Annotated in this window: 49 protein-coding genes and 2 tRNA genes; 43 read left to right on the top strand and 8 right to left on the bottom strand. The window is 60.5% G+C overall.

The genetic code is table 11. From position 1 onward, the window contains the following. Nucleotides 1–204: 204 nt before the first annotated feature. The gene (locus WMO20_RS10925) at nt 205–951 is read right to left on the bottom strand and encodes a TraX family protein (RefSeq protein WP_349186854.1); all 747 of its coding nucleotides are present in this window, start codon (nt 949–951) and stop codon (nt 205–207) included. A gap of 246 nt (nt 952–1,197) precedes the next feature. On the opposite strand from WMO20_RS10925, the gene WMO20_RS10920 reads away from it, so the two are divergent. Further along, nucleotides 1,198–2,082, top strand: coding sequence for a LysR family transcriptional regulator (locus WMO20_RS10920; RefSeq protein WP_015537220.1), 885 nt, complete (start codon nt 1,198–1,200; stop codon nt 2,080–2,082). A gap of 422 nt (nt 2,083–2,504) precedes the next feature. Continuing rightward, on the top strand, nt 2,505–4,079 hold the full coding sequence (locus WMO20_RS10915) for a lipase family protein (protein ID WP_349186853.1): 1,575 nt from the start codon (nt 2,505–2,507) through the stop codon (nt 4,077–4,079). A gap of 55 nt (nt 4,080–4,134) precedes the next feature. Here the strand turns inward: WMO20_RS10915 and WMO20_RS10910 are convergent, their stop codons facing one another. Together WMO20_RS10910 and WMO20_RS10905 are read right to left on the bottom strand one after the other, a co-directional pair. Next, complete coding sequence (locus WMO20_RS10910; RefSeq protein WP_112090974.1) at nt 4,135–4,554, bottom strand: PPC domain-containing DNA-binding protein; 420 nt, start codon at nt 4,552–4,554, stop codon at nt 4,135–4,137. A gap of 105 nt (nt 4,555–4,659) precedes the next feature. Next, entirely contained in the window at nt 4,660–4,971 is a 312-nt protein-coding gene (locus WMO20_RS10905) for a hypothetical protein (RefSeq protein ID WP_349186852.1), read from the bottom strand. Between the two features lie 177 nt (nt 4,972–5,148). Here WMO20_RS10905 and WMO20_RS10900 point away from each other — a divergent pair, with 177 nt between their 5' ends. The 5 genes from WMO20_RS10900 to WMO20_RS10880 all read left to right on the top strand — a co-directional run bounded on the left by WMO20_RS10900 (nt 5,149) and on the right by WMO20_RS10880 (nt 13,521). Further along, nucleotides 5,149–5,859, top strand: coding sequence for a LytR/AlgR family response regulator transcription factor (locus WMO20_RS10900; protein WP_349186851.1), 711 nt, complete (start codon nt 5,149–5,151; stop codon nt 5,857–5,859). Further along, nucleotides 5,856–7,154 (top strand): GHKL domain-containing protein, encoded by a 1,299-nt coding sequence (locus WMO20_RS10895; protein ID WP_349186850.1) that lies wholly within the window; start codon nt 5,856–5,858, stop codon nt 7,152–7,154. Before WMO20_RS10900 ends, WMO20_RS10895 begins: the two co-directional genes overlap by 4 nt. Nucleotides 7,155–7,393: 239 nt before the next feature. After that, nucleotides 7,394–10,465 (top strand): glycoside hydrolase family 3 N-terminal domain-containing protein, encoded by a 3,072-nt coding sequence (locus WMO20_RS10890; protein ID WP_044960132.1) that lies wholly within the window; start codon nt 7,394–7,396, stop codon nt 10,463–10,465. Nucleotides 10,466–10,535: 70 nt separating this feature from the next. Further along, complete coding sequence (locus tag WMO20_RS10885) at nt 10,536–12,953, top strand: glycoside hydrolase family 3 C-terminal domain-containing protein (protein WP_349186849.1); 2,418 nt, start codon at nt 10,536–10,538, stop codon at nt 12,951–12,953. A gap of 13 nt (nt 12,954–12,966) precedes the next feature. Beyond that, on the top strand, nt 12,967–13,521 hold the full coding sequence (locus tag WMO20_RS10880; protein WP_006735322.1) for a GtrA family protein: 555 nt from the start codon (nt 12,967–12,969) through the stop codon (nt 13,519–13,521). 395 nt (nt 13,522–13,916) lie between these two features. Here WMO20_RS10880 and WMO20_RS10875 read toward each other — a convergent pair. Beyond that, nucleotides 13,917–13,992 (bottom strand) — tRNA-Val (locus WMO20_RS10875). Nucleotides 13,993–14,225: 233 nt separating this feature from the next. Here WMO20_RS10875 and ruvC point away from each other — a divergent pair. From ruvC to WMO20_RS10785, 18 genes are all read left to right on the top strand, one after another. Continuing rightward, nucleotides 14,226–14,738 (top strand): crossover junction endodeoxyribonuclease RuvC, encoded by a 513-nt coding sequence (ruvC, locus tag WMO20_RS10870; RefSeq protein ID WP_005921987.1) that lies wholly within the window; start codon nt 14,226–14,228, stop codon nt 14,736–14,738. 52 nt (nt 14,739–14,790) lie between these two features. Beyond that, complete coding sequence (gene ruvA, locus WMO20_RS10865; RefSeq protein ID WP_055186644.1) at nt 14,791–15,402, top strand: Holliday junction branch migration protein RuvA; 612 nt, start codon at nt 14,791–14,793, stop codon at nt 15,400–15,402. Nucleotides 15,403–15,405: 3 nt separating this feature from the next. Then, a complete protein-coding gene (gene ruvB, locus WMO20_RS10860; RefSeq protein ID WP_349186848.1) occupies nt 15,406–16,461 on the top strand; it encodes a Holliday junction branch migration DNA helicase RuvB in 1,056 nt (351 codons plus the stop codon). Between the two features lie 44 nt (nt 16,462–16,505). Further along, nucleotides 16,506–17,381 (top strand): class I SAM-dependent methyltransferase, encoded by an 876-nt coding sequence (locus WMO20_RS10855; protein ID WP_097779083.1) that lies wholly within the window; start codon nt 16,506–16,508, stop codon nt 17,379–17,381. A 231-nt stretch (nt 17,382–17,612) separates the two neighbouring features. After that, nucleotides 17,613–18,452, top strand: coding sequence for an energy-coupling factor transporter ATPase (locus WMO20_RS10850; RefSeq protein WP_154265942.1), 840 nt, complete (start codon nt 17,613–17,615; stop codon nt 18,450–18,452). 13 nt (nt 18,453–18,465) lie between these two features. Continuing rightward, nucleotides 18,466–19,380: an energy-coupling factor transporter ATPase gene (locus WMO20_RS10845; RefSeq protein WP_217296411.1), complete on the top strand. Its 915-nt coding sequence runs from the start codon at nt 18,466–18,468 to the stop codon at nt 19,378–19,380. Then, entirely contained in the window at nt 19,380–20,195 is an 816-nt protein-coding gene (locus tag WMO20_RS10840; RefSeq protein ID WP_112090965.1) for an energy-coupling factor transporter transmembrane component T family protein, read from the top strand. Before WMO20_RS10845 ends, WMO20_RS10840 begins: the two co-directional genes overlap by 1 nt. A 226-nt stretch (nt 20,196–20,421) precedes the next feature. Beyond that, nucleotides 20,422–21,183, top strand: a complete 762-nt coding sequence (truA, locus tag WMO20_RS10835; protein ID WP_097782900.1) for a tRNA pseudouridine(38-40) synthase TruA — start codon at nt 20,422–20,424, stop codon at nt 21,181–21,183. Then, on the top strand, nt 21,180–22,400 hold the full coding sequence (locus WMO20_RS10830; RefSeq protein ID WP_349186847.1) for a DUF5711 family protein: 1,221 nt from the start codon (nt 21,180–21,182) through the stop codon (nt 22,398–22,400). The genes truA and WMO20_RS10830 overlap by 4 nt, the downstream gene beginning before the upstream one ends. A 58-nt stretch (nt 22,401–22,458) precedes the next feature. After that, a complete protein-coding gene (locus WMO20_RS10825; protein WP_349186846.1) occupies nt 22,459–23,154 on the top strand; it encodes a hypothetical protein in 696 nt (231 codons plus the stop codon). Between the two features lie 21 nt (nt 23,155–23,175). Further along, nucleotides 23,176–25,485, top strand: coding sequence for an ATP-dependent Clp protease ATP-binding subunit (locus WMO20_RS10820; protein ID WP_349186845.1), 2,310 nt, complete (start codon nt 23,176–23,178; stop codon nt 25,483–25,485). 157 nt (nt 25,486–25,642) lie between these two features. Then, nucleotides 25,643–25,840, top strand: a complete 198-nt coding sequence (locus WMO20_RS10815; RefSeq protein WP_015537233.1) for a helix-turn-helix transcriptional regulator — start codon at nt 25,643–25,645, stop codon at nt 25,838–25,840. Nucleotides 25,841–25,843: 3 nt separating this feature from the next. Beyond that, nucleotides 25,844–26,287 carry a DUF6773 family protein gene (locus WMO20_RS10810; RefSeq protein WP_112090960.1) on the top strand — a complete coding sequence of 148 codons (444 nt, stop codon included), beginning with the start codon at nt 25,844–25,846 and terminating at the stop codon, nt 26,285–26,287. 156 nt (nt 26,288–26,443) lie between these two features. After that, on the top strand, nt 26,444–27,913 hold the full coding sequence (gene gltX / locus WMO20_RS10805) for a glutamate--tRNA ligase (RefSeq protein ID WP_097782904.1): 1,470 nt from the start codon (nt 26,444–26,446) through the stop codon (nt 27,911–27,913). A gap of 35 nt (nt 27,914–27,948) precedes the next feature. Next, on the top strand, nt 27,949–28,188 hold the full coding sequence (locus WMO20_RS10800; RefSeq protein WP_097782905.1) for a hypothetical protein: 240 nt from the start codon (nt 27,949–27,951) through the stop codon (nt 28,186–28,188). A 183-nt stretch (nt 28,189–28,371) separates the two neighbouring features. Then, entirely contained in the window at nt 28,372–30,666 is a 2,295-nt protein-coding gene (locus WMO20_RS10795) for a SpoIIE family protein phosphatase (RefSeq protein WP_349186844.1), read from the top strand. 280 nt (nt 30,667–30,946) lie between these two features. Further along, entirely contained in the window at nt 30,947–31,912 is a 966-nt protein-coding gene (locus WMO20_RS10790; RefSeq protein ID WP_349186843.1) for a pectinesterase family protein, read from the top strand. Further along, nucleotides 31,909–32,070, top strand: coding sequence for a hypothetical protein (locus tag WMO20_RS10785; protein ID WP_005921947.1), 162 nt, complete (start codon nt 31,909–31,911; stop codon nt 32,068–32,070). The genes WMO20_RS10790 and WMO20_RS10785 overlap by 4 nt, the downstream gene beginning before the upstream one ends. Before the next feature lie 73 nt (nt 32,071–32,143). On the opposite strand, the gene WMO20_RS10780 is transcribed toward WMO20_RS10785, so the two are convergent. Both WMO20_RS10780 and WMO20_RS10775 read right to left on the bottom strand, forming a co-directional pair. Continuing rightward, nucleotides 32,144–33,676, bottom strand: a complete 1,533-nt coding sequence (locus WMO20_RS10780; protein ID WP_349186842.1) for a sensor histidine kinase — start codon at nt 33,674–33,676, stop codon at nt 32,144–32,146. 19 nt (nt 33,677–33,695) lie between these two features. Next, nucleotides 33,696–34,382 (bottom strand): response regulator transcription factor, encoded by a 687-nt coding sequence (locus WMO20_RS10775; protein ID WP_112090955.1) that lies wholly within the window; start codon nt 34,380–34,382, stop codon nt 33,696–33,698. Between the two features lie 259 nt (nt 34,383–34,641). Between WMO20_RS10775 and WMO20_RS10770 the strand changes: the two genes are divergently transcribed. The 5 genes from WMO20_RS10770 (at nt 34,642) to WMO20_RS10750 (ending at nt 40,988) form a co-directional block, all read left to right on the top strand. Next, nucleotides 34,642–35,931 (top strand): glycosyltransferase, encoded by a 1,290-nt coding sequence (locus WMO20_RS10770; protein WP_349186841.1) that lies wholly within the window; start codon nt 34,642–34,644, stop codon nt 35,929–35,931. A gap of 408 nt (nt 35,932–36,339) precedes the next feature. Continuing rightward, the gene (locus tag WMO20_RS10765; protein WP_349186840.1) at nt 36,340–37,653 is read left to right on the top strand and encodes an SMP-30/gluconolactonase/LRE family protein; all 1,314 of its coding nucleotides are present in this window, start codon (nt 36,340–36,342) and stop codon (nt 37,651–37,653) included. Nucleotides 37,654–37,668: 15 nt separating this feature from the next. Next, the gene (locus tag WMO20_RS10760; protein WP_316540673.1) at nt 37,669–38,229 is read left to right on the top strand and encodes a TIGR01440 family protein; all 561 of its coding nucleotides are present in this window, start codon (nt 37,669–37,671) and stop codon (nt 38,227–38,229) included. A gap of 5 nt (nt 38,230–38,234) precedes the next feature. After that, nucleotides 38,235–38,954 carry a YggS family pyridoxal phosphate-dependent enzyme gene (locus WMO20_RS10755; protein ID WP_112090951.1) on the top strand — a complete coding sequence of 240 codons (720 nt, stop codon included), beginning with the start codon at nt 38,235–38,237 and terminating at the stop codon, nt 38,952–38,954. A 243-nt stretch (nt 38,955–39,197) separates the two neighbouring features. Then, nucleotides 39,198–40,988, top strand: coding sequence for an ABC transporter ATP-binding protein (locus WMO20_RS10750; RefSeq protein ID WP_316545260.1), 1,791 nt, complete (start codon nt 39,198–39,200; stop codon nt 40,986–40,988). 293 nt (nt 40,989–41,281) lie between these two features. Here the strand turns inward: WMO20_RS10750 and WMO20_RS10745 are convergent. Continuing rightward, nucleotides 41,282–41,355: transfer RNA gene (locus WMO20_RS10745), tRNA-Ile, on the bottom strand. Between the two features lie 77 nt (nt 41,356–41,432). Next, the gene (locus tag WMO20_RS10740; RefSeq protein WP_055185978.1) at nt 41,433–41,852 is read right to left on the bottom strand and encodes a hypothetical protein; all 420 of its coding nucleotides are present in this window, start codon (nt 41,850–41,852) and stop codon (nt 41,433–41,435) included. Nucleotides 41,853–41,979: 127 nt separating this feature from the next. Here WMO20_RS10740 and WMO20_RS10735 point away from each other — a divergent pair, with 127 nt between their 5' ends. From WMO20_RS10735 to WMO20_RS10675, 13 genes are all read left to right on the top strand, one after another. Continuing rightward, nucleotides 41,980–42,480 carry a conjugal transfer protein TraD gene (locus WMO20_RS10735; RefSeq protein WP_270192571.1) on the top strand — a complete coding sequence of 167 codons (501 nt, stop codon included), beginning with the start codon at nt 41,980–41,982 and terminating at the stop codon, nt 42,478–42,480. After that, nucleotides 42,477–43,760, top strand: a complete 1,284-nt coding sequence (locus WMO20_RS10730; protein WP_349186838.1) for a glycoside hydrolase family 10-like protein — start codon at nt 42,477–42,479, stop codon at nt 43,758–43,760. The genes WMO20_RS10735 and WMO20_RS10730 overlap by 4 nt, the downstream gene beginning before the upstream one ends. A 148-nt stretch (nt 43,761–43,908) precedes the next feature. Continuing rightward, nucleotides 43,909–44,451 carry a hypothetical protein gene (locus tag WMO20_RS10725; RefSeq protein WP_242983216.1) on the top strand — a complete coding sequence of 181 codons (543 nt, stop codon included), beginning with the start codon at nt 43,909–43,911 and terminating at the stop codon, nt 44,449–44,451. Beyond that, complete coding sequence (locus WMO20_RS10720) at nt 44,448–45,365, top strand: DMT family transporter (protein ID WP_349186836.1); 918 nt, start codon at nt 44,448–44,450, stop codon at nt 45,363–45,365. The genes WMO20_RS10725 and WMO20_RS10720 overlap by 4 nt, the downstream gene beginning before the upstream one ends. Before the next feature lies 1 nt (nt 45,366). Then, a complete protein-coding gene (locus WMO20_RS10715; RefSeq protein ID WP_117526664.1) occupies nt 45,367–45,921 on the top strand; it encodes a M48 family metallopeptidase in 555 nt (184 codons plus the stop codon). A 28-nt stretch (nt 45,922–45,949) separates the two neighbouring features. Next, entirely contained in the window at nt 45,950–47,440 is a 1,491-nt protein-coding gene (locus WMO20_RS10710; RefSeq protein WP_349186835.1) for a lipopolysaccharide biosynthesis protein, read from the top strand. A gap of 340 nt (nt 47,441–47,780) precedes the next feature. Next, complete coding sequence (locus tag WMO20_RS10705) at nt 47,781–49,331, top strand: DUF1538 domain-containing protein (RefSeq protein ID WP_349186834.1); 1,551 nt, start codon at nt 47,781–47,783, stop codon at nt 49,329–49,331. A 30-nt stretch (nt 49,332–49,361) separates the two neighbouring features. Continuing rightward, nucleotides 49,362–50,042 carry a P-II family nitrogen regulator gene (locus WMO20_RS10700; RefSeq protein WP_353963827.1) on the top strand — a complete coding sequence of 227 codons (681 nt, stop codon included), beginning with the start codon at nt 49,362–49,364 and terminating at the stop codon, nt 50,040–50,042. Nucleotides 50,043–50,154: 112 nt separating this feature from the next. Next, the gene (locus WMO20_RS10695; protein WP_207657271.1) at nt 50,155–51,033 is read left to right on the top strand and encodes a YitT family protein; all 879 of its coding nucleotides are present in this window, start codon (nt 50,155–50,157) and stop codon (nt 51,031–51,033) included. Between the two features lie 105 nt (nt 51,034–51,138). Beyond that, nucleotides 51,139–51,393, top strand: a complete 255-nt coding sequence (locus WMO20_RS10690; protein ID WP_097782918.1) for a DUF1858 domain-containing protein — start codon at nt 51,139–51,141, stop codon at nt 51,391–51,393. Next, the gene (locus tag WMO20_RS10685) at nt 51,394–52,053 is read left to right on the top strand and encodes a class I SAM-dependent methyltransferase (RefSeq protein ID WP_318177019.1); all 660 of its coding nucleotides are present in this window, start codon (nt 51,394–51,396) and stop codon (nt 52,051–52,053) included. A gap of 1 nt (nt 52,054) precedes the next feature. After that, nucleotides 52,055–52,831, top strand: coding sequence for a Nif3-like dinuclear metal center hexameric protein (locus WMO20_RS10680; protein ID WP_349186832.1), 777 nt, complete (start codon nt 52,055–52,057; stop codon nt 52,829–52,831). A 131-nt stretch (nt 52,832–52,962) separates the two neighbouring features. Then, a complete protein-coding gene (locus tag WMO20_RS10675) occupies nt 52,963–54,717 on the top strand; it encodes an Rqc2 family fibronectin-binding protein (protein ID WP_349186830.1) in 1,755 nt (584 codons plus the stop codon). Nucleotides 54,718–54,931 lie beyond the last annotated feature (214 nt).

The following is a 54,931-nucleotide window of genomic DNA, read 5'->3' as shown; positions in this document are numbered from 1 at the left end:
GTGGAGTCCAGAGGTAGGGAGGGGGGAGTCGGAACACCCCTCCCTGCCTCTGGCCCAGCGGAGCGTCTTTGCACGCTTGCGGCAAGCAGAAAGCTGCCATAGCAGCAACGCTGCAAATGCCGTTTCCCATTACGACCCTTCCATAAAAAATACAATGCCGGACAGCCCACGGACTGTCCGGCATTGCGCTATTTATCGGTAAAATTACAGCAGCAGGTTCGTGATGCCTGCCAGCACCAGCAGGTGCACCGGGTAGAACCAGTAAAAGGCCTTCTTTTGTAGCGGACTGCACGCGCCGCGCTGTCCGTTATAGAACCAGACCAGTACAAAGGCCAGCGGTGCGGTGAGCTCGAACATAAACAGCAGCGCGCCTGCAAGGCACTGCCGCTTGCGGTTTGTGCGGGTGAGGTACAGCGCGCAGATGATGATCACGCCGATGGCGTTGTAGTCAGTATGGGCAGCCAGCGCCAGCGCGGCGCACCCGACCGCCCACACAAGCCCCTGCCAGCCGGGCAGGCCGTTTTCCTTTTCAAAGCGCTTGAGCCCTGCCATAGCCAGCACGCCCAGCGCCAGCGTCCAGTAAACGTTCTGTGCACTGGGGTCAAAGGGGGTGCGGAAGAACGCAAGGTCAAAGGGCACTTCGCTCAGAAGGCCGAACAGCACCAGCCGCCCCAAATAGCCTTTGACGTTGTGGGTGTGCACAAAGCCCTCCACCAGCAAAAAGCAGAACAGAGGAAAGGCCAGCCGCCCGGTGAAGCGCAGCACCATGTCCAGCCGGTACAGCGGGTAGGCAGAAAGGGTGTCCTGCGAGAGGGTGCCGGCGTCCAGCCCGGGCGTAAGGATGCCGGCCTCGATGCAGGACGCGCCGATGTGGTCCACCAGCATGGTAATGCAGGCAATGGTTTTCAGAGCGGTGCCGCTGAAGGTGCGGCGCGGAGATAGTGCGGTCATAAAAACACCTCGGTCAGTTTGTAAAAAATCGTTATAAAAACTATAACGGAAGAAAGGCGGCATTTCCTGCAGCAATTGCAGCAAAATCCGCACAGAGCGTGCAAAAATCGGGGCAAAATGCTTGACAGAAAAGGCGCGGGATAGTACAATCAAGAAGATAATTGAACTGACTCAAACGAAAGATGAAAAAGATTCACAGAGAATCGGGCGTCTCCGAACCAGTAAAGACGGAAGGAGGCTTTGGGCATGACGCTATTTTCCTACGAAATTTTTGATGCTGTGGCGCGGCAGGGCAGCTTCAACAAGGCGGCACAGCAGCTGCACCTGACCCCCTCGGCCATCAGTCACGCCATTGCCGTAATGGAGGAGGAGCTGGGTTTTGCTCTGTTCAACCGCGGCAAAAACGGCGTGTCCATGACCAGCTACGGCGCTTCCCTGTATCCCTCTATCCGCGATGTGCTCAACAGTGACGAGGCGCTGAAGCAGAGCATCGCCCGCCTGAACGGCTTGGAAAAGGGCAAGGTGAAGCTGGGCGTATTCAACTCGGTGTGCGCCTCGCTGCTGCCCGGGCTGCTGAAAAGCTTTGCGGCGCATTATCCGCAGATCGAGATCGAAGTATATCAGGGTACCTACGACGATGTCAAGGAATGGCTGCGCACCGGTCAGGTGGACATCGCCTTCCTGTCCTCCACCTGCCGGGAGGAGTTCAACCTCACCGAGCTGTTCCGGGAGCCGCTGCTGTGCATCGTGCCGCAGGACTGGCCGGAGCCGCAGGACGGCGTAATGACCCCGGCGCTGATGAACGGCCAGAGCTTTGTAGTGCAGTGCGACGCCACCGACGCCGAGATGCGCCAGTTCCTCAAGAAATACAAGATCGGCACCGAGCGCCGCTGCCATGTCATCGACGACCAGTCCAACATCGCCATGGTGGAAGCCGGGCTTGGCATCTCCATCATGCCGCAGATGCTGCTGCGGGACTGCAAGGCCGCCGTCAAGGTGTACCCCATCGAGCCGGAGGAGTACCGCGTGGTGGGCTTGGCCGTGCAGCGCCCGGCGTCTATGGCTCCCGCCGTGGAGCAGATGTTCCACCATATCGTGGAATATTGCCACGAGCTGGATCTTTCGCTGTAAATAATTATAATGTCGGAAAACCGGAGCGTTTGCGGACGCTCCGGTTTTCCGTTTTTATAGGAACTTGTTCTCCGACAGCGTCCTCGCCCTCTCCGGCGCTAACGCGCCAGCTCTCCCAAAGGGAGAGCCTCTGGCGAAACCGTATACTTCGCAATTTAACCGGCAACTTTGCCGCCATGCCAAGGCCTCTCCCTTTGGGAGAGGTGGCTGCGAACGCAGTGAGCAGACGGAGAGGGCGAGGATGCTAACCGCAGTGCCGCCCAAGGCACGATGCGGATGCTGGGTGCCGCAACCCGATAGCGGAGGGCATTCCAAATCGTCCCATCTGCCGCCGCAAGTAAAAATTGCATCCGGCGGCAAAAAGGATTATACTATAAAAAATGTCTGCGGTGTACAGGCCGCAGGGGCAGAGGAGATGAAGCATGAAACGACGGGACTTTTGTAAGGGTCTTGCGGTGACCCTTGCGGCGGGGGCACTGGCTCCCGGAGCGGCGCTGCCGCAGGCCGGGGCGGCTACGGCGCTGGTCGGCCGCGCCGTGCCGGACGACTACTATACCCTGTGGTACCGCAGCGACCGCTGCAGCGCTGACCTGCGGCACGATTACTATTACAGCGACAGCCTGTTCGACCACGCCGCCACAGAGTACGACGATAAGCTGGCACTGGCCACCTTGGGCATGGCTGCGGCTGCGGACAGCTCGTGGGAGAGCGACCGGTACTATTGGATGACGGGCGAGGTCGGCCGTGCCGACCATATCCGGGATGCCTTTGCAAAGCTGGGCTTTGCCGAGGTGCAGCTGTTCAACTATACCCACAGCCTGAACGATGCCCCGGATACGGCGGCCTGTGCCGTTGCCCGCAAAACACTGGTGCGCGGCGGCAGACAGGTGACCATCATCGGGGCGTTCGTGCGCGGCTCCGGTTATGGAGCCGAGTGGTCCGGCAACCTTCATGCAGGCTCCGGCAGCGCCCACACGGGTTTTGTAGCAGCGGCGCGGCAGCTGACTGAAAAAATACGCGGATATGTTCAGGCATCGGCCAAGCGCCAGCCGCTGGGTACCCTGAAGCTCTGGATGGGCGGCTACAGCCGTGCCGGCGGCGTAACGAATTTAGTGGCGGCGCGTCTGCCCGCCGTGCTGCCGCAGCTGGAAAAGAAAAACACCTTCATCTATACCTTTGCCGCCCCGGCTGCGCTGGCGGCGGCAGACTGCCCCGAGCTGCAGCAGGACTTTGACAACAACCATACGGCAAGCGGCAGTCTGAAAAAGAACTGGGGCACCAGCAACATCTTCAACATCATCTCCAGCGGAGATGTGGTCCCCCGGGTGCTGCCCGCAGAGTGGGGCTTCTACCGCAACGGCAACGACCGTTTTCTGCCCGCTACAGTTGTCCCGGAGGAACTGCAGGCGCTGAACGACCGCAGCGCAGGGATGGAGGGCGCACCGCTGGATTTCGGGCGGCTGGCCGTCACCGAGGAGACCGATGCCATGCTGCAGTCCATGATGACCCTGTTCGGCAGCCGTCAGACCTATCACGAGGACTACGAGGATGCCATGCGCTGTATACTGCAATGCGTGACCACCCGCTCGGAAGCAGAGGTGACCCGGGGCGTCATTCTGGACGATGCTGCCGTGGTGGCGCAGCTGCGCAGCATGGAGCCCATGCAGCAGTTCCCGCAGGAAAAGGTGGAGCGCTGTGTGCAGGCGGCCTCTGCCCTGAGCCGCCCGCTGCTGGAAAAGCTGGGCAATGCAGTGCCGCTGCAGGCACAGCAGATCGTGATCCCCATGCTGGCAGTCGGTCTGTGCTTTGAATTGGACCCGGAGACGCTGCAGCTGGTGTCAGACTTTGTATTGTCCACCATCACGGTAAAGGGGCAGCTGAGCGGCATCCTGAAAACAGTGCTGTGTCACTTTTTGGAAACCTACATTACCCTGCTGGAATACTATGACCCTGCCGACCACGGCATGGAGCCCTATACCCGGCAGGAAGAGCTATAAGCAAAAGGCCGCTGCGCAGACATCGCGCAGCGGCCTTGGCTTTTTACAGATAAGATCAGAACTTGAACAGGTTCAGCCCGGTAACGGGGTCGTACTGGCGGTCTACTGTGCCGTCCAGAACATCCACCACCATCTCACAGGTGGCGCTGACCACCGCCCGGTTCAGATGTCCGCCGAACACCTCGCCCTTGTCGTTGCCGGCGCTCATGTGCAGGTGGGTGTAGAATGCGCCGTTCATGGTGTTGATGGTGCCGGTCAGGGACACGATCTCAAAACTGCCGCTGAAGGTGTTGGCGTAGTATTTCTTCTCCGCTACATTGTATACGCCCACCGTAAAGCTGTTGGTGGCGCCCAGCGCCTGCACGGCGGCAAGGCGGATGTTTTCCTTCAGGGCAAGCTCTTTGACCTGTTCAAGGATCTCTTCGTCCTTGTCGATGCGTACAATGATCTTATTGCCAAAACGTTTGTATTCCATGGGGAAGGTTCTCCTTTATATGTGTGTTTGTGCGTTGTCTTTTGCCGGGAATGAGTGCGACAAACTGGAATTTATACCCGGTACTTGTCTCGATTTATAGTCATATCAACCAAATGAAATACAAGTAAGATAATAAAAAAAAACGGAAACTATTATTATTCCTGCGCCCGGCTTGATAAAATCAATTATACCGCCAAGACAAAAGAGCATTGCCCATGTCTTAATCCGTTTTCCAGTAACTCTGCATATTTTCTCTGTGTTTAATCCAGTATAATCTCCTGATAAAAACAGCACACTTCTTTCTGTATTCCTTGATTTGATAAAAAATCTTCCAACAAAAAAGAGAACGGTTGCCATCAGTAAATCAATAAATATAATTATTATTTTCATTTTCAACACCTCTAATTCTAAGTTCACAACTTCCAATTTGTTGAACTAAATCGAGTATACCACACCCGCCAAGGAAAGAACACCCCGATAGCGTAAAATTTGCAGATGGAAACTTGTCGGGACGGGGACTTGGCAAACCCGGCGTGATTGCGCTATAATAGAGCCGTAGCAGTTCCACAAAGGTGTGGTAAGGGAGGTGCGGTCATGATCCGGGTGGCAGTCGTAGAGGATGACGCGGAGGTGCAGGGGGTATTGCAGGAGTACATCCGGCGGTATACCCGGCAGTACGGAACAGAATTTGAAGTATCGGTCTTTGCGGACGGGGTGGACATTCTGGACAATTACCGCGCGGTCTACGACATTATTTTTCTGGATGTGGAGATGAAGCATCTGGACGGCATGACCACGGCAGAGCGCATCCGGCAGATGGATGCAGACGTCATCCTGATCTTCATCACCAATATGGCGCAGTATGCCATCCGGGGCTACTCGGTGGGGGCGCTGGACTATGTGCTGAAGCCGGTACCGTATTTTGCATTTTCCGAGCAGCTGAAAAAGGCCGAGAAAAATTTGGCCCGCCGCGCCAGCCACTATCTCATGGTCCCGGTGGAGAGCGGCCTGCGGCGGCTGGACAGCTCCCGGCTGTATTATCTGGAAAGCGAAGGCCACCGGGTGCATTACTACACCGAGGACGGCGATTTTTCGGCACCGGGCACCCTCAAGGCAGTGGAGGAAAAGCTGGCGGGCCGCCCCTTTGCCCGCTGCAACAGCGGCTATCTGGTAAATCTGGCGCAGGTGCAGGCGGTGCAGCAGAACACGGTGCAGGTGGGGCCCTATGAGCTGCAGATCAGCCGCCCCAAGCGCAAGGCCTTTCTTGCCGCACTGACCGACTACATCGGAGGTGAGGGCTCATGACCATGCTGCCGAGCATCCCCCGCCTGTACACGGCGCTGGCAGAGGTGTTGGCGGTGCTGCTCTACGCCCGCCGCCTGCCACGGCGGTTCCACCGGCAGACCGCGGTCACGGTGGTGTGGGCACTGGTGCTGGGAATCTTTTTGCACAAGACCGGCTATGTGCCGCTGGCGTGGTGGGTGCCCTGTATGCTCTGCGCGGTGCTGCTGCTCTACGGGTACCTGTGGGGCAGCCGGGCGGTCAACTGGCTGGAGGCACTGTACATCACCGCCCGGGCGTTTCTGCTGGCAGAGTTTGCTGCCAGCGCAGAATGGCAGCTGCACTGCTGGCTGTTTCCGCACCGGAGCGGCTTTGACCCTCTGGCGCTGGCGCTGCTGGCGGCGGTCTATGGCGCGGTCTACGGCCTGATGTTCTGGCTGGAGCGCAGCCGTCCGCTGCCCGAAAAGCATCTGGACATCAGCAACAAGGCTGCGCTGGCGGCATTTGTCATGGCGGGCACGGTGTTCGTGGTCAGCAACCTTCTGTTTCTGGGGGAGAGCCCGGCGACCATGAACGTGTTCTGCATCCGCACGCTGGTGGATTTCTGCGGGGTGCTGATCCTGACGCTGCAGCACGAGCAACTGCGGGAGAGCGCGCTGCATCAGGAGCTTTCTGCCATGGACAATGTGCTGCACCGGCAGTACGAACAGTACAAGCGCAGCAAGGAGGGCATCGAGCTCATCAACAGCCGCTACCATGAATTGAAGGTCCAGATCGCTGATATCCGTGCCCAGCGGGACCGCGCCAAGCAGGACGCGGCGCTGGCAAAGATGGAGAACAGCATTCTGCAGTATGAGGCGGAGAATAAGACCGGAAACCCGGTGCTGGACATCCTGCTCACCGCCAAGAGCATGGAATGTCAGGAAAAGCAGATCCGCATGACCAGCGTGGCAGACGGGCATCTGCTGGACCATCTGTCCACCCGGGAGATCTGCACGCTGGTGGGCACCGCGCTGGACAACGCCATTGAAAGCTGCGCCGCCGAGCAGGACCCGGAAAAGCGGCTGATCCGCACGGCGGTGTATGCCCAGAACGGCTTTGTGCTGTTCCGGGTGGAGAACTACTGCCAAAAGCCGGTGGAGCTGGGTGCAGACGGTCTGCCGCTGCGCAGTGCCCACGGCGGTTACGACCTGCGCAGCCTGCAGGCGGCTGCGCAGCAGCACAGCGGCAGCATGACCGTGCACTGGGAGGACGGCTGGTTCACCCTGCGGGTGCTTCTGCCGCAGGCGGGGATTCAACAGACCGAGGGCGGGGAGTGATCCCCGCCCTTTTTGCAATATGCACAAAATCAGGGGCAGTGGAATTGTGAATAAGCACAATAAAAAATGAAACCAATTTGAAACTTTTTTCAAATTATGCATCCCAAACGACAGATTGTGCAAAGAACGGTTCGTTTTGCGGTTTATATGATAAAATGACATCAAGCAAAGGAGTGGACGCACTCCGGAGAACAGCCATGAACCGGGTCGTGTACCCAAAAGAGAAGGAGTTAACAGTTATGGCACAGAAAAAGAAGGACGGTAAGATGATGGGCAAGATCATCAAAACTGCCGTTTCGGGTGTGTTGTGTGTCGCATTGGCGGGCGGTATAGTTGCGGCCAATGTGCTGATCCCGCCCAACGCCAGCAGCGTGCAGAGCATTTTGGGCCTGAAGAGCGGAGGCATCGACAACAGCAAGGCAAAGACCGAAGGCATTAATATGGAATACGGCAAGCCCGGCTTTGACACAGAGGATGCGCTGGTTGAGGATGAGATCGCCCTGAACAAGCAGATTGCAGCAGAGGGCATCGTCCTGCTGAAGAACGATGAAGGCAGAATGCCGTACAGCACGGATACCACCTTCAGTTTTGTCAGCCATTCGGCAGTCAGCTACATCGGCGGCAACAAAGTCGATATGAAAACGGCCTTTGAAGATGCCGGGTTCGGTGTCAACGAGGACCTCTGGAAATTCTATTCCGAAGGCAACGGCAAGGATTACGGTCTGGGCGTTGGTTCCGTTTCCTACGGTGATGACGAGGACTTTTCCATCAACGAATGCCCCTTGTCTGTTATGAAAGCAGAGCCGGGTCTGACCGATTCCATGAAGAATACGGTTCCTGTTTTTGTGTTCAGCCGTGTGGCGGGCGAAGGCCGTGATATGCCCCGCTCCATGTACAACCACACCGATGTGGAAGAGGACAAGACCAAGACTTATCTGGAGCCGGATTCTACGGAACTGGAGATCCTGCAGTATCTGAACGACAACTTTGACGATGTGGTGCTGCTGCTCAACTCCAGTGCAGCGGTCGATCTGAGCTGGGTGGAGGATTATCCCAGCATCCACACGGTCATCTCGGCTCCTGCCATGGGCGACTACGGCCTGTGCTCTCTGGCTGAGATCTTCTCCGGCAAGGTCAATCCTTCCGGCCGCACCGTGGATACCTATGAAGTGGATGCCATGAACAGCCCGGCGGCGCAGAACTTCGGCGACTTTGCCTACTACGATGAGAATGGCAACCTCACCAAGTACAACTACGTCAGCTACAAAGAGGGCATCTATGTTGGCTACCGCTACTACGAGACCCGTTACGAGGATAAAGTCCTCGGTCAGGGCAATGCGGGCGATTACAACTACGACGATGCTGTGATGTACCCCTTCGGCTACGGCCTGTCCTACACCACCTTTGACTGGTCGGATTACAACACCAGCTGGGATGGCGATACCTGCACCGTGACGGTCAAGGTCACCAACACCGGTTCTGTTGCAGGCAAGGACGTTGTGGAAGTCTACGCACAGAGCCCTTACACCGATTATGACAAGGCCAACAAGGTGGAAAAGGCTGCCGTTGAACTGGTCGGTTACGCCAAGACCTCGGAGCTGGCTCCCGGTGCAAGCGAGACCGTGACGGTCACCTTCGACCAGGAACAGCTGAAGTCCTACGACTACGTCAATGCCAAGACCTACATTCTGGACGCAGGTGATTACTATATCACTGCGGCTAAAAACGCACACGAAGCGGTCAACAACATCCTCTCTGCCAAGGGAAAGAGCGTGGCAGACGGTATGACCGCGGATGGCGACACTGCTTTTGTTGAAATCTACACCCCGGCAAACGGCACCGTGGATACCACGACCTACAAGCTTGACACCACGACCGGTGTGGAGATCACCAATCAGCTCGACCATGCAAACGGCGGGCTGCAGTATCTCTCCCGCAGTGACTGGACTGGCACCTGGCCGACCGTTGACGGCGAGGTCAGCGACCAGATCAGCACCTGGGGCAACCCCATCAATGGTACCGATGCCAGCGGCAAGGCTGCATCCTATACCTACCGCAAGACGATCAGCAAGGAGGACCTTGCAAAGCTGGATTCTTTTGATTCCCTGAACCCCACCGACTTCTCCACCCTGACCGATGAGATCGTTTACGGCAAGGACAACGGTCTGGGTCTGATCGATATGCGCGGTCTGGATTACGATGATGAAAAGTGGGACGCACTGCTCGACCAGCTGACCCCCAGCGATTATCAGACCCTGATCACGCAGTCCGGCTATGGCACGGCTGCCATCAAGTCGGTGGATAAGCCCTCCACGACCGACCGCGACACTGCCACCGGCCTGGTCAACTACGGCTTTGATGCAAGCGGCAACCTCTACTTCAAGGGCAACATCACGCACTGCGGCGTGATCGTTCTGGCACAGACCTACAACGATGATCTGGCCACTCACTACGGCGAGAACATTGGCGACGAGTCCTACTATCTGGGCGTTGATGGCTGGTATGCACCTGCTGTCAATATGCACCGCACGGCATTCTCCGGCCGCAACAGCGAGTATTACTCCGAGGATCCGTTCATCGGCGGTCACATTGCTTCCCTCGAGTGTGAGGGTGTCGCCTCCCGCGGTATGTATGTCTTTGTCAAGCATTACGCCATCAACGATCAGGAGGACCACCGCGGCGACCGTGAAGGCCAGTACAGCATTGCGACCTTCCTGAACGAGCAGGCGGCCCGCGAGATCTACCTCAAGCCCTTTGAGATGTGCGTCAAGTCTGATAAGGTCGAGATGAACTATGCAAAGGACAACGGCGACGGCACTTACAGCAATGCCACCACCGAGATCCCGTCCGTCACCGGCATCATGACCTCCTTCAACCGCGTTGGCTATACCTGGGCCGGCGGCAACTACAACATGATCACCGGCCTGCTGCGCAACGAGTGGGGCTTCCACGGCTTTATCATCACCGACAACGCAAACACCGGTGTCTTTATGGACGCTGGCCAGATGATCCAGGCCGGTGCAGACGGCAAGCTGACGAACCTGCCCACCGGCGCACGGTACACCTTTAACAAGGATGACGTTGCAGATTACCACTACGGTCGTGAAGCAATCCATAACATCCTGTACACCATTGCAAACTCCAAGGCAATGAACGGCGGTATGCCGGGCAGCCGTTATCTGGCAAAGGTCGAGCCTTACCAGAAGGTCATCTACGCAGTGGATGGTGTCTGCGGCGGTCTGATCGCAGTTCTGGTCGTTCTGACGATTCTCCGCTTCCGTAAAAAGAAAGAGGACGTAAAAACCGTCTGATCAACACATAGGAACAGAAGGGGCGGCGGGCAAACGCCCGCCCCCTTTTTTTGATTGTCAGGAGAGACCCATGAAACACACAGATATCATCAACAGCCTGGATCTGGAACAAAAATGCGCCCTGCTGAGCGGCGGCACGGTGTTCACCACCCGGGCGCTGCCGGGCAAGGGCATCCCCGCCATTACCCTGTCGGACGGCCCCAACGGCGTGCGCAAGCAGGCGGGCGCGGCTGACCATCTGGGCCTGAACCCAAGTGTGCCTGCCACCTGCTTCCCCACCTCGGCTACCGTTGCCAACAGCTGGGACCCGGAGCTGGGCGAGGCTGTGGGCGCAGCCATGGGCGAAGAAGCAGCGGCACAGGGCGTGTCGGTGCTGCTGGGCCCCGGCCTGAACATCAAGCGCAGCCCCCTGTGCGGCCGCAACTTCGAGTATTTCTCGGAGGATCCCTACCTTGCCGGTAAGATGGCTGCGGCCTACGTCCGCGGCATCCAGAAAAACGGCATTGCCGCCTGTCCCAAGCACTTTGCGGTGAACAGTCAGGAGCTGCGCCGCATGGCCTCGGATTCTATCGTGGACGAGCGCACCCTGCGGGAAATTTACCTGACCGGCTTCGAGATGGTGGTCAAAGAAGCGCAGCCTAAGACCATCATGTCCGCCTATAACCTTGTCAACGGCACCTACGCCAACGAGAACACCCACCTGCTCATGGATATCCTGCGCGGGGACTGGGGCTTTGACGGCGCAGTGGTCACCGACTGGGGCGGCAGCAACGACCACGCCCTCGGCGTAAAGAACGGCTCTACGCTGGAAATGCCTGCCCCCGGCGGGGACGCCATCCGGGAGCTGATGAAGGCGGTGCAGACCGGCAAGATCACCGAAGCGGACGTGGACGCCCGGCTGGACGAACTGCTGGAGCTGGTGTTCACCACCAAGGCGGCGGTGGACGCCGCACCAGGCAAGTTCGATGCCGACGCCCACCACGCACTGGCACGCCGGGCTGCTGCCCAGAGCATCGTGCTGCTGAAGAACGAAAACGGCCTGCTGCCCCTTGCAAAGGGGGAGAAGGTGGCGGTCATCGGCGACTTTGCGCAGACACCCCGTTATCAGGGTGCAGGCTCCAGTGCCGTCAACTCCATCAAGGTGGATTCCTTTCTGGACTGCCTTGCCGAGAGCGGCCTGAACAGCGTCGGCTACGCCAAGGGCTTTGACCGGCAGGGCAAGCCCGATGAGGTGCTGAAGGCCGAGGCGGTGCAGCTGGCAAAGAACGCCAATGTGGTGCTGCTGTGCATGGGTCTGGACGAGATCAAGGAGAGCGAGGGCATCGACCGCGCCGACATGAAGCTGGCAGAGAACCAGCTGGAACTGCTGGCGGCTGTGGCGGCGGCAAACCCCAATGTGGTGGTGTTGCTGAGCGCGGGCTCCTCGCTGGAAAGCGGTTGGGTCAAGGACTGCAAGGCGCTGGTCTACGGCTGCCTGGGCGGTCAGGCCGGTGCGGGCGCACTGGTCGAGGTGCTCACCGGTGCGCAGAACCCCTGCGGCAAGCTGGCTGAGACTTGGGCGCGCAGCTACGCCGACACCCCCGCAAAGGCGCATTTCGGCGGCGACGGTCCCACTGTGGAGTACCGCGAGGGGCTGTATGTGGGCTACCGCTACTACGACACCGCCGGTGTGCCCACCGCCTTCCCCTTCGGCTACGGCCTGAGCTACACCAGCTTTGCGTACAGTGACCTGAAAGCAGACGAAAACGGCGTGACCCTGACTGTCACCAACACCGGCAGCTGTGCAGGTGCCGAGGTGGTGCAGCTGTATGTGGCAAAGCCGGATGCAACGATTTTCCGCCCCGCCAAGGAGCTGAAGGGCTTTACCAAGGTGCAGCTGGAAGCCGGAGAGAGCAAGACCGTCACCATCCCGCTGGACGACAAGGCGTTCCGCTACTGGAACGTTACCACCGACCGCTGGGAGGTGGAAGGCGGCAGCTATCAGCTGCTGGTGGGCGCTTCCAGCGCCGATATCCGTCTGACTGCCGCCGTCACGGTGGCGGGCACCGGCGCACCCGACCCCTACGCGGGCAAAGACCTTGCCCATTACCGCACCGCACAGGTGCAGAACGTGCCGGACGCGGAGTTTGAAGCGCTGCTGGGCCGTCCCATCCCGGAGAACAAGGTACATATCGACCGCAACATGACGCTGGGCGAGATGGGGCACGGACGCAGCCCCATCGGCTGGCTGGCAGCTGCCGTGCTGGGCACCCTGCTGCGCCGCAGCATCAAAAAAGGCAAGCCCGACCTGAACATCCTGTTCCAGTACAATATGCCTCTGCGGGCGCTGGCCAAAATGACCAATGGCGCTATCAGCATGGGCATGGTGGACGGCATCGTGATGGAGCTGCAGGGCTTCTGGATCATCGGCCTTGTGCGGGTGATCGTGGAGGCCGTGAAGAACATCGTGCTGAACAGCCGCATGGAAGAGCGCTTGAAAAACAGCTGAAAGGAAGCAGGCTATGAATTTCTGGAATAACTTCGCGGCAAAGCACCCCGCCGCTGCCAAGTGGGTGCGCGAGGGCGGCCTGTTCGTCATCGTGTCCAACCTCATCACCGTGTTCAAGTACCTGCTGCTGCAATTTCTGCCCAAGGCCTTTGCAAGCCTGCCGGTGGTGGATTTCGGCTGGCCGGGCATTGATATCACCCTGTTCGGCGAGACCTTCAAGTGGAACATCCTCGGCTACGATGCCGCCCACGGCGGCTTGCCCTACTTCTGCGCCTACATGATCGCCATGGTCATCGGCGAGTGCATCAATTTCCCCATCCAGCGTAATTTCGTGTTCCGCAGCAAGGGCAATCTGGCAAAGCAGATCGGCTGGTATGTGCTGGCGTTCTGCGTCATCACCTGCATCGTCAACTCCATCAACTGCATCTGGGTGGCGGTGGCGGGTCTGCTGGTGCCGGACTTCATCTACAACATCGGCACTACGGTGCTGAACGGCGGCATCTCCATGGTCATCTTCTTCTTCGTGAATAAGATCATCTTCCCGGAGGGCGAAAAAGCCGCCAAATAACAAGTCATCTTCTTCATTTTCTTCTTTTCATCACAAAGGCTCTCGCCCGCTCTGTGCATACGACAGAACAGGTGGGAGCCTTTGGTTTATGATCATCCTATCGCACAAAAGGCAGGATACCATCGTAATGATGATACCCTGCCTTTGCTCGTTCCGGTTCTCGTCCTGTGACCTCCGCCACAAAAAAATCCCCAGATCGAATGGTCTGGCGGCATCTTTCTTGGTAGACATTCCTACGCGTTGGGAACCGCACACTAATCAAAGCCCTGCTAGGGCTTTGATTGCCCCGCCTGCGGCGCGGCCGTGCTGTTCGAGCCCTGTACCGTCCTGCTCTGACGCAGGTTAGTGGATGACGCAACAAAAGAGCCCCTGACCGAAGTCAGGGACTTTTGTTTTGGTGGACGGTACAGGACTCGAACCTGTGACCTCCTGCACGTCAAGCAGATGCTCTACCAGCTGAGCTAACCGTCCATATTCTGTTTTGCCGAAATCAGCTAGACTATAATACCATAGCCTGTGCCGAAAAGCAAGACCTTTTTTCAAAAATTGTAAAACTTTTTTGAAAAAGCACCCCGAAATCCGGCTTCTGTGCGGTGCAGCGCGGGTTTTGGGGCGGCGGGCGACAGCTTTCTTGTTGCCCCCAACCAGACGTTGTGCTATAATAGAAAACTATAATAGGAGTAGTGTCGGAAAGGGAACACAGCATGAGAGTTTTGGGCATCGACCCCGGTTACGCCATCGTGGGCTGGGGCGTGGTGGAGTATGCGGGCAACCGCTTTGCGCCGGTGGATTTCGGCGCGGTGTGCACGGACGCAGGCGTGCCGTTTGAGCGGCGGCTGGATGAGGTGTATACCGGCATCAAAGAGGTCATCGAGCGCACAAAGCCCGAGGTGCTTGCCATCGAAAAGCTGTTCTACCAGCACAACCAGACCACCGTCATCGGCGTAGCCGAAGCGCGCGGGGTCATACTGCTGGCGGCGGCGCAGGCGGGGCTGCCCATCTACGAGTACACCCCCATGCAGGTCAAGCAGGCGGTCACCGGCTACGGCAAGGCCGTGAAAAAGCAGGTGCAGGAGATGACCCGGGTGCTGCTGCATCTGCCCGCCGTGCCAAAGCCGGACGACACCGCCGATGCGCTGGCCATGGCAATTACCTTCTGCCACACCAACGGCAACCAGCTCAACCGCTACACCCGCCGGGTGGCGGGGCCCATCTGACCGCATACCACAGCCGCCCTGCGGGGCGGCGGGTCTTGACTGAGAGGATTCTATGATCTACTGTCTGACTGGAAAAATCGTGAAAAAAAGCCTGAACGCCGTGGTGCTCAGCTGCGGCGGCGTGGGCTACTATACCCAGTGCCCGGCCAGCGTGGCGGGGGCACTGCCCGGTGTGGGGCAGGAAACCACCCTGTACACCGTGATGAGCGTGACCGAGAACGATGTGAGCCTGTACGGCTTTGCCACCGAGGAGCAGCAGGCCTGCTTTGAGATGCTGACCGCCGTGTCCGGCGTGGGCCCCAAGGTGGGGCTTGCCATCCTCAGCGTCATGGAGCCGCAGCGGGTGGCGCTGGCCATCTCGGCGGGAGACCACAAGGCCTTTAAGGCCGCCTCCGGCGTGGGGCCGAAGCTGGCGCAGCGCATCGTGCTGGAACTGAAGGATAAGGTGGCCAAGGGCTTTGTGGACGGCATCTCGCTGGAAGATGTGGCGGGCTCTGCCGCCGATACACCCGCGACCCAAAGCAGCGCACAGGCCATTGCAGCGCTGGTGTCGCTGGGCTACAGCCAGAGCGAGGCGGCGCTGGCCATCGCAAAGATCGATGCCACGCTGCCGGTGGAAGAGATCATCAAGCTGGCCTTGCGCAGCATGGCAGGCAGGAGGTAAGCAATGCAGGACGATACCGCGCTGTACGGCGCAAAAATGATGCAGCCCGCCATGACCCCGGCGGACAGTGAGGAAAATAACCTCCGCCCGCAGCATCTGGAGGACTACATCGGGCAGGAAAAGGCCAAGCAGAACCTGAAGATCTATCTGGAAGCCGCCAAGCGCCGGGGCGAGCCGGTGGATCACATTCTGCTCTACGGCCCGCCGGGTCTGGGCAAGACCACGCTGGCGGGCATCATCGCCAACGAGATGGGAGTACAGATCCGCATCACCAGCGGCCCGGCCATTGAAAAGCCCGGCGACCTTGCCGCCCTGCTGACCAACCTGCAGGAGGGCGATGTGCTGTTTATCGACGAGATCCACCGCCTGTCCCGGCAGGTGGAGGAGGTGCTGTATCCCGCGCTGGAGGACTACGCGCTGGATATCATGATCGGCAAGGGCCCCAGTGCCCAGAGCATCCGCATCAACCTGCCCCGGTTCACGCTGGTGGGCGCTACCACCCGCGCCGGACAGATCACCGGCCCGCTGCGCGACCGCTTTGGCGTGCTGCTCAAGCTGGAACTGTACAGCCCGGACGAGCTTTCCCGCATCATCATGCGGTCGGCGGGCATTCTGGATCAGCCCATCACCCCGGAAGGCGCTTATGAGCTGGCAAAGTGCAGCCGTGGCACGCCCCGCGTGGCGAACCGCTTTTTGAAGCGCATCCGCGACTTTGCCACCGTGCTGGGTGACGGCATCATCGATCAGGATGTGGCGCTGCTGGGTCTGAAGCGGATGGACGTGGACGCGCTGGGTCTGGATGAGCTGGATCGCAGCCTGCTGCGCGCCATCATTGAGATGTACAACGGCGGCCCGGTAGGTCTGGAAACGCTGGCTGCCGCGCTGGGCGAGGAGGCCGTCACGCTGGAGGATCTGTGCGAGCCGTATCTGATGCAGATGGGCTTTTTGACCCGCACCCCGCGCGGACGCTGCGCCACCCGCCTTGCCTACGAGCATCTGGGCATGAAAGCCCCGGAGACCGGCAGCGCCGAGGAAAACGGCCAGCAGAGCCTGTTCTGACTTATTATATAGGAATTTGAAGCAGTAAACGGAAGGAGGACGCTATGCGCCCTGCAGATACTTGGAAAGACTATGAACTGCTGGATGCCACCGACGGCAACCGGCTGGAACGCTGGGGAGAGACTTTGCTCATCCGCCCCGACCCGCAGGTGGTGTGGAAGACCCCCAAGCAAAGCCCCCTGTGGGCAAAGGCAGATGCCATCTACCACCGCTCCAATCAGGGCGGCGGCGAGTGGGAGTACCGCCGCCGTCTGCCGGAAAAGTGGAAGATCAGCTGCGGCGAGGGGGAGGATAAGCTCACCCTCATCGTCAGCCCCACCGGCTTCAAGCACACCGGTGTGTTCCCGGAGCAGGCAGTCAACTGGGCGTGGTACCAGCAGAAGATCCGCGCAGCGAACCGCCCGGTGAAGGTGCTGAACCTGTTTGGCTACACCGGCGGCGCTACGCTGGCTTGCGCCGCTGCCGGTGCCACCGTCTGCCATGTGGACGCCTCCAAGGGCATCGTGGCATGGGGCAAGGACAACGCCGTGGCAAGCAGCCTGACCGACAAGCCCATCCGCTGGCTGGTGGACGACTGCGCCAAGTTCGTGGCGCGGGAAAAGCGCCGGGGCAACACTTACGACGGCATCATCATGGACCCGCCCAGCTACGGGCGCGGCCCCGGCGGCGAGATCTGGAAGCTGGAGGACTGCATCTACGACCTTATCAGCCAGTGCGAAGAGGTGCTCAGCGATACCCCGCTGTTCTTTGCGGTCAACAGCTACACCACCGGCCTGTCCCCGGCAGTCATGGAGTATATGCTCAAAACCACGCTGGTGCCCCGCTTTGGCGGCAAGACCAGCTGCGATGAGATCGGCCTGCCGGTGTCTGCCACCGGCGGCGTGGTGCCCTGCGGCGCCACCGCCATTTGGGAAGAATAAGGAAAGAACTCCCTCAGTCACGGCTGTCGCCGTGCCAGCTCCCTCGGGGAGGGAGCCTTTGGCAAAACCGAAAACTTATCCTCTTCGCCAGAGGCTCCCCCTTTGGGGGAGCTGGCAAATCTGTAAAGATTTGACTGAGAGGGCGAGGACGTTAAAAATAAGCAAGCAATTTCAATAGAATGGGGTACAGCCCCTTTCGGAGGGGCGCACCACCAGAAAGAGAAACAAAGCATGAGTGATACGATTTTAACTGCTGAAAATTTGAAGTTCCGCTACGATGCCGAGCAGCCGGTCTATGCGCTGGACGGCGTATCTGCGCAGGTGAAGCGCGGGGAGTTCGTGGCGGTGCTGGGTGCAAACGGCTGCGGAAAATCCACGCTGGCGAAGCACTTCAACGCCATTCTGCTGCCCGAGAGCGGCAAGGTGTATGTGGAGGGCATGGATACCGCAGACGAGGACAAACTCTACGATATCCGCCAGACCGTGGGTATGGTGTTCCAGAACCCGGACAACCAGATCGTTGCCACTGTGGTGGAAGAGGACGTGGCCTTTGCGCTGGAAAACCTCGGGGTGCCGCAGGACGAGATGCGCCGCCGGGTGGACGACTCCATGAAGATGGCTGGCATCTACGAATACCGCGAGCGCGCACCCCACAACCTTTCCGGCGGTCAGAAGCAGCGCGTGGCCATTGCCGGTGTGGTTGCCATGCGCCCGGACTGCCTGATCTTGGACGAAGCCACCGCCATGCTGGACCCGCGCGGCCGCGAGCAGGTGATGCAGACCATCCACTACCTGAACGAGAACATGGGCATTACGGTGGTGTCCATCACCCACTATATGGAAGAAGCCGCACAGGCTGACCGTGTGCTGGTGATGAGCAAGGGTCATGTGGTGATGGAGGGCACCCCGAAAGAGGTGTTTAGCCAGACCGAAAAGGTGCGCAGTCTGCATCTGGACGTGCCGCAGGCCGCTGAGCTGCGGGACGAGCTGGTGAAGGCCGGTATCCCGATGCCGGAAGGCATCATCGACACCGGTGCCTGTGCACAGGCGCTGTATGAGCTGCTGCAGTAAGGGGGCGGACGAAATGGCAGATATCATTAAGGTAGAACATCTGAGCTACGTCTATAACCCCGGCCTGCCCACCGCAGTGACCGCGCTGGATGACGTGAGCTTTACCGTAGAAGAGGGCGATTTTGTGGGCATCATCGGGGCGACAGGCTCCGGCAAAAGTACCCTCATCACCCACATGAACGGCCTGAATAAGCCCACCAGCGGCAAAATTTTCATTGACGGCCGCGATCTGTGGGCAGACCCGGAAAAGATCCGGGATTTCCGCTTTCTCACCGGGCTTGTGTTCCAGTACCCGGAATACCAGCTGTTTGAGGAGACCTGCTACAAGGACATCGCCTTTGGCCCCAAGAACATGGGCTTGGACGAGGCCGAGGTAGACCGCCGCGTCCACGAAGCCGCAGACTTTGTGGGCTTAGACCCGGCGCTTTTGGAGCGCAGCCCCTTTGAGCTGTCCGGCGGTCAGAAGCGCCGGGTGGCGGTGGCGGGCGTCATGGCCATGAAGCCCCGCATCCTTGTGCTGGACGAGCCTGCCGCCGGTCTTGACCCGGAGGGACGGGACGATATCCTTTCCGAGGTGAAGGAGTACCACAAAAAGACCGGCACCACCGTGCTGCTGGTGTCCCACAGCATGGAGGATATTGCCAAGTACGCCAACCGTGTGCTGGTGATGAGCAACAAGAAAATTGCCATGTACGACACGGTGGAAAAGGTCTTTGCCCGCGCCCCGGAGCTGCTGGAATTGGGGCTGTCGGTGCCGCAGGTGACGAAAATTTTCCTCAAGCTGCGGGAGATGGGGGTGGACGTCCCTGCGGACGTGTACACCATTCCCTACGCGGTCAAGACCCTGCTGGAAGCCAAGCGCCGCCGCGATGCCGGGGAAAGCCTTGTGCTGCCCCGCAGCACTGCACAGAAAGGGGGTGCTGTCTGATGCTGCGAGATATCACCATCGGTCAGCACTTCCCGGGCAACAGTCTGGTGCACCGGTTCGACCCCAGACTGAAGCTTGTGCTGACCGTCGCCTATATCGTGCTGCTGTTTGCGGCCTCCAACCCCTTGGGGCTTACTTTGTCCATCCTCTTTTTGGGGGTCATGTACAAGGTGGCAAAAATTCCGGTCAAGATGATCGGCAAAAGCCTGAAGCCCATCCTGCCCATCGTGCTGTTCACGGCGGTGCTGAACCTGTTCTTTGTCTCCGGCGAGGGTGACCCGCTGGTGCATTTCTGGTTCTTGACCATCTACGCCGAGGGCGTGCGCTATGCAGTGCTGATGGCGGTGCGCGTGATGGCGCTCATTGCGGGCACCAGCCTGCTTACCTACACCACCAGCCCCATCGTGCTGACCGATGCCATTGAGCAGCTGCTCAAGCCCTTGGGCAAGCTGCACTTCCCGGTGCACGAGCTGGCCATGATGATGAGCATTGCGCTGCGCTTTATCCCCACCCTCATCGAGGAGACGGATAAGATCATGAACGCGCAGAAGGCGCGCGGCGCACAGCTGGACACCGGCAAAATGACCGACCGGGTCAAGGCGCTGGTGCCGGTGCTCATCCCGCTGTTCATCTCGGCCTTCCGCCGCGCGGACGAGCTGGCTATGGCCATGGAGTGCCGCTGCTACCGCGGCGGCACAGGCCGCACCCGTCTGAAGGTGCTGCGCTGCGAAAAGCAGGACTACATCGACCTTGCGGTCTGCATCGCCTGCTTTGCCGTCATCCTTGCCTCCCGGCTGGTGTTCCCGAATTATTAAAGAGGAGAACCCTCTCAGTCAATGCCTTGCGGCATTGCCAGCTCCCCCGAAAGGGGGAGCTTTTGGTACGGAACTTCTCTGATGGGAGAAAATGCCGCTTCCCGCTGCGGCCCCTCCGGTGAAAGTGTGTCTGTCGCGGTCCGCAGACCGCGACAGACACGAAATAAAAAACGTTTTTCCGCTGAATATGGCCAGAGCGAAGCAGCGGCCATTTTAAATCAGAACTATGAACTTTTTACTTACCCTTGCCTACGACGGCACAAATTACTGCGGCTTTCAGGTGCAGCCCAACGGGCGCAGCGTGGCGGCCACCTTTCAGGATGCACTGGAAGCGGTGCTGGGCTCACGGCCCGATATCAAGGGCTGCAGCCGCACCGATGCCGGGGTGCACGCGCTGGGCTTCCGGCTGAATTTCCACGCCGATACCCGCATCCCGCCCCAGAAGCTGCCGCTGGCGCTCAACCAGCATCTGCCGCCGGATATCCGGGTGCTTGCAGCGCAGACCGTGCCGGAGGATTTCCACGCCCGGTACGCCGCCCATACCAAGACCTACCTGTACCGCATCCATAACCACCCCATCGACTCGCCCTTTGATGCCGCCTACTACACCCGGGTGCCCCGGCGGCTGGACGAAGCCGCCATGCAGGCAGCGGCGCAGCAGTTTGTGGGGACCCACGATTTTCTGGCGCTGTGCGCGGCGGGCAGTTCTGCCGCCGCCCACGGGGACACCGTGCGCACCATCACGGACTGCCATGTCACCCGGCGCGGGGACGAGGTGGACATTGAGGTGACCGCCGACGGCTACCTGTACAACATGGTGCGCATTCTGGCGGGTACTTTGTGCGAGGTGGGCGCGGGGCGGCTGCGCGCTGCGGACATCCCCGCCATTCTGGCAAGCCGGGACCGCAGCCGGGCGGGCCCCACCCTGCCCGCAAAGGGCTTGTTTTTAAAGTGCGTGGATTACCCGGAAAAGGAGGAGCAGCCATGAAAAAGCTTCATCGCGGCGGCAGCAACCCGGACGGAGAGCCGCTTTCTGCCGGGCGTGTGGAATATCTGGAAGCAGCGCGCCAGCGGGTGCGCCGCCGCCGTTTACGCCGCACTGCCATTCTTCTGGCGGCGCTGATACTGGTCACTCTGTTTGCCACCGGCGCGGTGGGTGCATCCATCGCCCGGGTAAAGGATATGGTGGATACGGTGCACATCGCCCTGTCCCCGGCGGTGGGCTGGCCGCAGCAGACCGGCCTTGGTGATTTAACGGCAGTGCAACCCATGTCCGGCAGCTTTGCAGCCATGGACGAGGATGCCTGTGTGGTGTACAGCCTTGGCGGCACCCGCCTTGCCAGCATCCAGAGCGGCTACGCCCGCCCGGCGCTGGCTGCGGGCAAGACCCGCTTTGTGCTGTACAACCGCTCCGGCAACGAGCTGCGGGTGGAAAGCCGCACCCAGAACCTTTACAGCAAAACGCTGGAAAACAGCATCTATCTGTGTGCCATGTCGGACACCGGCACGCTGGCAGTGGCCACCGATTCTGCCGACAGCACCGCCCGGCTGACCGTGTATACCCCCACCATGAGCGAGCAGCTGCACTGGGATATGACCAGCGCGCAGGGCACCCCGGTGCGGATGGCCTTTGCCGCCGACAGCCGCCGTCTGGCGGTGGCGGCGGTCACCTCCAGCGCCGGACAGTTACAGGCAAACCTCTTTGTGCTCAGCCTTGCGCAGGGCGACCCGGTGCAGCTGAGCAGCGGGGACAGCGTGCCCCAATGGCTGGGCTGGCTGAACAACGACACCGTGCTGGCTGTGTACGAGAACTGCGCCGTGGTGTACGGTGCGGACGGCGGCGAGCGGGGACGCTTCGACCTTGGCGGCGGCAGTCTTGTCAGCGTTTCGCAGGACGGTGCAAACGCCGCCCTGCTGTTGGAAAACGGACAGGTGTGCACCGCCGTACTGCTGGATAGAGACCTGAACGTGCAGTACAGCGGCAACGTGCCTGCGGCAAACCAGATCCTGCGCCGGGGTCAAAACTTTTATCTGCTTACCGACAGCGGCGTGGAATGCTTTGCCGCAGACGGGGTGTACCAGTGGGGACAGACGCTTTCCGTCCGTCCGCAGGCGCTCATCGCGGGCAAGCAGCTGCTGGTGCTGTGCGGCAACACGGTGCAGCAGATCGCTCCGCCGGAGCAAACGGCTTCCAGCGCCCAGTGACCGGGGGAAACCGGTATTTTTGCGGGGAAAGTGATCTTTATAACAGGGAAAACAAGGTATGTTCAAGAATCCGTCATTTCTTTTTGATATCCTATGTACGGTGGTCTGGCTGGTGCTGATGGTGCGCTACGCCCGCAAGGGCTTTCTTGCCAGCATCGTGCAGCTGTCCGGCAACCTCATCAGCCTGCTGGGCGCACGGCAGTGTTCTGCCGCCTGTGCGGGCTGGGTGTTCGAAAATCTGCTGGCCGGGGGCTTCCGTACCCAGATCGCCGCCCACCTTTCGGAGGACGGCGTGGTGAACCTTTCCGGCATTGCGCAGCAGTACGCGGGCTTTTTGCCCGAAAGCTTCCGCGCCTCCATCGTGGCGGCGTGCGAGCGCAGCATCAACGCCGTGCTGGCAGACAACGCCGTGGTGCTGGCCGATACCATCGTGGAAAAAGTATTGCAGCCGCTGCTCACCCCGGTGATCATGCTGGTACTGTTCTTTGTGTTCTACGCGGTGCTACGGCTGCTGGTCAGTATGCTGGTCACCGTGCTGGGGCTGGTGAATAAGCTCCCGGTCATCGGTACAGTGAACCGGGGTCTGGGCTGGCTGACCGGCGGCATGACCGCAATGCTGGACCTATACCTCGTGCTGTGCGTGGTGTGGGGGCTGGTGGTCATCACCGGCGGCAACCTGAATGTGCTTAACGACACTGTAATGCACAGCAGTCTTTACTATAAAGCGTTTAATGTGTTCAACCCCTTTTTGTAACAGGGGCGACAAGGAGGAACTATGGTCTGTATTCGATGCCAGAAGCGTCCGGCGATCATCTTTATCCAGCGGATGGAGAATGGTCAGATGAAGCAGGAGGGGTACTGTCTGCACTGTGCCCGGGAACTGCACATCAAGCCCGTGGACGATCTGATGAAACAATTCGGGATGTCGGAGCAGGATCTGGATAACATGGAAAACCGCATGGAGAGCATGATGGAGGAGCTGGGCGATTCCAACCCCCTTTCCATGCTGATGAATATGTCCGGCGCCGGCGAGGATGCCGATGCGGAGAACATGGACGAAGATCTTGTACCCGGCAGCAATGCCACCTTCCCGCTGGGCTTTACCGGCACGGAAAAGCAGGACGGCGACAAAAAGGCCGACCGCAAAAACGGCAAAAAGCCGCCCAAGCGCAAGTTTTTGGATACCTACTGCGAAAACCTGACCCGCAAGGCGCGGGAGGGCAAGCTGGATGATATCATCGGGCGCGACCGCGAGATCTACCGCACCATCCAGATTTTGAGCCGCCGCCAGAAGAATAACCCCTGCCTTATCGGTGAAGCCGGTGTGGGCAAGACCGCCATTGCCGAAGGCATTGCCGAGCGCATTGCCAAGGGACAGGTGCCCATCGGCCTGCGGGATAAGGAAATCTTCCTGCTCGACCTCACCAGCCTTGTGGCGGGCACTCAGTTCCGTGGTCAGTTCGAGCAGCGGGTCAAGGGTCTGCTGAGCGAGGTGAAGGCCGCAGGCAACGTGATCCTGTTCATTGACGAGATCCACACCATCACCTCTGCCGGTGAGAGCGAGGGCGCCATGAACGCGGGCAACATCTTAAAGCCCGCCCTCTCCCGTGGCGAAATTCAGGTCATCGGCGCCACCACCTTTACCGAGTACCGCAAGTACATCGAAAAAGATCAGGCGCTGGAGCGCCGCTTCCAGCCTGTGCGGGTGGAAGAGCCCAGCGTAGCCGACACCCTTGCGGTGATGAACGGAATCAAGCGCTACTACGAGCAGCACCACCATGTACAGGTGCCCGCCGAGGTGCTTTCGGCGGTGGTCACCCTGAGCGAGCGCTACATCACCGACCGCTTTTTGCCGGATAAGGCCATCGACCTGCTGGACGAAGCCTGCGCCTGCTGCAATCTGGCACACCCGGTCATCTCCGAGTATCTGGGGATGCAGAAAGAGCTGGACGCCCTGAAACAGGAAGAAGCCGAGATGGAAAGCGCGGATGTGAACGAAGCCATCGACTACGAGCGCGTAGCCGAGCGCAAGACCCGCATCGCCAAGCTGGAATCCGAGCTGCCCGCCAAGCAGGCCGCTGCCAGCGAGATTCAGGTGACCATGGACGATGTGGCAAAGGTCATCGAGCTGTGGACGGGCATCCCGGCGGTAAAGATCCGTGAGACCGAGTTCGTCAAGCTGGCAGGGCTGGAAAATGCCCTCAAGCAGAAGGTCATCGGTCAGGACGAAGCCGTGCATCTGGTGGCGCAGGCCATCAAGCGCAGCCGCGCCGACCTTTCCGGCCGCCGCCGTCCCGCAAGCTTCATCTTTGTGGGCCCCACCGGCGTGGGCAAGACCGAGCTGGTCAAGCAGCTGGCAGAACAGTTGTTCGACGGTCCCGACCCGCTCATTCGTCTGGACATGAGCGAGTACATGGAAAAATACGCGGTGTCCCGCATGATCGGTTCTCCTCCGGGCTATGTGGGCTACGAGGAAGCCGGTCAGCTCACCGAGAAGGTGCGCCGCCGCCCGTACAGCGTGGTGCTGTTTGACGAGATCGAAAAGGCACACCCGGACGTGATGAACATTCTGCTGCAGATTCTGGACGAGGGCAAGATCAACGATGCGCAGGGACGCACGGTGGATTTTTCCAACACGGTCATCTGCATGACCTCCAATGCCGGCAGCAGCGACCAGAGCGCGGGCAGCCTTGGCTTTAACAAGAGCGACGCCCAGCGCAGCGAGGAAAAGACCCGCAAGGCGCTGGCGCAGTTCCTGCGCCCGGAGTTCCTTGGCCGCGTGGATGAAGTGATCGCCTTCAAGCCCCTGACCGAGGAGACCTTGCAGGGCATCGCCGCCCTGATGCTGGACGAGTACAAGCCCGGCATGGAAGCCAAGGGCATCGCTTACAGCTACACCCCGGCAGCGCTCAAGGCGCTGGTGCAAAAGAGTCAGGGCGGGCGCTTCGGCGCACGCGATCTGCGCCGCACCATCCGCAAGGCGGTGGAGGACCCCGCCGCCGAGCGCCTGATCGACGGCACGCTGGCATCCGGCGGCACCCTTGTGGTGGATGCCGATGAAAACGGCGAAGTCGTGCTGAAATAATCATAACCGCAAAGCACCCCGGCTGGAAACAGCCGGGGTGCTTTTTGTCTGCGTGCAAAAACTTTTTGTAATATATACTTGACATTTAGAATGGTAAATGCTACTATATGTCCAGAGGATAAAACAAATGCCGACCCGGCAGGAAAGGAGCGTATCAATGCCGAAGAACCTGAAATTAAAGGCCGCCCGTGCGGAAAAGGACATGACGCAAGGCGCGCTTGCCGAAGCGGCAGGCGTTTCGCGCCAGACTATCAACGCCATTGAAAAAGGGGAGTACAACCCCACCATCAACCTTTGCCGCAGTATCTGTAAAATTCTGGATAAGACATTGGATGAACTGTTCTGGGAGGAATGAGTTATGAAATTTTCACTATACAGCAAGAAAAACCAGTTGGACGAGATGCAGGAGCAGACCATGCGCAAAATTGAAAGCCATGGCTTCTGGCTGCTGTGGTACAGCCTTCTGGCGGCGTGGATCGTGCAGACGGTGTTCGGGGCTGCGGACAAGGCCGCCGGAGAGTGGGTCGTATTCATGATCGGCTGCATTTATATGGTTGTCGCGTGTCTGCGCAATGGTCTGTGGGAACGCCACTTTTCGGATACGCCCCTGGCCAATGCTGTGTATTCTCTGGTGGCTGCGGTGGCGGTTACGCTGATCAGCGGGTTTTCCAGTGGATACTGGGTCGGTGCCGCTTTTGCCGGTGTTTTTGCCGGCATCCTGTGCTTTGCATTGCTGCAACTGTGCGTCGCTCTGGTACGCAAACGGCGCGAGCATCTGGATGACCCGAAGGACGGAGAATAATATTATAAAAAGGGGCTGCTGCACAGCATTTGATGCAGCAGCCCCTTTTGCATGGGTGCATGATATTATCCCGCATTGACAAATCTGCGCAGAATAAGTACAATAAAACATAGCTATCCGCAAATTTTTTGCATGAGAATAAAGGAGCGTTTTTCTATGCCGAGCAATAAAGTCCGCACCCGTTTTGCACCCTCGCCCACGGGTTATATGCACGTTGGCAACCTGCGTACTGCCCTGTACACCTACCTGATGGCCAAGCACGAGGATGGCACCTTCATCCTGCGCATCGAGGACACCGATCAGGGCCGCTATGTGGAGGGCGCTGTGGATGTCATCTACAACACCCTGCGGGAGACCGGCCTTTTGTGGGACGAGGGCCCGGATATCGGCGGCCCCGTTGGCCCCTATGTGCAGAGCGAGCGCATGGGGATGTTCAAGCAGTACGCCGAGCAGCTGGTGGCAGAGGGCAAGGCCTATTACTGCTTCTGCACCGAAGAGCGGCTGGAAGCTCTGCACGCCGAGCAGCGCGCTGCCGGTGAGATGACCCACTACGACGGCTGCTGCCGCGAACTGCCCAAGGAAGAAGTGGAAAAGCGCCTTGCCGCAGGCGAGCCTTACGTCATCCGCCAGAAGATCCCCCGCGAGGGCGTGACCGGCTTTGACGATGTGGTGTACGGCCACATCGAGGTGAACAACAGCGAGATGGACGACCAGATCCTCATCAAGACCGATGGAATGCCCACCTATAACTTTGCTAACGTTGTGGATGACCACCTGATGGGCATTACCCACGTCATCCGCGGCAGCGAGTACCTGTCCTCCACCCCCAAGTATAACCTGCTGTATCAGGCCTTTGGCTGGGACATCCCCACCTATATCCACTGCCCGCCGGTGATGAAGGACGCGCAGAACAAGCTGTCCAAGCGCAACGGCGATGCAAGCTATCAGGATCTGGTGGCTAAGGGCTACCTGACCGAAGCTGTGCTGAACTATATCTGCCTGCTGGGCTGGAGCCCCCGCGGCGAGTACGCCGAGCAGGAGATCTTCTCCCTGCCGGAGCTGGTCAAGATCTGGTCCCCGGAGGGCATCTCCAAGTCCCCCGCCATCTTCGACCCCCTCAAGCTGCGCGCCATCAATGCGGAGTATATCCGCCGCCTGAGCCCCGAGGAGTTCCAGAAAAAGGCCGAGCCGTGGATCGACAGCGCCGTGCACAGCGCCATCGACAAAAAGCTGCTGTGCGCAAACCTGCAGCCCCGGTGCGAGGTGCTGGGCGAGATCCCCGAGCAGCTGGATTTCTTTGACGCCATGCCGGAGTACGACGTGAGCCTGTACGCCAACAAAAAGCAAAAGACCACCCCGGAAACGGCCAAGGAAGCACTGGAAGCTCTGCTGCCGGTGCTGAGCGACGAGACTCTGGATTTTGCAAACCGCGATGCCGTGTTCGATGCCTGCAAGGCCAAGGCTGAGGAGCTGGGCAAAAAGAACGGCTGGCTGCTCTACCCGCTGGGCATTGCCCTTTCCGGCAAGCAGCGCACCCCCGGCGGCGGCACCGACCTTGCCTGCATGATGGGCCGCGAAAAGACCCTGCAGCGCGTGCAGGATGCCATTGCAAAGCTGAACGGCTGAGTGATATAAGTACAGTGATCTGGGAGGTGGAACCTATGATGTACCCGTTTATGACATTGGATGACGATACCGAGATCGTGCATTCCGAGATGAAGCCCGATGGCCGGGTGAAGGTGTACCTTGAAAAACCGGATGCAGAAGATTGTTTCCACTCAGCAGTGTGCTGGCTGCCGGGCTATGACTGGCAGGAGGTGCACGGCTTCACGCCGGAGGAGATCGCGCGGTATCAGAAGATCGTGGAGTCCACTTCCAGAAAAATCCGCTATTTCTGCTGAACAGTTGAAAATACCCCCAAAGCCCTGCGGTAAAATGACGGCCGCAAGGCTTTTTTGCGTCTTTGGGCGGGTTTGGGACGGTTCTATGCACCGCGCCAAAAAGCGCCGCTGCCCCGCGTTACAGTATATGCAGACAGTGCGGGGAACAGAACAAAATTCCCCGCCGGAAAGCGGGGGATTTTTATGACAGAGCGGATGGGTGTTTTATCTTCGGACGGGCGGTGTTTGCAGCCTTCGCCCTTGGCGGCACGGGCGATGCTGCGCCCGGCGGCGCGGCGGCTGGCAGCGGTGGGCGTCGGCTTTGCCGGCGGCTGGGCGGTGCTGTACGGGGCGCTGATGCCCTTTGGGCTGGGGCTGACTCTTGGACTGGCAGAGGATTGCTTTGCGCCCTGTGCAGCAGGGGCGGCGCTGGGACTGCTGCTCCACGGGCTGGGAGCACTCTCGCTGCGCAGCCTGTGTCAGCTGTGTGCGCTGGGCGCTGCCGTGGCAGCCCGCTGGCTGCTGCCGCAAAGGTTTGTGCCCGCCGCGCTGGCGGGCTGCGGTACTTTGACCGGCATGGCGCTGTGTTTTGCGCTGGGCAGCAGCGGCGGGGCAGACCTTTTGCTGTACAGCGCGGCGGACGCATTGCTTGCGGTGAGCATCGGCTTCGGGCTGCGCAAATTTGCCCCGGAGCGCCCGGGTATGGGCACGCTGCTGGTGGGCGCAGCCGTGGCAGCGGCGCTGGGCAGTGTGCGGTGGGGATGGTTTTCGCCCGGAGTATTGGCGTGTGCCGCCGCAGAGCTGGCACTGTGCTGCCGGGCACAGAGGTTTGCCGCCCTGAGCGGAAGTGCGGTGCTGGGCGCAGCCCTCTGCGCCGCAGACCCTGCCCTTGCCCCGGCGGCAGCGGGGCTGGGCTGTGCCACGGCAGCGGCGGCGGTGCTGGCGCCCGGACGGCGGGTGGAGACCCTTGCCGCCTACGCGGGCGGGTGTGTATCCGGGGTACTCTGCGTGCAGCCGCCCGGAAACGCCTTTGGGATGCTGTTCAGCGCCTGCGGCGGCATGGCGGTGGTCTGCCTGCTGCCCGGCGGCTGGCTTGCCCCGGCGGCAGACATCTCACAGAGCGGAGAAAACGCCCCCGCGCCCGCCCGCAGTGCGGCGGCATCTACCCGGCTGGAAGCCGTGGCGCAGAGCCTTTCCTCGCTGGCGGAGACGGTGAACGCGGTCTACGAGGGCTTGCCCCGGCGGCGGGAAGGTTTCCGCTGGGTCATAGACAATGTACATGATACCCTTTGTTTTAACTGCGGGCGGCGGGAGACCTGCTGGAAGCAGGAGTACACCGCCACCATGGCGGGCATGGAAGCGCTGCGTCCGCTGCTGGAACAGAATGGCAGCGTGGAAACAGCGCAATTGCCTGGGCAATTGTCCCGCTGCATCCACCCGGCAGCGCTGTGCGCGGCGGCGGGGCGCAGCTTTGCGCTGTACCGCAGCCGCAAGGAAGCGCGCATCCATTCCGAAGCCATGCGCACCGCCCTGACCGAGCAGTACAGCGCCGTAGCTGAAGCGCTTGGGGTGCTCAGCGAGCAGCTGGGGCGTCCCGGCGACCCGGAACCCTATAAATCCAGCCGGGTGGCGGAGTTCTTTACCGGGCTGGGTGCGCCGCCGCAGGAGTGCGCCGTCACGCTGGACGACCTTGGGCGCACCCATGCCGCCGTCACCCTGCCGCGCACCCGGTTCACCCCGCAGGAGCTGGCGGCGCTGGCGGGGGAGGTGGGGCATATCTGCCGCCGCACGCTGGAAGTGCCGCAGGTGCTCTCCTGCAAGGGCATGACCACCCTGCTGTTCAGCGAAAGACCGGCGCTGCGGGCGGTGTTCGGGGCGGCAAGCGCTGCCGCCCGGGGTGAGGTATCCGGGGATGCGGTGCAGCAATTCTGCAGCCCTACGGCGGCGCAGATGATCTTATGTGACGGCATGGGTACCGGACGCCCGGCGGCGGTGGACGGCAATCTGGCGGCAGAGCTGACCGCCCGGCTGCTCAAGGCGGGCTTTACCGCCGAGCTGGCGGCGCGGCTGGTGAACGTGGCGCTGGCGCTGAAAAGCGAGGACGAGAGCGGCGCAACGCTGGACCTCATCAGCGTGGACCTATACACCGGTACGGCGCGGCTGTTCAAGGCCGGGGCTGCTCCGGGGTTTCTGGTGCACGGCGGGCGGGTGCGGGCCGTGGGCGAAGCCACTCTGCCCATGGGGGTGCTGGGCGGGGTGAACGGACAGAGCCGGGTGGTGCACCTGACCGCCGGGGACTACGCGGTGCTGGTATCGGACGGCTTGCTGGTGGACGGCGCGGGCTGGGTGGCAAAGCAGGTGGAGCTTTCGGCGGCGGCAGGAGATGCGCCGGAAAAGCTGGCCGAAACGCTGGTGGAGACTGCCCGCATCCGCGCACAAAAGACCGGCCGCCCGGATGATATCACCGCCGCCGTGCTCCGGCTGGAAAAGAGCGGGTGACAGGCATATAACACAAATGGGCTTTTTACGTCTTGACCGGACGTCTAAAAGCCTTCACCCCTTGGGGGGGAGGTGGCGCGTAGCGCCGGATGAGGGGTGATTCCGGCAGCAGCGCCCTCATCAGTCACCTGCGGTGACAGCTTCCCCCGACCGGGGGAAGCCATAAATAGGAAGGAGCTACCGCTGGACTTTACAGAACTTCCGTTGCAATTTGCGGGAAGGAGGGGTATACTGGAAGCATATTTTTCAGCCCGGCAGTGCCGGGCGCAGGAGGCGGCTTATGCTTACCATCAACGTTGCACCCGACGGCAGCGGACAGTTTACCACCATTTCCGAGGCGGTGCTGGCGGTGCCCTACGACTGCCCTGCGGTCATCCGCATCGCACCGGGCATTTACCGGGAAAAGCTGGTTTGTGAGAAAAAGGATATCACCCTTGCGGGCGCGGGCATGGATGCCACCCGGCTGGTATGGAACGATGGCGGCAAGCTGCCGCACCCGGACGGGCGTCCCACCCACACCTTCCGCAGCTACACCGCCTTTTTCAGCGGCGAAAAGCTGCGGGTGGAGGATATGACCATCGAGAACGATGCAGGCCCCGGCGCAAAGGCGGGACAGGCCATCGCTGCCTATGTGGACAGCGCCCGGGCGGCGTTCAGCCGCGTGCGGCTGCTGGGCAATCAGGACACCCTGTTTTGCGCCCCTCTGCCGGAGAAAGAGCGGGAGAAGGACGGATTCCTTGGCCCGCGGGTGCTGGCACCCCGCCGGGCAAGCGCACAGTATTACCATGCCTGCGAAATTGCCGGAGATATCGATTTTATCTTTGGCGGGGCGGACGCCCTGTTTGAGCACTGTATCCTGCGCACGGTGAACAACGGCCTTGCGCACAGCTGGGTCACCGCGCCCTCCGGTGCGGCAGATGGGATGGGCTTTGTGTTCTGGGACTGCGATTTTGTCTCGGACTGCCCGGCGGGCAGCGTGTATCTGGGCAGACCGTGGCGGCCTACCGGCAAGACGGCGGTGCTGGACTGCCGCCTTGGGGCGCATATTGCGCCGGAGGGCTTTGCCGGCTGGAACGACCGCACCGACACGGCGCTGGCCGGCTTTGCCGAAGCAGGCAGCACCGGCGCGGGCGCAGGGGAGCGTCCCGGCTGGGTGCAGGCGCTTTCGGCTGCCGAAGCCGCTGCGCTGCTGCGCGCTGCCCGGCAGAAGTGCCGCATGGAGACTACGGAAAGGATAACGGAATGAAAAAATTACCCAATGCAGTAAAATGGCTCATCATTCTGGTGGTGCTGGGCGCTATGGGCGCTATGATGTGGGCGGTGAACGACCGCGCCTCCCGGGTGGAGATGCCCGCCCCGGACAACACCTTTGGCATCTACCATACGGCAGAGAGTGGAACATAATAAAAGCACCGGCAGTTTCCCGATTGGAAGATCTGGAAAACTGCCGGTGCTTTTTCTGTATCACAGGGGGTGCTCACTTACCCTCAAAATCGTCCACATAGGGCAGATCGCTCATGACGAACCAGAAGGTGGTGCCCTTGCCTACGGTGCTTTGTACGCCAAAGCGGAAGCTGTGCTGCTGGAAGATGGCCTTGGTGATGGAAAGCCCCAGACCGGTGCCCTGCTTGCCTGCATCCGAGCGGGAGCGGTAGTACCGGTCAAAGATATAGGGCAGGTCGGCGGCGGCAATGCCCGGGCCGTGATCCTCTACCTCTACCCGCACGCCCTCGGTGCAGCGGAAGGCGCGCAGGATAAAGATGCCGTCCTTGCCGATGTGGTGCATGGCGTTGCCCAGCAGATTGTGCAGCGCCCGCTGCATCATGTCCGGGTCGGCGTAGACCGGCAGATCCTCCTCCGGCAGTTCCAGCTGCAATTGCCAGCCGTTCTGGGCGCAGACGGCGTCGTAGCGCTCGCTTACCTCATCACACAGCTGTCCCATGTCAAAGTGCACCCGCTCGCACTTATAAGTGCCGCTGGTCACCTTGCTCAGCTCCATCACGCTGGACACCAGCGCGGTCAGGCGGTCGGCTTCGTCCACGATGATGTTCATCTGTTCGTCCCGGTGCGCTTTGTCGTCACCGGTCAGGTCGCGCACCGTCTCGGCATAGCCTTTGATAAGGGTCAGCGGGGTGCGCAGGTCGTGGGAGACATTGGCCAGCAAATCGCGCTGCATCTGCACCGCGTGCTGCACCTCCTCGGCCATGTGGTTAAAGTCCCGGGCAAGGTCGCCCAGCTCGTCGTTGCGGCGGTTGTCCACCTGCACGGCGTAGTTGCCCAGCGCCATCTGCCGCGCCGCGCTGGAAAGCTGGCGCAGCGGCTTTGTGAACCACTCGCTGAACAGCCACGCCGCCGACATGGCAAAGCCGAAGATGAGCGCCGCCGCCAGCGGCAGCAGGGTGCTGAGCACCTTTCCGGCCTCGGCAACGTGCACAAGGCTGGTGGTCACCAGCACGGTGTAGCTGCCGTCTGCCGTGGTGCGCCCTACCAATAGCTGCGCCGAGCCGGAGAGCCGGGGCGGGTTGAGCGTCTGCACAAAGCTGCCCATGCTGCGGCACTTGCGCCGCATGGCAAGGGCGGTGGCAATGATCTTATCGTTGTTGGCAGAGTCCGAAAGATAGGTGCCGTGCAGGTTGCAGAAGGACTGGTTCTCGATCTTATAAATGGTGTGCAGGGTGGTGTCCGAGATGTCCACGCAGAAGCTGTTCAAAGTGCCCTTGGTGTACAGTTCCAGCGTGAGCTTATCAAAGAAATCGCTGTTGACCGCAAGCTGCCCGAAGGACCAGCTGGACAGCACCTTGCCCTCGGCAATGGCATCGTCCAGCCGCTCTACGATGCTGTCGGCTTGATTGGTAAGCTGGGTCTCGATGTGTTTGGTGTACAAAGGCTCCAGCAGCTGGGTGGACAGCAGCCAGAACAGCCCCAGCAGAAACAGGCAGATGAAGCACAAAAACCACATCAGCTGCCCGCGGATGCCAAGGGTATGCCGTGCTTTGGTGGTTTGCCGCATGGACCGCACGCTCCTTCAGTCAACGGGCGGCATCGGGGTCGAACTTATAGCCGATGCCCCATACCGTAGCAATGTAGCTGCGACATTTGCCCAGATGGCCGCGCAGCATCTTTACATGGGTGTCCACGGTGCGGTCCTCGCCAAAGTAGTCGTAGTTCCACACCTTCTGCAGGATCTTTTCCCGGCTCAGGGCAATGCCCTTGTTGGACGCCAGAAATACCAGCAGGTCAAACTCCTTGGGGGTCAGGGCCACTTCCTCGCCGGATACCCGCACGGTATGGCTGGCAGTGTCGATGGTCAGCTCGCCAAAGGTCATGGTGTCGGCAGTCTCGGGGGTGCGGGGCATGGTGCGGTTCAGCACCGCGCGCACCCGCGCCACCAGCTCCCGGGGGGAGAAAGGCTTTACCACATAGTCGTCTGCGCCGCTTTCCAGCCCGGCCAGCTTGTCGTATTCCTCGCCCCGGGCGGTCAGGATGATGACCGGGGTGTTGATGTGGCGGGCACGCATCTCCCGCAGGCAGGTCATGCCGTCCATAAAGGGCATCATCAGGTCTAAGATCACCAGATCAAACCCGCCGCCGGACAGCTGTGCCAGCGCCGCAGAGCCGTCCCCGGCTTCCTCGCAGATATACCCGGAATATTGCAGATGCTCGTGGATCAGTTCCCGGATGCGGGGCTCATCGTCAACGATCAGGATCTTTGCCATAAAACAGGACTCCTCCCTATCATATATCAGTATACAGCTCTATTTTAATGCAAGAATTGGAAAAAGCTGTGAATTTTAAGTGAATGGTTTGGAAAAACAAAGCCGTCTGCACCCAGTATACCACACAGGGCGGCGGGGCGGCAATCTTTTTGCGGGAAAGCGCAGAAAAAGGCACTGGGGAACTTGACAAGAAAACGGGCGTTTTTGTAAAATAAAGTCGTAAAGACTGGGGAATTTGCGGAGAAAAGGAGAAGTGATCATGAGCATCCCCAAGATCATCCACTACTGCTGGTTCGGCGGCGGGCCCATCAGCCCGGAGAACCGGAAATGTATGGAAAGCTGGAAGAAATACTGCCCGGATTACAAGATCATGGCGTGGAACGAGCAGAACTTTGATATCAGCACAAACCGCTACGCACAGCAGGCGTATGCGGCAAAGAAATATGCCTTTGTATCGGACTATGCGCGGCTGGTAGTGCTGTACGAGTACGGCGGCATCTATCTGGACACGGATGTGGAGCTGGTGCGCCCGCTGGACGAGCTGTTGGAGTATAAGGGCTTTATCGGCATGGAGCACAGTGTGCCAACACCCTACGGCCGCACGCTGCTGGTGAACACCGGCTCCGGCGTGGGCGCAGAGCCGGGCTGCGAGATGATCGGCAAAATGCTGGCGAGCTACCGCAACGCCGCCTTTGTTCAGGAGACCGGCGAGCCGGATCTGCGCACCTGCACCCAGCGGGATACCCCGCTGTTTACCAAGGCCGGTTTGCAGCAGAAAAACGAGCAGCAGGAGCTGGACGGCTTTCTGGTGCTGCCCACCGACTGCTTTTCGCCCTTTGATTATGTGACCGAGCGGATGCACCGGACACCGCGCACCTTCGGCATCCACTATTATCAGGGCAGCTGGCAAAGCGGCGATAAGGCAAACCGCTGGCGCAAGCGCTTCAAGTGCACCAAAGTCGGGCGCTGGTGTATGTGGCTGCGGCAGTGTTCGCCCCGCTGGCTGCGAGAAAAACGGCGCAGCCTGCATAACCGCTGCCGCCTGCAATGGAAAAAATGGTTCGGCTGCCGGGGACTGCAATTTGGCAGCAGCATCCTGCTGGACAAAGAGCTCAAGCTGCGGCTGAACAGCGGCTCCCGGGTGACGCTGGGCGACCGGGTGGAGAGCGACGGGCGGGTGTCCATCACCACCGGCTATTCCAGCCGGCTGAACATCGGCAGCGGGGTCTACTTCAACGACGGCGCGGTCATCAGCTGTCTTGGAAAGATAACCATCGGCGAGAACACCCTTTTCGGCCCCGGAGTGAAGATCTTTGATAACAACCACCGCTTTACCCGGGAGGAAGGGGTCAGCCGGGAATGCGCTGCGGGCTGCATCACCGTGGGACGCAGCTGCTGGATCGCTTCGGACGTGGTGCTGCTCAAGGGCACGGATATCGGGGACAACTGCGTCATCGGCGCGGGCTGCATCATCCGTGGCAAAGTGCCCGCCGGTTCCCTCGTGACCCGCAGCGGGGAGCAGACCATCCGCCCGATCGAGACAAGATAGCGCATAAAAGTCTGCTGCACTAGGGCGGCGTCCTCGCCCTCTCCGTCAGTTCGCTTCGCCGTGCCACACTCCCCCTTTTGTCGCTGCGCGACATCTTCCCCCGGCCGGGGGAAGTCTTTCCTCAAAGGGAGAGGCCTTGGCAAAAAGATGAAGTTTGCATGGACTGCCAAAGGCTCTCCCTTTGGGAGAGCTGCCGAGCAAAGCGAGGCTGAGAGGGCGAGCACGCTAAAAAAAGAGCATCTGCAATAAAAATTCGCTGTTTCTCTGAAAACTCAGAAGCGAATGTTGCAGATGCTTTATTGTTTGATAGGCACACCCCGCTTGCCCTTTTTGCGCAGGAATGCTATACTTTAGCGATAAAGGACAGTGCGCTGTCCGCAGGTTTTTCGGAGATAAGGAAAAGCGCTTATGCGAATCGGACTGATCGAATTTTTGCTCATACTTGCCATTGCATCCCTCACGGTGGGGCCGCGGGTGGCGTTGTTCGTGGACCGGTGGATGCGGCGCGCCAACCGCGCCAACGCCATGGCGGCGCGCCGCCGGGCAGAGTATGCCGCCCAGATGGCCGCGGAACGGGACGCCATGCTCAAGCGGTTCCGCACCGCCAGCACGGTGTTCGGGGTGGGCATTTTGCTGGTGCTGGTGTATGCGCTGGGCTTCCGTCCCATCGACACCCCGCCGCAGACCTATAAAGCACCCGACCTCCGGCAGGAGACGGGCGCGATGCAGACGGCAGTTTCCACCGACCGGAAAGACCGGCTGGAGCTGGGGGAGTATCAGGGCGTGGACTGCATCCGCGCCAAGGACGGCCTTTTGTATGCCGCTGCATGGAACGGTGCCGCCCTGAAAAAGCGCACCGCCGACCTTGTGCGCACCGATGGCGGGCACGCTGCCGCCATCCTGAGCGTGGAGGGCGAGTTGACCGGCTTTGCCTTTGATGCCGCCGGGGATGTGTGGCTGACCCAGCTGACCACCGCCGGGGGTACCTTGTGCCGCGCCAAGCACGACAGCTGGGGCGCAGCGGTGGAACAGGTGGTCACCCAGCTGGACGGTGCGCCGCTGGGGGCGGTATCTGCCGTGGAGGTAAGCCCGGCGGGCAAGGTGTACTTTGCGGTGGCTGCGGCGGCAGGCGCAGAGAACGGGCTGGAAAGCGCCCTGCGCACCGAGCTGCTGGCGCACACTGCTACCGGCTGCGTGTATGTATACGACCCCGCCGCCCGCACGGTGGAAAAGGTGCTGGGCGGGGTAGCAGGCGCTGCGGGTCTGGCGCTCAGCCCGGACGGCAGCACCCTGTATGTCTCCGACCTTGGCAGCCGCTGCATCTGGGCGGTGGATGCCGCTGCCCGGGAGCTGACCGCCGGGGGACGGGGCTGCACCGCCGCCTTTGCCGGTCTGCCGGGCTATCCCGGTGCGCTGGCGGCAGACACGGACGGCACGCTGTACATCAGCTACCGCTGGGCGCGCAGCAGCTGGCTGGAAAAGAACACGGACAGCACCCTGCTGCGGGGCATCGCCCTGCGGGCGGGACAGAATACGCAGGAGCGGCTGTTCCGGCGCACGGCAGACGCCCCCTGCGCCGAAGCAGTGAGCCTTGCCACCGGGGCTTGGGAGCAGACCTTTACCGGCCTTGCACAGGACAGCTGCGCGGCGGTGTGTCCGATGGAAAGTAAAGTATATTTCGGTGCAGCAGGGGCAAACAGCCTGCTGGCTGCAAACCGATAAGCGAGGTGTTTTTGTATGACCGAAGCATTTGCAAAACAGATCGAGACTGAAGCGCGGCAGGCCATGACCGAGCTGGTGGCTGCGGCAAAGCTGAAAAAGGGAGATGTGCTCGTGGTGGGCTGCTCTTCCAGTGAGATGGTGGGCGGTCACATCGGCAAGGATTCCAGCTTGGAAGCCGCCCGGGCGCTGTACGCGGGCGCTGCGCCGGTGCTGGCGGAAAAAGGCGTCTGGCTGGCGGCGCAGTGCTGTGAGCACCTGAACCGTGCCATCATCCTTGAGCGGGAAGCCGCAGAAAAATACGGCTGGGAGGAAGTGTGCGTTGTGCCCCGTCCCCATGCGGGCGGCAGCTGGGCGACCACCTGCTGGAAGAACTTCAAAGACCCGGTGGCGGTGGAAGAGATCCGCGCCAACGCGGGCATGGATATCGGCGGCACCCTGATCGGAATGCATTTGAAGCGGGTGGCAGTGCCGGTGCGGCTGAGCCTTAATAAGATCGGCGAAGCAAACATTCTGTGTGCCTACACCCGTCCGAAGCTGATCGGCGGCGAACGCGCCCGCTATACCGAGGAGGACTGAGTCAGATGGCAGAAAAGAATTTGGAAGAGATGCGGCAGGCCGTGGCCGAGATCCGGGAAAAGATGGCAGCCGCCGCCCGGGAAGCCGGGCGCGATCCGGCAGCGGTGCAGCTGTGCGCCGCCTGCAAGACCCGCACGGCGCAGACCATAGCAGCCAGTGCCGCCCTGCCTATTGACTTATTTGGCGAAAACCATGTGCAGGAGCTGTGCGCAAATTACGATGCCGGAGCCTACTGCGGTAAGCCCAGCCATTTTATCGGCCACTTGCAGACCAATAAGATCAAAAAGGTGCTGGGGCGGGCAAGCCTGATCCAAAGCGTGGACAGTGAGCATCTGCTGCTGGCCATTGAGAAGGAAGCCGCCAAGACCGGTATCGTGCAGGATATCCTGCTGGAAGTGAACATCGGCGGGGAGGAGAGCAAAACCGGTGCTGCGCCGGAGCTGCTCTGGCCGCTGCTGGACACCGCCGCCGCACAGGAGCATATCCGGGTCAAGGGTCTGATGGCGATTCCGCCCGTGAACGATGACGACGCCCAGAACCGCCGGTATCTGGCACAGGTGTATCAGCTGTTCGTCCGGGCAGGGGAGCGCGGCTACCGCAACGTGGAGATGCAGACCCTTTCCATGGGCATGAGCGGTGATTTTGAAAACGCCATCCGGGAGGGCGCTACCCTTGTGCGCATCGGCACCGCCATCTACGGTGAGCGGGATTACAGTAAAAAATAAGAGAAACGCGGAAATAAAAACGATTTCAGGGCAGCGTCCTCGCCCTCTCAGGCGCTCTCGCGCCAGCTCCCCCAAAGTGGGAGCCCTTGGCAGTCCACGCAAACTTCATCTCTTTGCCAAGGCCTCTCCCTTTGGGAGAGGTGGCACGGCGAAGCCGTGACGGAGAGGGCGAGCCCGCTGAAAAATATCTGCAACACCCTGAATCGGAAAAGCCTGATGGAAATCAACAAAAACGGAGGAACCATGCCGAAAACCAAAACCAACGACCCCGGGGCGCACCACGCAAGCAGCGGTGCGCTGATCCGGCGTTTTCTGCCGTATCTGGCAAACTATAAGATGGTGCTGTGCCTTGATCTGTTCTGCGCAGCGCTGACGACCCTGTGCGATATCGTGCTGCCCAAGATCATGAGCATCATCACCAACTCTGCCATGGGGGTGGGCATCACCCTGACGGCGGGCATCGTGCTGAAGCTGGCGGCACTCTACTTTGTGCTGCGCATCATCGACGGTGCAGCCAGCTACTATATGTCCAGCATCGGCCACATCATGGGCGTGCATATTGAGACGGATATGCGCCGGGATGCCTTTGACCATCTTTTGCAGCTGGATCACACCTACTACAACAACACCAAAGTGGGCACCATCATGGGGCGCATCACCAACGATTTGTTTGACGTGACCGAGTTCGCCCACCACTGCCCGGAGGAATTTTTCATCGCGGGCATCAAGATCGTGGCGTCCTTTGTCATCCTGTGCCGTGCCAGCATCCCGCTGACCTTGGCAGTGTTTGCCTGTGTGCCGCTGATGGGCGTGGTATCGGTGTACCTGAACGGCCGTCTGCGGGCACGCTTCCGCCAGCAGCGTGTCCAGATCGGCGAGCTGAACTCCACCATCGAGGACAGCCTGCTGGGACAGGGCGTGGTCAAGGCCTTTGCCGCCGAGGACGAGGAGCGGGAAAAGTTCGCCAAGGGCAACCGCGCCTTTGAGCAGATCAAGACCCTTGGCTACTACGCCATGGGCGCGTTCAACACCTCCACCCGCCTGTTTGACGGATTGATGTATCTGGTGGTCATTCTGGCGGGCGGTCTGTCGCTGGTGTACGGTAAGATCACCGCCGGTGACATGGTGGCCTATATGCTCTACGTCACCACCCTTATCGCCACCATCCGGCGCATCGTGGAGTTTGCCGAGCAGTTCCAGCGCGGCATGACCGGCATCGAGCGCTTTGCCGAGATCATGGACACCCCGGTTGCCATCAAGGACGCACCGGACGCAGTGCCATTGCAGCCCGGCCCCGGCGAGATCCGGTTCGAGAAGGTGTGCTTTGAGTACCCGGACGACCACAACAAGGTGCTGCACGACGTCAGTCTGGACATCCGCGCCGGAGAGCGTCTGGCGCTGGTGGGTGCCTCCGGCGGCGGCAAAACTACACTGTGCAATCTGATCCCCCGCTTTTACGAGGTGACCAGCGGCCGCATCCTTATTGACGGACAGGATATCCGCCGGGTCACCCTGAAGAGCCTGCGGCAGGATATCGGCATTGTGCAGCAGGACGTGTACCTGTTCAGCGGCACGGTGGCGCAGAACATCGCCTACGGCAAGCCCGGCGCTACCCGGCAGGAGATCGAAGCCGCCGCCCGTCTGGCGGGCGCGGAAAAGTTCATCCTTGCGCTGAAGGACGGCTATGACACCTATGTGGGCGAGCGCGGCGTCAAGCTGTCCGGCGGACAGAAGCAGCGCATCGCCATTGCCCGGGTGTTTTTGAAGAACCCGCCCATCCTGATTCTGGACGAAGCCACCAGCGCACTGGACAACGAGAGCGAGATCCTTGTGGGACAGAGCCTTGAAAAGCTGGCGCACGGCCGCACCACCCTGACCATCGCCCACCGCCTGACCACCATCAAGGACTACGACCGCATCCTTGTGCTGGGCGAGGAGGGTATCGTGGAAGAGGGCACCCACGCCCAGCTGCTGGAAAAGCAGGGCGTCTATTACCGCCTGTGGAACCAGCTGCCCGCAGAGGATGGGGAATAAAAGACACCCGAATGGGGAGAACTCTTTCTTGGTAGACATTCCTAGTGGTTGGGACCCGCGGGCTAAGCAACAGCCTGCTAGGCTGATTGCTTACTCTGCCAACTGCGTTGTTGCCTTGCGGGTTGCGTTTGCTGATTTTTCCGCAGCCCCTAGGCAGGGCTTTGAAAAATCAGAACGCTGCCCCAACAGCTCCTCCCTGTTTCTGCCGCAGGCAGTGGTCGTCGCTGTTGCTGTTCAAGTCCTGCCGCCCGAATATACAAAAAAAGACACCCAGATGGGTGTCTTTTTTTGTATGGGCCAGGCAGGACTTGAACCCGCGACCAAGCGGTTATGAGCCGCCAGCTCTGACCAGCTGAGCTACTGGCCCGTATGTGGTGCTGCATTGCTGCAACACGCACTAGTATAGCAAAAACTGCGCAAAAAGGAAAGCATTTTCCGCAAAAATCATTTGGTGCGGTGGGCATCCAGCTTTTGCAGCATAAATTCGTCCAGCATGGCGGGCGGGAACAGCGGCTCTTTGTAGCCAAAGGCCTCCCGGATAAAGATCAAAGTCACCACGGTCTGGCGGCCGGGGTCCAGCCGCAGGGTGTACAAGGTGTCCAGCGGCTGCTGGCTGGGCTGGTGCAGCGTCAGGTGCAGCAGAAAGCTGCCGTCGTTCTCCCGGCGGCACTCGTAGGCAAAGAGGTCGGTGTCGCTGCAGGTGTCCAGACGGTCAAAGCATTCGTCCAGCGCAAGGCCGGTGCGGAACTCGGACAGGCCGGCGGGGCCGTACTGGCTGCGGCGGGTTGTCTCCCGCCGGGAGAGCAGGTACACGATGATGCCCAGCGCACAGGCTAAAAGACAGACGGAAACGACAGCGTTCATGGAAAGACCCTCCCCAAAAGAGTTTTCCTTATTGTAACACAACCTGCGGGGGTTTGTGCTATAATATTTACAATTCTTTTTTAAATTTTTCTGCAGGCCGGGCGCAAACGCCCGGGGGGAGGGGCTCATGAAGCTTAAATTTACGCGCAAGACATGGTATTTCTTTTTGCTGGCTGCGGCGGCAGTGTCCATGCTGGGCGGCTTTGCCGTGCTGGGCGGGATGGATTTTTCCGGGCTGGAAATGATCGTGTTCTGCCTTACCGGCATCGCGGTGCTGTTTCTGGCGGCACAAAAGGGCGCACCGGCAAGGGAAAAACGCAACTACACCGGCGTGTTCGTGGTGCTGATGCTCAGCAAGCTGGGCGCCAGCGGCTGGGCGGGCGATATCTGCTCGGCGCTGGTGTGGCCTGCTTTGCTGGCAACGGAGTACGAGCGCGGCAGACCCATCCAGCGGCAGCTGCAGCTGGTGAGCGCCGCCGAGGTGCTGCGGCTGGTGTTCTGGATGCTGACCAAGTACGCGGGCATGAGCGGCCTTGCCTTCTGGACGAATTTGATGTTCATGCTGCTGACCTGCGCCCGGGGCTGGGCGGGGCTTACCCTTTATAAGACGCAGGAGGAGACCCTGTGACCCAGCGCCGCAGGACGTCTAAAGCCAAGGCAAAACGCCGCTTTGGTCGCAGAGCCTTTCTGGCAGGGGCGGGCGCAGCCGCCTGTGCTGCGGCGGGGTGGTATCTGCGGCAGAAAAGCGATGCAGACCACACCGCCGTCTCCGGGCAGGATGCGTCCCCGGCACCCAATCCCGCCCTGCCCGCCGGGGAGTGGCGGGCGGTGTGGGTGAGCTATCTGGACTGGGCGCTGCTGGATTTTTCCACCGAGGACACCTTCCGCGCCGGGGCAGCGCAGCTGCTGGACAATTGCGCCGGGCTGGGACTGAACACCGTGCTGGCGCAGGTGCGCCCCTTCGGGGACGCGCTGTACCGCAGCAGCCTGTTCCCGTGGAGCCATCTGTGCACCGGGGTGCAGGGCAAAGACCCCGGCTTTGACCCGCTGGATGTCTTTCTTACCGAGGCGCACCGCCGGGGCATTGGGGTGGAAGCGTGGGTCAACCCCTACCGTCTGCGCTCCTCGGCGGCGATGCCGCCGAATCTGGCAGAGAATAATCTGGCAAACACCCACCCGGACTGGCTGTGCACCGCCGGGGAGGGGCTGTACCTGAACCCCGCCGTGCCTGCCGCCGCAGACTATGTGGTGCAGGGCGTGGCGGAGCTTTTGCAGAACTACCCGGTGGACGGCATCCACTTTGACGATTACTTTTACCCCACCACCGATGCCGCCGTGGATGCGGTGCAGTTTGCGGCGAGCGGCGCAGCCGACCTTGCCGCGTGGCGGCGGCAGAACGTCACCGCGCTGGTGGCGAAAGTGTACCGCACCGTGAAGGCGGCAGACCCGACCCTGCGGTTCGGCATCAGCCCGCAGGGCAACCCGGACAACGACCTTGACCAGCAGTACAGCGATGTGACCGCATGGCTGGCGGCGGGCGGGGAGGAGAAGGTCATCGACTACCTCTGCCCGCAGGTGTACTGGGGTTACGGCTTTACCCTGCACTCCGGCAGCACCCGCTTTGCGTTTGAAAACATCGTTCCGGCGTGGCTTAGCTACCCCCGGGCGGGGGATGTGGCGCTGTACTTCGGGCTGGGTGCGTACCGGGTGGGCACCGGGGATGGCGGCGCGAACCCGGACAGCGTGTCCGGCTGGAGCACCGGCAGCGCGCTGGCGGCGCAGGTAAAGGACTTACGGCAGCAGGCGGCGGGCGGCTGGGCACTGTACCGCTACGGCAGTCTGTTCGGGGCGGAGGCTCCCGCGCTGGCCGAGGCCGAGTGTGCAGCGCTGCGGGCACTGAATAAGTGAAAATTTGTGCAGAAACAGGCGGCAAACCGCACAAAATAAATGCAGGTATCTTGTGCAGAGCGGCAAAATGCGGTATACTTAACCTGTATCTGCCCGTTGGCAGAGACGCACGAGAAAGAAAAGTTTCTTTGTTTCTATGAGGAAAGCTATGAAGATGAAAAAACAGCTTTTGGCATTGCTGCTGGCGGCGGTGATGGTGCTTAGCCTGACCGGCTGCAAGGAGACCCTGAAAAAGGTGGCGCAGAAGGTGACGGGCCACTCCGAGGAAGTGCAGGAGGAGGACACCACCCGCTGGGCAGAAGCCACCGCCGACCCGCTGATCATTCAGGGCATTGCGGATGCCTCGGCAAAGTATGCCACCGCCACCGCAGACGGCTGTCTGTACGCGGTGTTCAACGGCATCTGGAGCCGCAACACCGGCTACTTTACCGTGCCGGGCGGCAGTTTGAACATCATGGCCTGCGGCACCGCCGAGGGCACCCAGAAGTTCAAGGTAGCACTGTGGAAAAAGGTGGACGGCGGCGCAGCGTATGTGCCGGACAGCACCTACTACGTCAAAACCGATGGCACCGACTACCGCTGCACCATTTCCGGGCTGGACCCGGCGGCGCAGTACCGCGTGACCATCTCCTATGATTCCAGCCGGTACTACCTGTACGGCCTGATGAAGGTGGAGGGCATTGCCGGATGACGAACCAGACGAAAAATTCAATGCTGCTGATGCTGTGCGCCCTGATCTGGGGCACAGCCTTTGTGGCGCAGAGCGCCGGTTCCGGCATGGGTGCGTTCTCCTTTCTGGCAGGGCGCAGCTGGATGGCGGTGCTGGTGCTGCTGCCCACGGTCAAGGCGTTTGACGCCTTGCACCACCGGCAGGGCAAGCCGGACGGCAAGCCCAAAACGGCGGCAGAGCGCAAGCTGCTGCTGAAAGCCGGGCTTATGTGCGGCACGCTGCTGTTTTTAGCCAGCGCGGCACAGCAGCTGGGCATCACGCTGGACCCCTCCACCGCAAAGGCAGGCTTTCTGACCGCCATGTATGTGGTGCTGGTGCCGGTGTTCGGCCTGTTTCTGGGGCGTAAGGGCAGCGCGCAGCTGTGGGTGAGCATGGCCATTGCCGTGGTGGGGCTGTACCTGCTGTGCATGAAGGACGGCTTTGGCAGCATCCAGAGCAGCGATTGGCTGCTGCTCTTGTGCGCGGTGCTGTTCAGCTTCCAGATCATGGCGGTGGATCATTTCTCCCCGCAGATGGACGGCGTGCGCCTGAGCCTTGTGGAGTTTTTTGTGGTGTCGGTGGAAAGCACCGTGGCGGCGTTTTTGTTCGAGCAGCCTGCCATGGCAGAGTTTGTCACCTTCGCCGGGCCTATCCTGTACTGCGGCATCATGTCCAGCGGCGTGGCCTACACCCTGCAGATTCTGGGTCAGCGGGACCTGAACCCCGCCGTGGCCAGCCTTATCATGTGTCTGGAAAGCGTATTCAGCGCCTTGGGCGGCTGGCTGCTGCTGCACCAGAACCTTTCTATCCGGGAATCTTCCGGCTGCGTGCTGCTGTTTGCCGCCGTGGTGCTGGCACAGCTGCCCCTTGGCCGCCTGATGCGGAGCAAGGCCTGAGGTGGCGGCAAAGCCGTGCGCCCAGCTGCGCAGCGTGGAGGGCATCCAGTACGAGCTGGTGCGCAAAAAGGTAAAGCAGCTGCATCTGCGGGTGCGGGACAACGGCACCGTGATGGTAAGCATCCCTTTGACGGCCAGTCTGGAACAGGCTGACCGTTTTGTGCTGCAAAACGCCCAGTGGATCCGGGACACCCGGGTGAAGAACATCACCAAGCGGAACAAGGATAACGCTGACCTGCCGGATAAGGCCACGGCGCTGGCCTACTTTACCGCCATGAGCGATAAGGTCTACCCGGCCTTTGCCGGGGTGCTGGGTGGGCAGAAGCCTGTCCTGAAAGTGCGCAGCATGACCAGCCGCTGGGGCGTGTGCTGCCCGGGCAAGCGGCAGATCACCCTTGCTTTGCAGCTGTATAACCAGCCCCCTGCGGCGCAGATCTATGTGGTAGTACACGAGTACTGCCACTTTTTGCAGTTGAACCACAGCCCAGCCTTCTGGGCAGAGGTGGAAAAGCTGCTGCCGGACTGGAAGGCCCGGCGGGAACTGCTGAAAAAATAATCTATCGTAAAAACGGAGGGAAGTTCCCTTGGAAAACGAAAAAAAGACCGGCGATAAATATTCAAAGCTTGCCGGCAATACCCTGATCTTTGCAATCTCCAGCTTTTCATCTAAGCTGCTCACCCTGATCGTACAGCCCTTTCTGACCTACGCCATGGCGGAGATCTCGGATCTGGGTCTGTCCAAGATTTTGAGCCAGTACGCAAACCTGCTCATCCCCTTTGTGTCTATGGGAATGTCCAACGCCATCATCCGCTTTGGTCTGGACAAGGGCAACAGCGAAAAACAGGTGTTCACAAACGGCCTGTTGACCATTCTGGGTGGCTTTGGCATTCTGGTGCTATGCTGGCCCATCACCCAGTTTTTGCCGGATATGGCGCAGTACGGCCTGCTGATCTACATTTATGTGCTCATGAGCTGCCTGCGCACCCTGTGCACCCAGTTCGTGCGCAGCCGTCAGTGGAACAAGCTGGTGGCGGTAGACGGCGTGCTGTGCACCGTGGCGACCATGGCCTTCTATGTGCTGTATCTGGTGGGCTTCAAATGGGGCGCCAACGGCTACCTGCTGGCCATCATCAGCGGCGATCTGACCAGCGTGCTGTTTTTGCTGTTTACCGGCAAGCTGTGGAACTATGTGGAGCTGAAGGGCATCAACAAAAAGCTGTGGCGGCAGATGCTCAACTTCTCGCTGCCCATGATCCCGGCGCAGATCAGTTTCTGGATCATCAACGCGTCTGACCTGTTCTTTGTGCGCGAGATGTGCGAGGGACTGGACGGGCGCACCGGCAACGCATGGAGCGGCCTGCTTTCCACCGGCTACTTCCTGCCCACCATCCTGACCACGCTGGGTCTGATCTTCTACGACGCGTGGCAGCTTTCCGCCGTCACCGAGGAGGAAGGGCGTGCGCGGTTCTTTACCCAGATCTTCCGCACCTATTCCAGCGTGCTGTTCTGCTGTGCGGCGGGTATTATCTGGCTGTGCCGCCCGGTGATGCACGTCATGAAGTCCAACTATTACTACGCATGGCACTTTGTGCCGTTCCTTGTGCTGGCTTCCACCTGCAGCTGCTTCAACCAGTTCATGAACAGCGTCTATGTGGTGACCAAAAAGTCGCAGCGCAGCATGGTCACCATGATGGCGGGTGCCATCAGCAACTGCATCATGAACTACTTCTTTATCAAGTGGTGGGGGCCTGTGGGCGCGACCTATGCGTCCTTCCTTGGCCTTGCACTGGTGTTCACCCTGCGTGCGGTGGACGCCCGCCGCATGATCGGGATGCACGTCCACCCCGCGCGGGTGCTGGCAAACGCCGCCGCACTGGTATTTGAAGCCTTTGTGCTGCTGGCAGAGCCGCCGCTGTACGGGCTGTGGACGGGGCTGATCACGCTGGTTATCATCCTGTACAACTTTGCGGGCGTATGGGCCATGGCGCGTGTGCTGCTGCCCCGTCTGCTGGGCCGCCGGGGCAAGGCGCTGGTAGCCGCCGTGGACGGCTGGCTGAAGCCGAAAAAGGCGTAAAGCGGGACGATTTTTAATGGCCGCCGCGTGCGCTTTGGCCATATTCAGCGGAAAAATTATTTATAAGTTCGGAATACCGGAGCGTCTGCGGACGCTCCGGTATTCCATTTTCACGGGAGGGGTCGTAAAGGCAAACGGCATTTGCAGCGCCTGCTTCCTGCGGAAGCGGCGGCGCTGCGGAGAAGCTGAAGTTTGCCTTTAGCGGGAAAACGTAATTTTTTACAATTTATGGAACTTGCTCAAGTTTTTTCCTTCTGCGGATTGACGGTATCCCATTGAATCTGTATACTATAAATATATCTTGTACAAAAGTGTACAAACAGGATACAGACGAAAGGCGGTGGACATCATTCTCAGACGATCACTCCCCAAGCTGCGGGAAAAGCTTTTGGAGGCGCTGCAGGCGGTGCTGCCCATTGTGGCCATTGTGCTGGTGCTCTGCTTTACGGTAGCACCGGTGTCGCCCAGCATCCTGCTGTGCTTTTTGCTGGGCGCTGCCATGATCGTGGTGGGCATCATGTTCTTTACTCTGGGTGCAGAGATGAGCATGACCCCCATGGGCGAGCGGGTGGGTGCAGTTATCACCCGCAGCCGCAAGCTGCCCCTCATTCTCGTGCTCGGCTTTTTGCTGGGCTTCCTTATCACGATCTCCGAGCCGGACTTGCAGGTGCTGGCAGATCAGGTGCCCTCCATCCCCAGCGGTACGCTGATCCTTTCGGTGGCGGCGGGCGTGGGCCTGTTTCTGGTCTTTGCCTTTCTGCGTATGCTCATCGGCGTTGCGCTGCCAAAGCTGCTGGTGCTGTTCTATGGGCTCATCTTTCTGCTGGCGGCCTTTGTGCCCAAGGAGTTCCTTGCCGTGGCGTTTGACTCCGGCGGCGTGACCACCGGCCCCATGACCGTGCCCTTTATCATGGCGCTGGGCGTGGGTGTTTCTGCTATCCGAAGCGACCGCCACGCGGCAGACGACAGCTTTGGTCTGGTGGCGATGTGCTCCATCGGCCCCATTCTGGCGGTGCTGACGCTGGGCATCGCGTTCCGCGCAGCGGACAGCACCTACATCCCGCCCGTTCTGCCGGAGGTGGCAGACTCGGTGGAATTGTGGAAGCTGTTCCGGGAGGGTCTGCCCACCTATCTTGCCGAGATCGCCCGCTCGCTGCTGCCCATCGTGCTGATGTTCGGAGCATTTCAGCTCATCGCCCTGCGGCTGGACCGCCGCACGCTGGGGCGCATCGGCGTGGGTCTTGTGTATACCTATATCGGCCTTGTGCTCTTTCTGACCGGCGCAAACGTGGGCTTTATGCCCGCCGGTAACTATCTGGGTCAGGTGCTGGCAGGCAGTGGGATGCGCTGGGTGCTCATTCCCATCGGAATGCTCATCGGCTACTTCATCGTCAAGGCCGAGCCTGCGGTCTATGTGCTGAACAAGCAGGTGGAAGAGGTGACCGACGGCGCTATCTCGGCGCAGGCTATGGGTCTGGCGCTTTCCGCAGGTGTGTCCATCTCGGTGGGTCTTGCCATGGTGCGGGTGCTGACCGGCATCTCCATCCTGTGGTTCCTTGTGCCGGGCTATGTGTTCGCCATCAGCATCTCCTTTGTGGTGCCCAAGCTGTTCACCGCCATCGCGTTTGACGCGGGCGGTGTGGCTTCCGGCCCCATGACCGCCACCTTCCTGCTGCCGCTGGCGCAGGGTGCCTGCGTGGCGGTGGGCGGCAACATCGTCACCGACGCTTTCGGCGTGGTGGCGATGGTCGCCATGACCCCGCTCATCACCGTGCAGATGATGGGTCTGGTGGCGCAGCTGCGCACCCGCAAGGCACGGACGGCGCAGCCCGCTGCGGTGCTTGCCACCGTGTTTGCAGACCTGCCGGATGACGCCATTATCGAGCTGTAAAGGAGGCAGAACGTGAGCAGTTTGTTTTTGATGATCACCATCACCGACCGCCGCTCTACCGATGGCTTTTTGCAGCTGTACAAAAGCCACGGCGTAACGGTAAGTATGCGTACCGTTGGCTCCGGCACGGCGGTGCAGGAGACCCTTTCCACCCTTGGGCTGGAAAAGACCGAAAAAGCGGTGCTGCTGGCTGTGGTAACGGCAGAAAGCTGGCAGAAGATCCAGAAGGATCTGCGCCGCAAAATGCAGATCGATGTGCCGGGCACCGGCATTGCGTTTATTGTGCCGCTGAGCAGCATTGGCGGCAAACGGGCGCTGATGTTCCTCACCGAGCACCAGCCCCTTACATGGAAGGAGGAGAGCACCTTGAAGGATACCCGCTACGAACTGCTGCTGGTGGTGGCAAATCAGGGCTACACCGGCTCCATTATGGATGCTGCCCGCACCGCCGGTGCAGGCGGCGGCACGGTGATCCACGCAAAGGGCACCGGCATGGAGGGTGCAGCCGCCTTTCTGGGCGTGGAGCTGGTGAACGAAAAGGAGTTGGTGCTCATCGTCAGCCGCACCAGCCAGAAAAACACCATCATGAAAGCCATCATGGAGGGGGCAAACCCCAAGGCGGGCGCTATCGTGTTCTCGCTGCCGGTTACCGATACCGCCGGTCTGCGGCTGATGGAAGAGGACGAGACTCAGCCGGAAGCCGCCCTGTGACCCCTTAAAAATTGATCCCGATATCCGCATTTATCGCCGAAGGCTTGATAAATGCGGATATTTTCGTTATCATAGTAGAAGATACTTCAACTATAAACAAAGGAAGATGAAGATGACGCAATTAACACGCAAGCAGCAGCAGCTCTTCAACGCACTGTCCATCGTGGTGGGCAACGCGATGTATGCGCTGACTGTGGTATTATTTCTGATGCCCTCCGGCCTGATCACCGGCGGTGCCACCGGTATCGCACTGGCTTTCAACAAGGTCACCGGACTGCCGGTGTCTGCAGTGCTGTTCGTGGTCAACGTGGCCATGCTGCTGCTGGGCTGGTGGGTGCTGGGACGCCGCTTTGCCCTGAATACTATGGCAAGCACCGTGCTCAGCCCCTTTTTTATGGCCCTGTGGGAGCGGCTGCTGGGCAATCTTGTACTGACCGATGATCTGGTGCTGAACACCGTATTCGCGGGCTTTGGCATCGGCATCTCGCTGGGCATCACCATCCGCGCCGGTGCTTCCACCGGCGGCATGGATATCCCCCCGCTGGTGCTGAACAAGTGGTTCCACCTGCCGGTGTCCAGCACCATGATGGTTTTCGACTTTATCATTCTGGCGGCGCAGGCGGCGTTCAGCCCGGTGCGGCAGTCCCTGTACGGCGTGGTGATGGCCATTATCTACACGGTCGTGCTGGACAAGGTGCTCATGCTGGGCACCACCCGCACCGAGGTGAAGATCATCAGCGCCAAGTCCGACGAGATCTGTGCTGCCATCTTTGCACAGCTGGACCGCGGCGTGACCATCCTGCACGGCGAGGGCGGCTACCTGCGGGAGCCGGAATCGGTGCTGCTGAGCGTCGTTTCCAACCGGCAGCTGCCAAGGCTGGAAAAGCTGGCCCACGCCATCGACCCCACCTGCTTTATGATCGTGAGCCATGTTACCGAGGTGAGCGGGCGCGGCTTCTCGCTGGAAAAGGACTATCAGGCGGAGGGGTAAGCGGATTTCCCCAAGGCTCTTGCAAAACTGCCCCGGTTTGGGGTATAGTATAGAGGAACAGTAGGTTATACTGTATCTCACCCAAAACAGAAAGGAAAAGCTATCATGTTTGATATTTTCAATATGCTCAAAAAAGAGGAACACACCGCACCCAAGCAGGTGACCCGCGATACCATCATCGGCGACATTCTGGACATGGACCAGACCACCGCACCCTACTTTATGGAGATCGGGATGCACTGTCTGGGCTGCCCGGCTTCCCGCGGGGAGACCATCGAGGAAGCCTGCGAAGTGCACGGCGTGAACTGCGATGAGCTGCTGGAGAAGCTGAACACCCATCTGGCAGCCAAGAAGGCCTGAGTGCTGCCCACACTGGATGCGCGTCTGACCGCAGCGGCAGAGCTGGTGCGCCCGGGACAGCCGGTGGCAGACATCGGCTGCGACCACGGCAAGCTGACGGCGGTGCTGGCGGCTTCGGGCAGGTACCCGAAGGTCATCGGGGCAGACCTGCGCCCCGGCCCGCTGGCAAAGGCAAAACAGACGCTGGAAAATGCAGGTTGTCTGGACCGCGCTGAGCTTCGGCTCGGCGACGGTCTTTCTGTGTTGTCTGCCGGGGAGGTGGGCAGCATCGTGCTGGCGGGCGTGTCGGCGCAGACCACTTGGGAGATCATCGAAAAAGCGCCGTGGGTGTCCGCCGTGGGCGGGCCGCGCCTTGTCATGGTGCCTGCCACCCGCCACAGCGAGCTGCGCCGCTGGCTGTGGCAGCATGGCTTTGCCCTTGTGGCCGACCGCCCGGTGCAGGCCGCAGGCCGCTGGTACGCGGTAATGGCGGCAGAGTACACCGGCGAGGTGATAGAACCCACCTTTACCCGGTGCTTGCTGGGGGACACCGGCCGCTGGCCGGAGGGTGCGGGCTATGCCGCATGGCAGCGGGCAAAGCTGCCCCGGATGCGGCTGGGCGTGCCGGACGGCAGTGCGCTTGCCGCAGAGATGGATGCCATTCTGAAAGAGGGAAACTGAAATGACCACGGTACAGCAGGTATACGAAGTAATGCAGCGGCTTGCCCCGCCGGAACTGGCAGAGCACTGGGATAACCCTGGCCTGCTGGTGGACTGCGGCGGCGAGGTGCGTCGGGTGCTGGTGACGCTGGACATCACCCCGGAGGTGGTGGCAGAAGCTGCGGCAAAGCAGTGCACGGTCATTGTGGCGCACCACCCGGTCATCTTTGACCCGCTCAAGCGGCTGTGCCCCGCCGATGTGCCCTATCAGCTGGTGCAGGCGGGCATTTCCGCCATCTGTATGCACACCAATCTGGATGCCGCCGAGGGCGGGGTGAATGATGTGCTGGCCGACCTTTTCGGCATCCGGCAGCGCACCGCCTTTGCAGACGGCTGCGGCAGGGTAGGGGACATCGACCCCATCACTGTGCCGGAACTGGCAGCGCTGGCGCAGTGCAAACTGGCAGCCCTGTGCAACGCGCCGGACACCGGCACGGCAGTACAGGTGAAGTTTGCTGACACCGGAAAGCCGGTGCGCCGGCTGGCAGTCATCAGCGGCGCGGGCGGCAGTCTGTTTGCCGAAGCCATCGCCGAGGGTGCGGACTGTCTGCTGACCGGCGAAGCCAACCACCACCATGCACTGGACGCCAAGCGGCTGGGGCTGTCCCTCATCGCGGCGGGGCATTACGCCACCGAGTTCCCGGTGACCGCTGCTGTGGCAGCTGCCCTGCGTGCCGCCCTGCCGGAGGTAGAGGTGCTGGTGAGCACCGAGAACCGCGACCCGTATACTTATTTATAAAGAGAGAACCCTCTCCGTCATTGCTGCGCAATGCCACCTCCCCCGAAAGGGGGAGGTCTTTCAGCATAAACCGAAAAACTGGCAACGCCGCAGGCGACTGAGAGGGTTATAGATAAAACGAGGTAAACACTATGGCACTGGATGCCGCGACACTGGCGCTGACGGCAGCGGAGCTGAAAGCCACCCTGACCGATGCCAAGATCGCAAAAATTTTTGAACCGACCCGGGATGAGCTGGTCGTCACCCTGCGCACCCGCACAGATACCTACGCCCTGCTGCTGTCTGCCCGCAGCGGCTCTGCCCGGGTGTGCCTGACCGAGGAGACCTTTGAAAACCCCGAGACGCCGCCCTCCTTCTGTATGCTCATGCGCAAGCACCTGACCGGCGGCAGACTGCTGGATGTGCACATGGAGCCGGGCGACCGTATCGTCTACTTTGATTTTCAGTGCACCAACGAGATGGGCGACCTTGTGCGCAATACCCTGTGCGCTGAGCTGATGGGACGCTACTCCAACCTTGTGCTGGTGCAGAGCGGCAAGATCATCGATGCCCTCAAGCGGGTGGATTTTGAGGACAGCGACGTCCGGCAGCTGCTGCCGGGCTTGCCCTACACCACGCCCCCCAAGCCTGCCCGCCCGGATTTTCTGCTGGTGAGCAGTGCGTCCATTGTGGCAGCGGCCTGTCAGCGGGAGCTGCCGGTGGCAGACGCGTTGAACAAAACGGTGGCCGGCGTAGGGCCGGTGGTCTGCCGCGAGGCCGCATGGCGCGCCTTTGACGGCGAGCACCTGCCCGCCAACGAGCTGACCGATGCCCAGAAGCGCAGCCTGATGGCGGCAATTGATGAGCTGAAGGAGCTGCACGCGCAGGGCGGCTGTCCGTGCAGTGTCACCGCGCCGGACGGCAAGCCGGTGGAGTATACCTTCTTCCGCCCGCAGCAGTACGGCGAGCAGTACACCATCCGGGAGTGGCCGTCCTTCAACGCGATGCTGGAGGGCTACTACGCCGAGAAAGACCGCGCCGAGCGGCTGCGCACCAAGAGCAAGGAGCTGCACAAGGCGGTGCACAATATGTACGACCGCGCCCTGCGCAAGCAGGCAGCACGGCAGGAAGAGCTTGCTGCCAGCGGTAAAAGCGAAAAGCTGCGACTGTACGGCGAGCTGCTGTCTGCCAACCTCTATCTGGCGCAAAAGGGCATGAAGAGCCTGACCGTGCCCAACTGGTACGACGAGGGCAAAGAGGTGACCATCCCGCTGGATCTGCGGTTCAGCCCCAGCCAGAACGCCCAGAACTTCTTTAAGAACTACAAAAAGAAGCAGACCGCCGCCCGGATGCTGGTGGACCTGCTGGCTGAGGGCGAAAAGGAGATCGCCTATCTGGAAACGGTGCTCTACGAGGTGGAAAGCGCCTCCGGCGAAGCCGCGCTGAACGAGATCCGCATGGAGCTGAAAAATCAGGGCTACCTGAAATACTACAAGCAGCGGGACAAAAAGCAGAAGCCTGCGGACTTTCTGCGCTATACCTCCAGCGATGGCTTTGAGATCCTGGTAGGCCGCAACAACGCCCAGAACGACAAGCTCACCCTGCACACCGCCCGGGGCAAGGACTTATGGTTCCATGTGCAGAAGGCACCCGGCAGCCATGTTGTGGTCATGAGCCACGGCGAGGACATCCCGGACACCACCAAGCAGGAAGCGGCGGAGCTGGCGGTCATCCATTCCAGCGCCTACAAGGCGGGCACCGGTGCCAAGGTGGCAGTGGACACCACCGAGGTGAAGAACATCTGGAAAGCAAACGGTGCCAAGCCCGGCATGGTGCTGTACGAGGTGTACACCACCGTCTATATCACCCCGCGGGATGGGCTGGAAGAGCAGCTGAAGAAGAAATGATTTGAACTGCGCGCCGCGTTTGCTTTGCGCATGGTTCAAGGAAGAATTATTTTAAATTTGCCAATCGGGAAAATCTGCGGATTTTCCCGATTGGCTTTTTCACGGGTAGGGTCGTGGAGGAAAACGGCATTTGCAGCGCCTGCTTCCTGCGGAAGCAGCGGCGCTGCGGGGAAAGCTTCTGCTTGCCGCAAGCGTGCAGGGACGCTCCGCTGGG

Source organism: Faecalibacterium intestinale, assembly GCF_040096575.1.
GTDB classification, from domain to species: domain Bacteria; phylum Bacillota; class Clostridia; order Oscillospirales; family Ruminococcaceae; genus Faecalibacterium; species Faecalibacterium intestinale.
This window is presented reverse-complemented; position numbering and strand designations above follow the sequence as displayed.

What these genes read in the sequence shown, in the direction of transcription:
- WMO20_RS10910 (WP_112090974.1), bottom strand. Translation starts at nt 4,554, where the DNA reads ATGGAATACAAACGTTTTGGCAATAAGATCATTGTACGCATCGACAAG.
- WMO20_RS10725 (WP_242983216.1), top strand. Translation starts at nt 43,909, where the DNA reads ATGAAGATGAAAAAACAGCTTTTGGCATTGCTGCTGGCGGCGGTGATG.
- WMO20_RS10920 (WP_015537220.1), top strand. Translation starts at nt 1,198, where the DNA reads ATGACGCTATTTTCCTACGAAATTTTTGATGCTGTGGCGCGGCAGGGC.
- ruvA (WP_055186644.1), top strand. Translation starts at nt 14,791, where the DNA reads ATGATCTACTGTCTGACTGGAAAAATCGTGAAAAAAAGCCTGAACGCC.
- WMO20_RS10850 (WP_154265942.1), top strand. Translation starts at nt 17,613, where the DNA reads ATGAGTGATACGATTTTAACTGCTGAAAATTTGAAGTTCCGCTACGAT.
- ruvB (WP_349186848.1), top strand. Translation starts at nt 15,406, where the DNA reads ATGCAGGACGATACCGCGCTGTACGGCGCAAAAATGATGCAGCCCGCC.
- truA (WP_097782900.1), top strand. Translation starts at nt 20,422, where the DNA reads ATGAACTTTTTACTTACCCTTGCCTACGACGGCACAAATTACTGCGGC.
- WMO20_RS10750 (WP_316545260.1), top strand. Translation starts at nt 39,198, where the DNA reads ATGCCGAAAACCAAAACCAACGACCCCGGGGCGCACCACGCAAGCAGC.
- WMO20_RS10675 (WP_349186830.1), top strand. Translation starts at nt 52,963, where the DNA reads ATGGCACTGGATGCCGCGACACTGGCGCTGACGGCAGCGGAGCTGAAA.
- WMO20_RS10915 (WP_349186853.1), top strand. Translation starts at nt 2,505, where the DNA reads ATGAAACGACGGGACTTTTGTAAGGGTCTTGCGGTGACCCTTGCGGCG.
- WMO20_RS10825 (WP_349186846.1), top strand. Translation starts at nt 22,459, where the DNA reads ATGTTCAAGAATCCGTCATTTCTTTTTGATATCCTATGTACGGTGGTC.
- WMO20_RS10830 (WP_349186847.1), top strand. Translation starts at nt 21,180, where the DNA reads ATGAAAAAGCTTCATCGCGGCGGCAGCAACCCGGACGGAGAGCCGCTT.
- WMO20_RS10740 (WP_055185978.1), bottom strand. Translation starts at nt 41,852, where the DNA reads ATGAACGCTGTCGTTTCCGTCTGTCTTTTAGCCTGTGCGCTGGGCATC.
- WMO20_RS10795 (WP_349186844.1), top strand. Translation starts at nt 28,372, where the DNA reads ATGACAGAGCGGATGGGTGTTTTATCTTCGGACGGGCGGTGTTTGCAG.
- WMO20_RS10800 (WP_097782905.1), top strand. Translation starts at nt 27,949, where the DNA reads ATGATGTACCCGTTTATGACATTGGATGACGATACCGAGATCGTGCAT.
- ruvC (WP_005921987.1), top strand. Translation starts at nt 14,226, where the DNA reads ATGAGAGTTTTGGGCATCGACCCCGGTTACGCCATCGTGGGCTGGGGC.
- WMO20_RS10895 (WP_349186850.1), top strand. Translation starts at nt 5,856, where the DNA reads ATGACCATGCTGCCGAGCATCCCCCGCCTGTACACGGCGCTGGCAGAG.
- WMO20_RS10765 (WP_349186840.1), top strand. Translation starts at nt 36,340, where the DNA reads ATGCGAATCGGACTGATCGAATTTTTGCTCATACTTGCCATTGCATCC.
- WMO20_RS10810 (WP_112090960.1), top strand. Translation starts at nt 25,844, where the DNA reads ATGAAATTTTCACTATACAGCAAGAAAAACCAGTTGGACGAGATGCAG.
- WMO20_RS10735 (WP_270192571.1), top strand. Translation starts at nt 41,980, where the DNA reads ATGAAGCTTAAATTTACGCGCAAGACATGGTATTTCTTTTTGCTGGCT.
- WMO20_RS10720 (WP_349186836.1), top strand. Translation starts at nt 44,448, where the DNA reads ATGACGAACCAGACGAAAAATTCAATGCTGCTGATGCTGTGCGCCCTG.
- WMO20_RS10820 (WP_349186845.1), top strand. Translation starts at nt 23,176, where the DNA reads ATGGTCTGTATTCGATGCCAGAAGCGTCCGGCGATCATCTTTATCCAG.
- WMO20_RS10690 (WP_097782918.1), top strand. Translation starts at nt 51,139, where the DNA reads ATGTTTGATATTTTCAATATGCTCAAAAAAGAGGAACACACCGCACCC.
- WMO20_RS10925 (WP_349186854.1), bottom strand. Translation starts at nt 951, where the DNA reads ATGACCGCACTATCTCCGCGCCGCACCTTCAGCGGCACCGCTCTGAAA.
- WMO20_RS10815 (WP_015537233.1), top strand. Translation starts at nt 25,643, where the DNA reads ATGCCGAAGAACCTGAAATTAAAGGCCGCCCGTGCGGAAAAGGACATG.
- WMO20_RS10855 (WP_097779083.1), top strand. Translation starts at nt 16,506, where the DNA reads ATGCGCCCTGCAGATACTTGGAAAGACTATGAACTGCTGGATGCCACC.
- WMO20_RS10790 (WP_349186843.1), top strand. Translation starts at nt 30,947, where the DNA reads ATGCTTACCATCAACGTTGCACCCGACGGCAGCGGACAGTTTACCACC.
- WMO20_RS10695 (WP_207657271.1), top strand. Translation starts at nt 50,155, where the DNA reads ATGACGCAATTAACACGCAAGCAGCAGCAGCTCTTCAACGCACTGTCC.
- gltX (WP_097782904.1), top strand. Translation starts at nt 26,444, where the DNA reads ATGCCGAGCAATAAAGTCCGCACCCGTTTTGCACCCTCGCCCACGGGT.
- WMO20_RS10785 (WP_005921947.1), top strand. Translation starts at nt 31,909, where the DNA reads ATGAAAAAATTACCCAATGCAGTAAAATGGCTCATCATTCTGGTGGTG.
- WMO20_RS10680 (WP_349186832.1), top strand. Translation starts at nt 52,055, where the DNA reads ATGACCACGGTACAGCAGGTATACGAAGTAATGCAGCGGCTTGCCCCG.
- WMO20_RS10780 (WP_349186842.1), bottom strand. Translation starts at nt 33,676, where the DNA reads ATGCGGCAAACCACCAAAGCACGGCATACCCTTGGCATCCGCGGGCAG.
- WMO20_RS10840 (WP_112090965.1), top strand. Translation starts at nt 19,380, where the DNA reads ATGCTGCGAGATATCACCATCGGTCAGCACTTCCCGGGCAACAGTCTG.
- WMO20_RS10885 (WP_349186849.1), top strand. Translation starts at nt 10,536, where the DNA reads ATGAAACACACAGATATCATCAACAGCCTGGATCTGGAACAAAAATGC.
- WMO20_RS10900 (WP_349186851.1), top strand. Translation starts at nt 5,149, where the DNA reads ATGATCCGGGTGGCAGTCGTAGAGGATGACGCGGAGGTGCAGGGGGTA.
- WMO20_RS10760 (WP_316540673.1), top strand. Translation starts at nt 37,669, where the DNA reads ATGACCGAAGCATTTGCAAAACAGATCGAGACTGAAGCGCGGCAGGCC.
- WMO20_RS10775 (WP_112090955.1), bottom strand. Translation starts at nt 34,382, where the DNA reads ATGGCAAAGATCCTGATCGTTGACGATGAGCCCCGCATCCGGGAACTG.
- WMO20_RS10880 (WP_006735322.1), top strand. Translation starts at nt 12,967, where the DNA reads ATGAATTTCTGGAATAACTTCGCGGCAAAGCACCCCGCCGCTGCCAAG.
- WMO20_RS10890 (WP_044960132.1), top strand. Translation starts at nt 7,394, where the DNA reads ATGGCACAGAAAAAGAAGGACGGTAAGATGATGGGCAAGATCATCAAA.
- WMO20_RS10770 (WP_349186841.1), top strand. Translation starts at nt 34,642, where the DNA reads ATGAGCATCCCCAAGATCATCCACTACTGCTGGTTCGGCGGCGGGCCC.
- WMO20_RS10755 (WP_112090951.1), top strand. Translation starts at nt 38,235, where the DNA reads ATGGCAGAAAAGAATTTGGAAGAGATGCGGCAGGCCGTGGCCGAGATC.
- WMO20_RS10700 (WP_353963827.1), top strand. Translation starts at nt 49,362, where the DNA reads ATGATCACCATCACCGACCGCCGCTCTACCGATGGCTTTTTGCAGCTG.
- WMO20_RS10845 (WP_217296411.1), top strand. Translation starts at nt 18,466, where the DNA reads ATGGCAGATATCATTAAGGTAGAACATCTGAGCTACGTCTATAACCCC.